We start from the raw sequence: 45598 nt of genomic DNA on the forward strand, positions 1-45598 counted from the left end.
TTTATTCCTTTCCGTGGCTGGCACGGCGCAGGGAACTGTCGGGGGCCGGGCGGGGTGGGTTTGCGGGACCGTTGGCGCCATGGATGGCGCCATCGAGCCCCCATGGACGGGTTTACGGCGTGTCCCGCGAATCCACCCCGACCGACCCAATCACATGAAGCGCATTTCGCGACCAAGCCACGAGGGGCTGCGCCGTTGGCTGGAAACCCCGATTCGTTAGCCGGAAGTTAAAGATCCGTAAGCATTCTGCTGCGATCCCGCCGTCATCTGCATGCAACCGATCGTCATTAGCCTTCGTGACGTTCCAGTCAGGTTCGACGCGGTAAGCTCTCCCTCGATGAGCTCGCAGCATCGCTCATCGAGTGCAGTACGCAGTAGCAATTTGGAGGAATACATCACATGGCAATCGTTCTTTATGTCGGTGGTAGCAAGGATGGCGAGAAGGGCGTGGTGCCCTACGGCTTCAGCAAATCCCGCGCCGACACCGCGCTGGGGCCGGAGTTCTACACGGAGCGGTTCATGGAACTGCAGGGTGTCGGCAAGGTCCGCCTGATGGCCCTGGAAGGCATGCGTGACGAGATCGTCATGCAGCGCGCCGCCCGCCACTACCGCTGACCTCCGCAACACGCGGCAGGGCGCGCCCACCATCGCGCGCCCGCGCCGGCATCCCAGCCCAGGGCCAGTCCGAGCCCTCTTCTTGCCAGGATGCCGGCGTCCAATCCGGCCCCGCCGCTGAACCTCGCCCCCTGTCAATGCCTTGTCCGGCTCCGTCGTGGGTTGCCAGAATGGGGTCTTCCCGTACCGCGGCACAGACCTGAAGCAATGCACGACGCCAAGAACGCACAGAGCGCGCTCGCCCAGCAGATCGCCCAGACCATCGCCGATGAGATCGGTGCCCAGTCCGCCCAGGTACGCGCCGCGGTCGGCCTGCTCGACGAGGGCGCCAGCGTTCCGTTCATCGCGCGCTACCGCAAGGAAGTGACCGGGGGCCTGGACGACACCCAGCTGCGCAACCTGGAAGTGCGCCTGACCTACCTGCGCGAGCTGGAGGACCGCCGCGCGGCAGTGCTGGCCAGCATCGGCGAGCAGGGCAAGCTCAGCGACGAACTGCGCAACGACATCCTCGCCGCCGACACCAAGAGCCGCCTGGAAGACCTGTACCTGCCGTACAAGCCCAAGCGCCGCACCCGCGCCCAGATCGCCCGCGAGGCCGGTCTGGAGCCGCTGGCCGATGGCCTGCTGGCTGACCCGACGCAGGACCCGCAGACGTTCGCGGCCACCTTCGTCGACACCGACAAGGGCGTGGCCGACACCAAGGCTGCGCTGGAAGGCGCGCGTGCGATCCTGATGGAGCGCTGGGGCGAAGACGCTGCGCTGGTCGGCGAACTGCGTACCTGGCTCGGCGAATCCGGCGTGATCCGTGCCCGCGTGGCCGAGGGCAAGGAAACCGAAGGTGCCAAGTACCGCGATTATTTTGAACACGCCGAGTCGCTGGCGAAGATTCCCTCGCACCGCTTGCTGGCGCTGTTCCGCGCGCGCCGCGAGGAGATCCTGTTCCTGGAGCTGGACCCGGGCAGTGATGCCGAGGCTGGCCACCAGTACGCCGAAGGGCGCGTGGCGCGCAAGGCCGGCATTGCCGACCAGGGCCGTGCCGCCGACCGCTGGCTGCTGGACGCCTGCCGCCTGACCTGGCGCGCCAAGCTGCATACCCATCTGCTGCTGGACCTGTTCAACCAGGCCCGCGAAAAGGCCGAGGCCGAAGCCATCGCGGTGTTCGGCGACAACCTGAAGGACCTGCTGCTGGCGGCACCGGCCGGCCCGAAGACCGTGCTCGGCCTGGACCCGGGCATCCGGACCGGCTGCAAGATTGCCGTGGTCGATGCCACCGGCAAGCTGGTCGCCACCGATACCATCTACCCACATGAGCCGCGCCGCCAGTGGGACCAGTCGCTGCAGACCATCAAGCAGCTGTGCGCCAAGCACAACGTGGAGCTGATCGCGATCGGCAACGGCACCGCCAGCCGCGAAACCGACAAGCTGGCCGGTGAAGCGATCAAGGCCGCTGGCAACCCGAAGCTGCAGAAGGTGGTGGTGAGCGAGGCCGGTGCCTCGGTGTACTCGGCCTCCGAGTTCGCGGCCAAGGAGTTTCCGGGCCTGGATGTGTCGCTGCGTGGCGCGGTATCGATCGCCCGCCGCCTGCAGGACCCGCTGGCCGAACTGGTCAAGATCGAACCCAAGGCGATCGGTGTCGGCCAGTACCAGCACGACGTGGATCAGTACCGTCTGGCCCGGGCGTTGGACGCGCGCGTGGAGGACTGCGTGAACGCGGTCGGCGTGTACGTGAACACCGCGTCTGCCGCGCTGCTGTCGCGGGTGTCCGGCCTGTCGGCCACGGTGGCCGAGAACATCGTGCGCCATCGTGACGACAACGGCCCGTTCAAGCGTCGCAAAGACCTGCTGAAGGTTGCGCGCCTGGGCGAGAAGACCTTCGAGCAGTGCGCCGGCTTCCTGCGCATCGCCGACGGTGATCAGCCGTTGGACGCCTCGGCGGTGCACCCGGAGGCCTATCCGGTGGTCGAGCGCATCGTTGCCAGCACCGCGCGCCCGATCAAGGCGCTGATCGGTGATGGCAGCTTCCTGCGTGGCCTGAAAGCAGAACAGTTCACCGACGACACCTTCGGCGTGCCGACCGTTCGCGACATCCTGAAGGAACTGGAAAAGCCGGGCCGCGATCCGCGTCCGGAGTTCAAGGCGGCGCGCTTCGCCGAGGGTGTCGAGGACATCAAGGACCTGCGCGAGGGCATGGTGCTGGAAGGCGTGGTGAGCAACGTGGCGGCCTTTGGTGCCTTCGTCGATATCGGCGTGCACCAGGACGGCCTGATCCACATTTCGGCGCTCTCCGATACGTTCGTGAAGGATCCGCGCGACGTGGTCAAGGCCGGCGATATCGTCAAGGTGAAGGTGCTGGAGGTGGACGTGGCGCGCAAGCGCATCGCCCTGACCCGGCGCTTGGACGACACCCCCGGGCAGGCCACCAGCCGCTCGGGCCAGCGCGATGAGCGCGGGCAGGGGCCGCGCCGCGACGCAGGCGGCCCGAACCGCGGGCCGAACCGGGGCCAGGGCAATGGTGGCCGTCCCGCCGTGTCCGCGCCCCCGGCCAACAATGCCCTGGCCGAGGCCTTCGCCCGCGCCAAGCGCAGTTGAGGACCGTGTCCCCCGTCACGCTTGATTCGTGGTGAGGGACTTGTCGGTTTTCCCCGTGATTGCGCACACTTGCGCTTGAGGGGAGGCGTTCGGCCACCCCGCTGTCGCTGGGGAGGGCCATGACGCCAGCAGGACCCGTTGTCTTCGTTGAGGGCTGCAGCGTTGTGCTGCGGCCACTGCCCGCCTGTGCGGGCCGCGGGGCGGGTTGATGGCGGGCCAGGGAAGCAACGGCAACGGGCTGCTCGAACGGCGCCTGCAGGAGCTGGCCGAGGAGCGCCGTCGCCTGGCGATGATCATCGACGGCACCGCAGCCGGCACCTGGGAATGGAACGTGCAGACCGGCGAAATGCGGGTCAATGCGCGCTGGGCGGAGATCGTCGGCTATCGCCTGGAAGAGCTGGAGCCGGTGTGCCAGAAGACGTTCCTGAAGCTGGTCCACCCCGACGACATCGTCCTGTCCGATGCGGCACTGGAGGACCATTTCGAAGGCCGCAGCGACAACTATGTCTGCCTGCTGCGCATGCGGCACAAGAATGGCCAGTGGATATGGATCCACGACCGTGGCCGCGTGTTCGAATGGGACGGGCAGGGACGACCGCTGTGGATGGCCGGTGCACACGCCGACGTGACCGAGCTGCAGCAGGCGCGACAGGATGCGGCCGAGAGCCGGCAGCGATTGCAGGCCGTGGTCGACGCATCCGACGAGGTGGCGGTGATCGCGACCGATACCGAAGGCACCATCACCTTGTTCAATACCGGCGCGGAACGCCTGCTGGGATACAGCGCCGAAGAAGTGGTCGGCCAGCGGCGACTGGGTGATTTCCACGATCCGGACGAGCTGGCGGCCTGGCTGCGTCCGCTGGCGGCTGCGGACGGAAGCCTGCCGGGCGCGTTTGAAGCACTCAGCGCTCGCGCCGATGAGCAGACCTATTCCCGGCAGTGGACACTGCGGCGCAAGGATGGCCAGCCACGCCAGGTGCGCCTGTCGATCAGCCGCATGGATGGTGCCGGCGGCGCGCGGATCGGTTATGTCGGCATGTCCATCGACATTACCGAGATCCTGCAGGCGCGTGCCGAAGCACGCCTGTCGGCAGAGAAATTCGCCGGTGCGTTCACGTCGGCGGCGCTGGGCATGGCGCTGGTGTCGCTGGAAGGGCGCTGGCTGGACGTCAATGACGCACTGTGCCGGATCCTGGGCTACCCCCGCGAAGAACTGCTGCAGGTTGATTTCCAGCGCTTGACCCACCCCGACGACCTGCAGACCGACCTGGCCCTGGTGCAGGACCTGCTGGCCGGGCGGCGCAGCCACTACCACCTGGAAAAACGTTATCTCGATCGCGACGGCAAGGTGATCTGGGCACGGCTGTCGGTGTCGCTGGTGCGCACCGAGCACGGCGAGCCGCTGCATTTCGTGTCGCAGATCCAGGACATCAGCGCCCAGCGCAGCAGCGAGCAGCGCCTGTTCGAGAGCGAGCAGCGCAGCCGTATCACGCTTGATGCGGTGGCCGACCTGGTGCTCAGTGTCAGCCTGGATGGTCGCATCGACTACGCCAATGCCGCCGCGGTGCGCACCCTGGCCGGTGATGGCGCGCTGTCGCTGGCCGGGCACAAGGTGCAGGATGTGCTGGCACTGACCACTGAGTATGCACCCGGTTCAGTGCTGGATGTCTCCGTGCTGCTGGACCCGGAAAGCAACGCAGTGGACCTGCACGCTGACCTGTTGCTGCGCCTGGGCACAGCCACGATTCCGGTTGACCTGACCCGTGCCTGGCTGCGTGATGATGAAGGTCATGTACGGGGCGCAGTGTGGGTGCTGCGCGACGACACCCAGCAGCGCGCGCGCCAGCGCGAGGCGCGCCATCTGGCCGAGATCGATCCGCTGACCGAGCTGAGCAACCGCCGCGGCTTCGAAGTGCATCTGCAGCAGGCGATCACCCGCGTCGAGCGTACCGGCCAGGCCGCCTCGTTGATGTACATCGACCTGGACCGCTTCAAGCCGGTCAACGATACCTGGGGCCATCTGGCCGGCGATGCCGTGCTGTGGGCGGTGGCCAGCGTGCTGCGCCACGGCGTGCGCGATTCGGACGTGGTGGCGCGGCTGGGCGGCGACGAATTCGCGGTGATCCTGTCCGGCTGCACACCGCGTCGTGCAGCGCGCATCGGCGGTGAACTGCTGCACACCCTGGCATCGCTGTCGATTCCGTGGGACCGGGATCGCCTGCATGTGGGCGCCAGCATCGGTATCGCGCCATTGGCGGGCGGGATGAGCGTGGACCAGGCTGTAGCGGCGGCTGATGCCCAGTGCTACCGGGCCAAGGCAATGGGTCGCAACAACGTACAGGTGCAGGGCGAGGCCAGTGAGCTGCCGAGCGACGACATCGACCCGATCGAGGGCTGATCTCAGCCTGTGAGAGGGCGTGCGCGAATACTCCGTGCACTTCCCCTCGTACAGGTGATCCCATGAATGTCTGCAACCCGGTGACGGTGCGTGCCTTCGCCCCGGCCCTGGTCGGTTGGTGCCTGGCCCTGGCCGCCTGCCTGCGTGCGGAACAGCTGCGCGGCGACCTGCACGCGCAGGCCCTGCTGCCGGTGCTGCAGGGCGGCGCGGTCGCCCTGCTGGTATTCACGCTGTCCTGCATCGGTGCCGCCTGCATCGTGCTCTGGCGGGCGGGCAGGAACGCGGTGGAGTGATGCGGTGGATGGTCACCGCATCCCCCATGTCATGTTGCGTCAGCGCAGAACTTCATCCGAACTGACCAGCTGCACGTCGTGCATCAGGTTGAGGTAAGCCTCGTAGTAGCCCTTGTGCGAGGCACCGACGATGGTCAGCATGCGGGTGCCTGGATGCTGGCCCAGTATGTCGCGCATGTTGGCGACCATGCGCAGGTTGCGGGTTTCCCAGTAGCCCACGTAGTTGCGGCCGAAGCCTTCCGGCGAGGGTTCGACGAGCGTCGCGCCGAAATCGCTGTTGAAGGCCGCCATCACGGCCTCGGGTGCGTTGTAGGCGCGATACATCGCGAGCAACCCATCCGCTTGGTCAAGATTGGCTTCGAGCCGTTCATCGGCCGCCCTGCGCGCTTTGACGAAGGAATTGTCCCAGGCACCGCGTATGGCGGCAGCGTAGGCCTTCTGCTGCGATTCCGGTGTTGGCGAATCCGCAGTGTGGTCGTCGACCGACCACAGGCGCTCCAGTCCCAGGCGTGCGGCAAGGACGCCGGCCACCAGGCCGGCCTCGTTGCGGCGGGTCATGCGCGTGTCGAGGAACCGCACCAGCTCCGGCGTCAGGCTGTCCGAAGCACGTCGCTCTTCCCTGGGCAGCCGCAGCCATTGGACGACTGCCGAGCTGCTTTCGCCCGCGGCCAGGAAGACTGCGGCCAATCGGCGTCGCTGGGCAGCGGTTGGCGCCTTCGGCCATTCCGCAAGCAGGCGTTCCATCTCCACGTTCGCGCTGGGCACGTCCAGGCCGGTGGCGGCCTGCGCCGGGGCCGGATCGACGCAGTAGTCCGCTACGCTCTCCGCGTATCGGGCTGGATTGCGGCGCATGAAGTCACACTGCAGGCCGGACAGGTTCTCCACTGCGATCGCGGTGGGCCGCCAGGCTTCCAGGCGCTGCAGCAGAGGTTCCAGCATCGCCGGCGTGAAGGTCTCCGGCAGGCTGGACAGGTGCGGGCTGCCCAGTACCAGTACTTCGTTCGGGCGTCCTGCGGGCGGTCCCTTCAGCTGGTCCGGGTGGAACGCCGGTCGATAGGCGGTGTCGTTGGCCAGCGCGCTGCTGCTGCACACGGCCAGGAAGAGAAGGCTGGCAAAGCGAGGGAACATGCGATCTCCATGTCGATAAGCGTCCTGCGGGACCTTCATGCTGGTCATTTTCTCCGGCTGGGGAATCCCGCATTGGTCATGTAAACCTTTCTGCCTTGAGCTGCATCCTTCTGCTGAGTGATGCTGTACTCAGCGCTCAGGCAATGCAGAACATGACATCCGACGACTGGACCATCGACAGTCCGCGGCTGCACCTCCGGCCATTCACGCCCGGTGACGCCGACGAGGCATTTGCGGGAATCACACCCGGGCTGACCCGCTACATGGCCTTCGAGCCGCCTCCGTCGGAGGAGGCATTTGCTGCGGTCTGGCAGACGTGGCTACCCACCATTGCCGACGGGTCCGACATCATGTTCGTGATCCGCAGGCGCGAGGATGATGTATTCCTTGGCCTGGCAGGCCTGCATCGAGCCGGGGAAGCAGAACCCGAGCTGGGCATCTGGATCGCAGAAGTGATGCATGGGCACGGCTATGGCCGCGAAGCAGTGGCGGCGGTGTGGTCGGCGGCCTCCGAGCGCCTGCGCTGTGCGGCGTTCCGCTACCCGGTGGCGGAACGGAACCGGTCCAGCCGTTCACTGGCTGAGTCCCTCGGCGGGCAGGCGGTGGCACGTGAGCAGGGCGTGAAGTACACGGCAGTCGTCTACCGCATTCCGGCTGCAATGCACGGAGTTGCGACGGACGTCGCGGAATCCCGCTAAAGCGGCCGACGGCATCGCCGATACTCCCTCTGGATCCCGCTCCAGTCACCCGCCGCAGGACCCCAGACTGCCCCCGATGGGCGGTCCACGCAGTGTGTTCCGCCGCTCCTAGATGCCGATCGCAGCCGCAGCAGACGTTCTTGGCAGTCGCTCGAGAGGTGCCGGTTGGCACCTGTAGTCCCTGGCAACTGATGTTGCCGCCGGGCGTCCCGCCCGTCGGGTCACAACCGCTTACCGGACACCGAGGATCAGACAATGCTCATTCCAGGCTTCACGGCGGGCGCGCAGGCGCCGGCCGAGCTGCATACCCGTTGGTCGCCGTGGCGTGCGCTGCTTGGCGCACTGGCGCCGCAGCAACGCACCCGCACAGAGAAGGCGGTGACCGACCGCACCGAGCTGGAAGCGCAGGTGGCCGCGCTGCATCGCGTGCAGGCCGTCATCGAGTTCGCGCTCGACGGCACCATCCTGCAGGCCAATGACAATTTCCTGCAGGCGATGGGCTACCGGCTGGAGGAGATCCAGGGCGGGCATCATTCCCTGTTCGTCGACCCCGAGCAGGCGCGCAGCGCTGAATACCGCGACTTCTGGGCGCGCTTGGGGCGCGGCGAATATGACGCCGGACAGTACCGCCGCTTCGGCAAGGGCCAGCGCGAGATCTGGATCCAGGCCTCGTACAACCCGGTGCTGGACCGCCAGGGGCGGCCGTACAAGGTGGTCAAGTTCGCGACCGACATCACCGCGCAGAAGCTGCAGGCGGCCGACTCGGCGGGGCAACTGGCCGCGATCGCCAAGTCGCAGGCGGTGATCGAGTTCAGCATGGATGGCCGCATCCTGTCGGCCAATGACAATTTCCTGGCCGCCACCGGCTACAGCCTGGACGAGGTGCGCGGGCAGCACCATTCGTTGTTTGTCGAGCCCGAGCATCGCAGCAGCGTCGAATATCGCCAGTTCTGGGAGAAACTGGGGCGTGGCGAGTATGACGCCGGGCAGTATCGGCGCCTGGGCAAGGGCGGGCGCGAGGTCTGGATCCAGGCATCCTACAACCCGATCCTGGACCTCAACGGCAAGCCGTTCAAGGTCGTCAAGTACGCCACCGACATCACCGCGCAGGTGCATGAGAACCAGGCCATGCAGCGCGCCGTGGCGCAGACCCGCGAGGTGGTGGCTGCCGCCAAGCAGGGCGACCTGACCCAGCGCGTGGCCACCGCCGACAAGAACGGGTCGATCGCCGAACTGTGCGAAGGCGTGAATTCGCTGGTCGAGGCGATGGCGGCCATCATCGGCCAGATCAAGTTCGCTGCGGACACCATCGCAGTCGGCGCGACTGAAATCGCACAGGGCAACAGCGACCTCTCGCAGCGCACCGAGCAGCAGGCGGCCTCGCTGGAGGAAACCGCCGTGTCGATGAAGGGACTGGCCGAGACCGTGCAGCGCACGGCCACCAACGCGCGCCAGGCCAGCCAGCTGGCCGGTGGAGCGGCCGACGTCGCCGCGCGAGGCGGCAATGTGGTGCATGAGGTGGTCGAGACGATGGCGGTGATCAATGCCTCGTCGCGGCGCATCGTCGACATCATCGGGGTGATCGACGGCATCGCCTTCCAGACCAACATTCTCGCGCTGAACGCAGCGGTGGAGGCTGCGCGTGCCGGTGAACATGGCCGTGGCTTCGCCGTGGTTGCAACCGAGATCCGCGAGCTGTCGCAGCGTTCGGCCAGCGCAGCCAAGGAGATCAAGCACCTGATCGATGAGTCGGTTGCCAATGTGGGCGCCGGCACGGCGCAGGTTGAGAGCGCGGGCCGCACCATGGATGAAATCGTGACCAACGTGCGCCGGGTCAGTGACCTGATGACCGAAATCAGCACTGCCTCGCAGCAGCAGAGCGACGACATCCAGCAGATGAATCATGCGGTCGACCTGATCGATCAGGGCACCCAGCAGAACGCGGCCCTGGTCGAGGAGGCGTCGGCGGCGGCGCGCAGCATGGAAGAACAGTCGGCGCAGCTGCTGCAGACCGTGGCCAGCTTCCGCGTGCAGGGCGGGGCCGGGCATCGGCATGGAGCGGCGGCGCTGCACGCGGTCTAGACGCGGCGCCCGGACCAGTCTTCCGTGGTGCCGGTGTCGCCGCGTACGCAGTTGCGGCCGGCATGCTTGGCGCGATACAGGGCCTGGTCGGCGCGTTCGACCAGGTCGCGCGGATCGCGGTCTTCGCCCGGTGCCTGCCAGGCCACGCCGATGCTGATGGTGACGGTGGCTTCAGGGGCGGGCAGGGCTGCGGCTTCGACCGAAGCGCGCAGCCGTTCGCCCAGGCCCAGGGCGTGGGCGGCATCGGGCGAGGGCAGGGCGGCGATGAACTCTTCGCCGCCATATCGGGCCAGCAGATCGTCACCCCGTTGCAGGCAGCCATCAAGAATGGCAGCCACCGACTGCAGGCGACGATCGCCTTCCGGGTGGCCGTAGGTGTCATTGAGCCGTTTGAAGTGGTCGATATCGATCATCAGTACCGCCAGCCCGAGTCCCTGGCGGTGCGCGCGGCCACGGGCACTGCCGAGTGATTCGTCGAAGCTGCGGCGGTTGCCCAGACCGGTCAACGGGTCACGCCGCGCCAGTGTTTCCAGCTCATCGCGCTGGCGCTGGATCTCCACCTGGCTCAGCACGCTGCGCAGGGCATAGCCGAGCATGGCACCAATGAAGCCCACCGTGGCCAGGGTGGGCTGCAGGCGCGCGAGCAGCAGCGCCACCATCATCAGCAGCAAGGGCAGCATCAACGGCACGCCGGCGTCGACGATGCGGCGCAGGCTGCGCGATACCTCCACCGCCGGATAGCGGCGCTTGCTGCCAGCCATGATGGCCAGCACCACGAACAGCCCGCTGATCAGCAGGTCCCCCCAGTTGCCGTCGGGCAGCTGCGGTTGATAGGTGTTGATGTAGAACGCCAGCAGGAAGTAGCCCAGCGCGTAGATCGCAAGTGTCCGGAAAAAATCGCGGCGGTCGGGATTGTCCTCGGCCAGGAAACGGATCAGCGCGAAGCAGAACACCAGGCTGTTCTGTACGCTGCTCATGGCGTTCAGGCACTGCGTCCACAATGCGGTGTTGAAGTGCGCCATCGCCCGCGTGTGCCCGTAGTACAACAGCCACAGCAACGCGATGATCAGCAGGTCCACCGCGCGGATGTAGCGGTTGCCGCCGCCCGGGCTGGCGGCCACGTAGGTCAGGGGAATCCGGTAGAACACGTACAGGATCAGCGAAGACACGGTCATCTGCGCAGGATCGAGGCTGGCCACATTGCGGTACAGCAGGGCCAGCAGGGCCAGCAAGAACAGGCCCACGGCAGCGCCCAGCGTCCGCCATTTGCAGGCTGCCTGGCGGCTGTCACGAGCGCGCCGCACGCAGGCCAGTGCAGCCAGCAGCGGGGCGGTGATCAGCATCAGGTAGGAGCCGACCGGGTCCTGCGGGCCGACAAAGGCAATGACGAGCGCGTGCGTGATCAGAAAAAACAGTGCCGCACGCAACGTCATGCATTCCCCCGCCCCCAGCTCCGGCTGGGATCACGATAGGCAGAAGCACGTGAGGCTTGCAAGAAAAGTGTGCGCTGCGTCTATTCCAAAGCTTGCCGGAAGTCGCAGTTGTGTTTCAGCGTGGTGACGCCGAGCCTTCGACGCGGGCGTACATCCAGGCGCCCACCAGCGCCCAGCGCGGGTGCGTTGCGGTGGGCAGGCGTCGCAGTGCCCTTTCGGAAACGTCGCCCCAGCTGGTGTGCCCGGTCACGCCCGGCAGCGAGAGATAACGGGACCAGGCGGCAGCGTCATCCGCGTGCAGTGGGCGCAGCCGTGCCGGCAGGATAGCGGGGAGCGTGGGCAGCGCGAGCGTTGGCATCGTCGCCAGTTTCGGCGCCCGGGCCCTGAACATGCAAAAGGCCAGGTCGGGGACCTGGCCTTTGATGCAGTGGTGCCGGTGAAAGGACTCGAACCTTCATGGGGTCACCCCCGGCTGATTTTGAGTCAGCTGCGTATACCATTCCGCCACACCGGCAGGCAGCGTGCGATTGTAAACGAGGTCGGCACGGCTTTCATAGTGGGGAGGCCGATCAGGGCGCGTCCTGTCGGCTTCGGCCCAGTGGTGGCTATACTGCGGCGGCTTGAATGCCTCCAGGAGTGGTAGCCGATGACAGTGTTGCAGGACCTGAGGGTGCTGGTGGTCGAGAACGACGAGATGAGTGCCGCACTGCTGCAGATGCAGCTGGTGCACGCCGGTGCGACGGTGGTGGGTCTGGCCGCGAGCGTCGCTGAGGCGCTGCGCCTGCTGGAGGCGTCGACCCCGGACGTTGCCCTGCTTGATTACCGCCTAGCCCGCAATGAGACCAGCGAGCCGGTGGCCGCGGCGCTGTCGGCGCGTGGCGTGCCGTTCGTGCTGGCCACCGGCATGCTGGCCGAGCAGCTGCCCGGGCCGATGCTGGCCGGCGTGCTGCTGGTCAAGCCGTATCTCTCGGCAGATCTGAGCCAGGCGCTGGTACGCGCAGTGGGCCGCGCCAGCGCCAGGGCCTGATTGGCGCATGCCGAAGCGGTGGGCGTATCCTGCCCGGGCCTGAATGCTCAGGCCTACAAGGAGAGTGGCATGAAGAAGTGGATCAAGCGCATGGTCGCTGCGGGTGTCCTTTCGATGGCGGTCTTCGGTGGTACGGCCTCTGCCGCGTGGTGCGGCCAGCCCTGTTTCCAGCTCTACAAGAGCTGTATCGCGCGGGGTGGTGAGGTCGAACAATGCCTGCAGGAACAGGCCTTCTGCGAAGAGGCGATGTGCGGCGGCAATCCCTGATCCATGAACCCCGCCCAGGCGGGGTTTTTCATCTGTGCGCGGTATTCAGCCCGCTTCTTCGTACACGTAGCGGATCTCTTCGCGGTCGTCGAGGATGCGGTACTGGCGCGCCAGATCATCCGGATCGGGATTGAGCCAGGCATCGAGGTGTTCCCTGCGGATGGGAACGACGCCGCGGTCGTGGCCCGCAGCGGCGACGTCGTGCGGAGGCGTGTCGGTGATGGTGGCAAATGACAGCAGGCGACCTTCCGGTCCTTCCCATTCCGCCCACAGGCAGGCCAGCAGCAGATCGCGCGGGGGATCAGGCCGGAACTCCAGCACCACGTCCTGCTCCTTCTCATCGGCACCCGGCGTAGGGCCGGCGGTGGCGTGACGCGGTACGTGCTCATAGAACGCCTGCACCACCACCACGCCGTGGCGCAGCCCGAACGCACCGCGCCAATAGCCTTCCAGGCTGTCGCGCCTCGCGTTGTAGGTGCCGGGATAGAGGATGTCGTTGCGCACCGGCTTGTCCGGCAGCCGGCACTGGTAGCGCATCGGCTTGATCACGCGTTTGCCGCCCTCGCTGACCATGACCGGTGCGTAGGTGCCAGGGAAAATGCGATTGTCGCGCGGCAGCAGCTGCACCCGGTGCAGGTCTTCCAGCCGAGCCTGCGCACGATCGATGCGGTTGCCGGCCACGCGCAGGTCGTTGCGTGCCTTCTGGGTGGGGCGGGTCGCCAGCGTGGCGTTGGCGATATCGCGTCGCTCGCGCTGGCGGGCCAGCTCCGCTTCCAGATCCTGGCGCTCCTGCGCATGCCATTGCTGGATTTTCGCGACGATGTCGCGGCCCTGCTCGGTGCGCGCACCGGCGAAGCCGTCATCCATGGCCTTGGGAGTTCTGGGGCGCTTCTTGCCGGGATCGTGCGCGTACAGCTCCGCGAATTCTTCCAGCGACAGGATGGCGCCGAACTCGCGCACCAGCTTGGCGTAGTCGGCGCGGATCAGGGCGGAATAGCACATGGGAACTCTGCAGGCGCGGGTCGCAGCAGTTGCGACATGGATGAGGCAGGATAGCCCGACCTACAGGGAGAAAGCGCATGAATGATTCCGTCGCCTGCCAGTTCCGCGACGCCGTGCCCACGGTCGAAGACTATTGCCAGCTGCGTGTGCTGGCGGGCCTCAGTGCCAAGAGCCAGGAGGCGGCGGCACGCGCGCTGCCCAATACCCTGTATGGCGTGTGCGCCTACCAGGGCAACGAGCTGGTGGCGATGGGGCGCATCGTCGGCGATGGGGGCTGCCACCTGCAGGTCTGCGATATCGCCGTATTGCCGCGCCTGCAGGGGCAGGGCCTGGGCAAGGAAGTGATGCGTCGCCTGGAGGGCTGGATGCAGGCAAACCTGCCGCCGTCGGCATACGTCAGCCTTCTGGCAGATGGTGAAGCGCACCGGCTGTACGCGCAGTTTGGTTTCGCACCTACCGCACCTGCATCGATCGGGATGTATCGCCGGTTCTGAGGTGTGTCCAGGCTGAGGCCATCCATGCTGGATCGGGCCTTTTCAGAAATCACAGGCAAAGAAAAACCCCGGCCGAAGCCGGGGTTTTAAAGAATTGGCGTCCCCACGGGGATTCGAACCCCGGTCGCCACCGTGAAAGGGTGATGTCCTAGGCCTCTAGACGATGGGGACGCACGAAAACTTCAAATTGTAGATCCTTCGACGGCCTAATGTCGAAGTGGTGGAGCCAAGCGGGATCGAACCGCTGACCTCCTGCATGCCATGCAGGCGCTCTCCCAGCTGAGCTATGGCCCCAATGAAACTCCGGATGATCTGCCGGGAGCAGAGTCCGTTTTGAAACTGGCGTCCCCACGGGGATTCGAACCCCGGTCGCCACCGTGAAAGGGTGATGTCCTAGGCCTCTAGACGATGGGGACGCACGAAAACTTCAAGTTGTAGAACCTTCGACGGCCTAATGTCGAAAGTGGTGGAGCCAAGCGGGATCGAACCGCTGACCTCCTGCATGCCATGCAGGCGCTCTCCCAGCTGAGCTATGGCCCCGTGTTACCGAGCCGCCTATCATACCTGCGTGTTCACGTTTGTGGAAGCTTTTTTTGAGCTTTTTTCGTTCCGGTTCAACCGCGGCCACGAGGGCAGGGGAACCGCAACGCCACTACCTGAATGCTGGTAGGCGGTGAACAAAAAAGACCCGGTTATCGGCCGGGTCCTCGTTGTTCGTGATGAGTGGCGTCCCCACGGGGATTCGAACCCCGGTCGCCACCGTGAAAGGGTGATGTCCTAGGCCTCTAGACGATGGGGACGCAATTCTCATCAATGTTCTTTAGCGACCTTTCGACGGCCTAATGCCGAAAGATTGGTGGAGCCAAGCGGGATCGAACCGCTGACCTCCTGCATGCCATGCAGGCGCTCTCCCAGCTGAGCTATGGCCCCACGTCGCTGAGGAGCGAAATAATAGCCTTGCCCCAGGGGGTTGGCAAGCATTTGTTGCACTTTTCTTCACGTGCGTTGCGAAGCCGATGTCAGTCGCCTTTCGCCTGTGCAACGTTGTCGGTCAGTGCCGCCAGGATCGGGCACTGGTCCAGCGTGCCGTGACCGGGGCAGGCGTCGACCAGCTGCGAAAGTGCGGTGTGCATGCGCTGCAGCTCGGCCATCCGTTGCGCGATGTCCTGCAGGCGGGCCTGCGCGGTGTCGCGCACGCTGCCCATGTCCTGCGAGTGCTGATCGCTCAGTACGAGCAGCTCGCCGATCTCTTCCAGGCTGAAGCCCAGCGCCTTGGCGCGGCGGATGAATCGCAGCCGGCGCAGATCCTGCTCGCCGAAGATGCGGTAGCCACCCGCCGAGCGGGCTGCGGTCGGCAGCAGCTGCTGTCGTTCGTAGTAGCGCACCGTATCGATCGGCACGCCCGCCTGGCGGGCCAGTTGTCCAATGTTCATGGCGGATTCCTGCGGATGCTGCCGGCCATTGTGAAGCCTGGAGTCTGGTCGAGAGTCAAGGCTTGGACCGGGTGCGCGCATTCAGCGCACTTTGCAACTTTCTTCATAGCCCCGCCGATGGGCCAGTTCCTACCCTTCGCCTGAACCGGCCGTTCGATGGCCTGCAACGAACCGAGGAGGTGGTCTGTGGAAGGATTCAGGAACGAAGGATTCGTCGAGATCGCGGTGGTTGAATACCCGGGAGGTGATCCGTCTGCCGCCTCCGTACTGGCCGAAATGGCGCACGTTGCCAATCGCCTTGCCCAGCAGCAGCGCCGGCCGTTCAAGCGGGTGCTGGTCACCCGCTGGATCGTGCCGGCCAGCCAGACTGGTGTGCACCGTATTGCGGGTGCGGAAATGCTCGATGCGGCCATCCCGGCTGTGATTGCGGTTCCCGGCCAGATCAGTGCCGGCGCGTGCCTGCGCGCGGATGAGGTCCTGCTGGACTGGCTGCGCGCGCACTATGACGGTGGCAGCCTGCTGGCCGCCGCCAGTGATGGCGTCAGCGTGCTGGCACGGGCCGGATTGCTGGCCGGGCGTACGGTCAGCGGCCCCGATCTCGGGCGCCATCCAGGCCTGCAGGCGCAGGCCGCGAGCTGGGTGCCGAGCGAGCGGGCGCTGGTGGATGACGGCGACCTGCTGACGGTCGGCGGGGGCCAGGCCTGGCGCTTCCTGGGCCTGCGGCTGTTGTACCGGCTGCATGGGCAGGGCGTGGCCAGTGCGGTGGCGCAGCAGCTGGGCATCACCGTGCCCGCCACGATCCAGCAGGATCTGGAACGCTTCAGCGCCAACTTCGCACATGGCGATCGTGATGTATTGAAGGCACAGCGCTGGTTGCACACCACGGCGGCACGCGGCGCCACCCTCGCCGCGATCTGCGAAGTCTCCGGATTGGAGCCGCGCACGCTGCAGCGGCGGTTCCTCAAGGCCACCGGCCTGCGGCCGATCGAGTACTGCCAACGGCTGCGCATCGCCAAGGCGCAGACCCTGTTGCAGCAGGGAGCGGGTATCGATGAGGTGGCCTGGGGCGTCGGCTACGCCGATCAGAGTGCGTTTCGCCGGTTGTTCCTGCGCATCGTTGGCATGACGCCGGCGAACTATCGGCGTCACGTCAGCAGCAAGCGCCGCGAGCGGCCCTTGATGCCGTCGGTGGCGGGCAGTCTGCGCGGGCTGCAATCGCCGTCGGTGATGCAACTGGGGCGCAGCGCGGCCTGATGCGGGCAGCATCGTCGGGCTTGCAACCGGAGTGCGACACTTCGACCATGCAGCCAGTGGACGATTGAACAGGTGGTCTGATGTCGAGCGTTGGGCCGGTGCCGATGCCGGTGGTATTGATTCTCGTGTGCGTACTGCTGGCGATGGCCGTGGCGCGTCTGTGGCCACGCAGGAAGGACGGCATGCCGCTGCCTTCCGCACCCAGCATGGTTCTGGACATGCTGCTGGTGGGCCTGCTGTGTGGTCGCATCAGCTTCGTGGCCTTGAACTTCGCGCTGTATCGCGAGGCGCCGTGGAGCATTCTGCAGATTGCCGATGGTGGCTACCACCTCGCGGTTGTCCTGGTTGCGGGATTGGCATGGGGACTGTGGCGGTTGCGCCCATGGCGGGCGTTGCGCGCCCCGGTGCTGGGCGCGGCGTTGGCAGGTGTGCTGCTCTGGGCGGGCGGCAGTCAGCTGTTGTCCGCCTGGCAGGAGCGGCGGATGCCCTTGCCGGTATTGCAGGTTGCTGATCTGCAAGGGGGCAGGGTGGACCTCCAGCAGTTTCGTGGCAAGCCACTGGTGCTGAACCTGTGGGCCAGCTGGTGTGGTCCCTGCAGGCGCGAGATGCCGGTCTTGGCAGCGGCACAGCAGGCACATGCGGACGTGCAGTTCGTGTTCCTCAACCAGGGTGAAACCCTTGAGGAGGTCCAGGGTTTCGTTGCGCGCGAACGGCTCCTGCTGGGCAACGTATTGCTGGACGATGACGCTGCGGCATCCACGGTGCTGGGTGTGCAGGCCTATCCCTCGACCCTGTTCTTCGACGCCGAAGGGCGCCTGCGTGAACTGCACCTCGGCGAACTGACGGCAGCGGGTCTTGAACACAAACTGCGCCGGCTGCGGTAGCCTGCGCGGGCATCTCACTACGGAGTTCCCATGTTGTCGACTTCCCTGCGCACCGCCCCGGCGGTGCTGTTGCTGCCGGTCCTGCTGGCATTGGCCGCCTGCAGCCAGGCACAGACGCCGCCGGGCAAGACCGCCGCGGCACCGGCAGCGAGCGCCACAGCCGCTGCCAACAAGGGCGATCGCCCTGCGGTGCTGAAGGGCATCGAGAAGCATGGGTTCGAGGTCGTCGCCGAATTCGATGCCCCCGGTGGCCTGCGAGGTTTCGCCGGCGTGGTCGGCGGCCAGCAGCCGGCAGCGGCCTATGTCACTGCTGATGGCAAGCATGTACTGGTCGGCAGCCTGTTCGATGCGGAGGGCAACGATGTAGCCGCTGAGGCCGTTGAGAAGCTGGTGGCCTCGCCGATGTCGGCCAAGATGTGGACCAAACTGGAATCCAGCGCCTGGGTACGTGACGGCAAGGCCGATGCGCCGCGCGTGGTCTATACCTTCAGCGATGCCAACTGCCCTTACTGCCACAAGTTCTGGGAAGCGGCACGGCCGTGGGTCGATGCGGGCAAGGTGCAGCTGCGTCACATCATGGTCGGCGTCATCCGCGAGGACAGCCCGGCCAAGGCGGCGGCCATCCTCGCAGCCCGTGACCCGAGTGCAGCGCTGCTGCAGAACGAGCACGATTTTGATCGCGGTGGCATCAAGGCGCTGCCGAACATCAGCCGCGAAATTGCTGGCAAGCTCGATGCCAATCAGGTACTGATGATCGAAATGGGCTTCCAGGGCACGCCGGGCATTCTGTTCCAGGACGCACAGGGCCAGGTACAGCGTCGTGCGGGCCTGCCGCAGGGTGCCGATCTGCAGACGGTGCTTGGCCCGCGCTGAGTGGCGCCAGCTTCATGAAACATTGCACAGGCCCGCATGGCAGCATGCGGGCCTGTTGCATTCTGTGGCCGGCCTTCCGGTTGCAGGCCCGCGCAACGTTGGTTCATCGTCACGTCTGAATCGTGACTGACATCAAGCATCGCGCCTTGATTCCAATCAAGGCCAAAAACGACAGGCGGATTAGCCTGTGACGCATGGAATACAGCGTCACTGCGCGACGGATGCCGCGCTCGCCACGCCCTGATCAGGGTCGGCCGGCACAGCCATTCACGACATTCTCACTCCTTGCTTGTTACCCAGACCGCTGCGGTCGCCACCTCTTTGGCAGCGCGGCCTTGATTGAGTCGACATCGGTGCGGGCAGGGCAGTGTCATCGTCCTGTTGCCTGCAGTGCGCAGGCTGGCCGCCGCCGTCGACGCAGTATCCGCATTTCCAGCAACTGCAACGTGGGGCCGGAGCCGCGCATGCGTGCGTTCGGCCTGCGAGATGAACATGGACGTCCAGGGAGGATGCAATGCGCGTGGCGGTACTGAGTCTGGCCTGCTTGACCGTATTGGCGATCACGCCGGCATATGCACAGGCTGATGACAAGGAGGACGCGCAGGCGCTGCGCCGTGAGATCGCGGCCATGCGTCAGGTACTGGAAGGCATGCAGCAGCGGCTGGATCGGCTTGAACAGCGTAATGGCGCGGTTGCGCCTGCCGTCGCGCAGATCCCTGCGCCTGCGACCGCACCTGCAGGCGCTACCCATCTGCTGCATCCCACCCAGGTGCCGGGCGTGGCACAACCGGTGCTGCCGCAGCGTGAATCGGTGGCCGATCCTTCCACCGCGGCATCGCGACCGGACAGTGCGGCCGGCCCAACCGACCCGGATCTGAAGGGGTTCTTCGCCATTCCCGGCACCGATACGGTGATCCGCATTGGCGGCTACGCCAAGCTCGATGCCATCGCCGATTCGCGCGCAGCCGGCGACGAAGATCAGTTCATTCCTTCGTCGATGCCAGTGGGCGGCCGTCATCGTGACGTGTCCAATTTCAACATCCATGCCAAGCAGACCCGCTTCAGTTTCGAGGCGCGGCGCCCGACCTCGCACGGGAACCTGCGCTTTTACCTGGAGAACGACTTCTTCGGCAGCAGTGATGGTTACGAATTCCGCCTGCGCCACGCCTATGGCCAGCTTGGCAATACCTACGCGGGCTACGGCTATTCCAGCTTCATGGATCCGGACAGCTTGCCTGACACGCTGGATTTCGCCGGTCCGGGTGGTGCGGGCTATCTGCTGGTGGCCGGCATCCACCACAGCTTTGCGATGGGCAAGGGCAACACCCTGACTGTTGCCGCCGAAGATCCGAAGACTGAACTTGCCGGTGCCAGCGATGAGCGCGCGGCGGTGAACCGGCTGCCGGATGTGACGGTGACGGCGCGCATGGAGCGCGACTGGGGCCACCTGCAACTGGGCGCGGTGGCACGCAGCCTGGCGTATGACGGTGACGATGAGCGTGACCGGCGCATGGCCGGTGGCCTGCAGCTGAGCGGATCGGCGTCGGTGGGCGAGCGCGACCTGCTGCTGTTCGGTGCCCTCGGTGGGCGCGGCCTGAGCCGTTACACCGCTGACCTGACCGGCTCCGGGCTGGACGCGGTGGTCGGTGCCGATGGCCGCCTTGATGCGCTGGACCTGCACGGTGGTTTCGTTGGCTACACCCATTACTGGTCCGAGCTGTGGCGTTCGAACCTGATCGTCGGCCAGCTGACCCTGGAGCGGAATGCTGCACTGGCGGCCGACGCATTCCGTCAGAGCCGCTACGGCGTGTTCAACCTGATCTGGAGCCCGGCACCGTCGTGGACGATGGGCATGGAGCTGCTGTACGGGCGCCTGGAACAGCAGGGCGGCGCGCGCGGCGACACGGTCCGGGTGCAGGGCAGCCTGCAATACAACTTCATCAAGTAAGCGCCAGCGGCGTTACGCCAGCGCAACCGTCCCCACGCCCGGCCGCACCGGGCTCATGCCAGTACAGGAGATTGTCATGGCAGAAGCAAAGAAAATCGGGGTGGTCGGAGCCACCTTCCTCGTCGCCGGCAACATGATGGGCTCCGGTGTGTTCCTGCTGCCCTCCAGCCTGGCCAAGATCGGTACCGCCTCGATCTGGGGCTGGCTGATCACCACCGCCGGTGCGCTGCTGCTGGCGTTCGTGTTCGCCAAGCTGGGCAAGCTGGCGCCCAAGGCGGGCGGTCCATACGCCTATGCGCGCGACTGGTTCGGGCCCTACATGGGCTTCCAGACCAACACCATCTACTGGTTCGCCAACTGGATCGGCAACGTCGCCATCCCGATTGCGGCGGTCGGCTACTTCAGCTACTTCTTCCCGATCCTGTCCGAGCCGCTGGTGCGCTGCATCGCGGTGCTGATCCTGGTGTGGGCGCTGAGCTTCGCCAATGTGATCGGCCCGGCCTTCGTCAGCCGCGTGCAGACGGTCACCACCAGCTTTGCGCTGGTCCCGATCCTGGGCATCGCCATCTTCGGCTGGTTCTTCTTCGATGCCGACATCTTCAAGGGCGCCTACAACGTGTCCGGTGAATCCAACTTCGGCGCGATCTCCAGCGCTGCGGCATTGACCCTGTGGGCCTTCATCGGCGTCGAATCCGCTTCGGTCACCGCCGGCGTGGTGGAAAACCCGGAGAAGAACGTGGCCCGTGCCACCCTGGCCGGTGTGTTCCTGGCTGCCATCGCCTACATCGCCAGTTCCTCGGTGATCATGGGCATGGTGCCCAACGGCGAACTGCAGACCTCCGATGCCCCGTTCGCGCTGGCTGCGGCCAAGGCCGTCGGTGGCTGGGGCGGTGCGCTGGTCAGCCTGTGCGCCTTCATCGGCGCGGCGGGTTCGCTGGGCGGCTGGATCCTGCTGACCGCACAGAGCGCCAAGGCGGCGTCCGACGACGGGCTGTTCCCGAGCATCTTCAGCAAGACCAACAAGGATGACGTGCCGGTCAAGGGCGTGCTGATCGTAGCGGTGCTGATGACCCTGGCGGTGCTGGTCACCTCCACCTCGGAAACCGCGTCGGCACAGTTCGACGTCATCACGTCGGCCGCCGTGGTACTGACCCTGCTGCCCTACATCTACTCGTGCGTGGCCTGCTACTTCGTGGTCGAGCGTTCGCACACCCTGGTCCATACCGGTGCGTTCTGGACCCTGACCAGCCTGACCGTTGTGTACTGCCTGTGGGCGATCTACGGCTCGTCGGGAACCATCGTGCAGTACGCCTTCCTGTTCGTGCTGTTCATCACCGTGTTCTATCCCTTCTTCAGCGAGGAGCGCCGCCAGCAGCGGCAGCGCGCCCGCGAGGCATCGGCCATCAGCGCCGGCGCCCAGCGTTCCTGAGTTCGACAAGGAGAATCAACGTGTACTTCAAGTCCCTGGACTATCCGGTCATTGTCATCGACAACGACTACGAGTCGCCGCGCATCGGCGGCATCCTGATCCGCGCCCTGGTGGAAGAACTGCGCAGCAACGACCAGCGCGTGTTGTGCGGCCTGAACCTGGATGATGCGCGCGCCGGTGCCCGCACCTACGTGGCGGCCTCGGCAGTGCTGATTTCGATCGATGGCAGCGAAGAGGTGGATGGCGAGTTCCAGCGCCTGACTGCCTTCCTGCGTGAGCAGAGTGCGCGCCGCGCCAACCTGCCGGTGTTCCTGTACGGCGAGCGCCGCACCATCGAGAAGGTGCCGAGCAAGCTGCTCAAGTACATCCACGGCTTCATCTTCCTGTTCGAAGACACCAAGAGCTTCATCTCGCGGCAGGTGATGCGCGCAGCCGAAGACTACATGAAGAACCTGCTGCCGCCGTTCTTCAAGGCGCTGATCCATCATGCGGCCGAGTCGAACTATTCCTGGCATACGCCGGGCCATGCCGGTGGCGTGGCGTTCACCAAGTCGCCGGTGGGGCGTGCATTCCACCAGTTCTACGGCGAGAACACCCTGCGCAGCGATCTGTCGATCTCGGTGCCGGAGCTGGGCTCGCTGCTCGACCATACCGGCCCGATCAAGGATGCCGAGGAAGAAGCGGCACGCAACTTCGGCGCCGACCATACCTTCTTCGTCACCAATGGCACCTCCACCGCCAACAAGATCGTCTGGCACGGCACGGTGGCGCGCGGTGACGTGGTGTTCGTCGATCGCAATTGCCACAAGTCGCTGCTGCACGCGCTGATCATGACCGGTGCAGTGCCGGTGTACTTCACCCCAAGCCGCAACGCGCACGGCATCATCGGCCCGATCAGCCTGGACCAGTTCACGCCGGAGTCGCTGCAGCAGCGCATTGCTGCCAACCCGCTGGCCAGCCAGGCCTACCAGGCCGGTTCCAAGCCACGCATCGCAGTGGTCACCAACTCGACCTATGACGGCCTGTGCTACAACGCCGAGAAGATCGCTGATGAGATCGGCAGCGCGGTCGATTTCCTGCACTTCGATGAGGCCTGGTACGCCTACGCCGCGTTCCATCCGTTCTACGAGAACCACTACGGCATGGCCAAAGGCAAGCCCCGTGAGCAGGATGCGATCATCTTCACCACGCATTCAACCCACAAGCTGCTGGCGGCGTTCTCGCAGGCCTCGATGATCCACGTGCGCAACTCGGCGCAACGCAACCTGGACGCCGAGCGCTTCAACGAGTCGTTCATGATGCACACCTCGACCAGCCCACACTACGGGGTGATCGCGGCCTGCGACGTGGCCTCGAAGATGATGGAAGGCGAGGCTGGCCGTTCGCTGGTGCAGGAGATGCACGACGAGGCGATCGCGTTCCGCCGCGCGATGCTGCACGTCCGTGACGATCTGGGCCGCGACGACTGGTGGTTCAGTGTGTGGCAGCCGACCCAGGTCGAGCGCAGCCTGGACAAGGGTGATACGCCGGCGCCGCTGGTGGCCAAACGCGAGGAGTGGTACCTGCAACCGGATGCCCATTGGCACGGCTTCGAGAACCTGGTCGATGACTACGTGCTGATCGACCCGATCAAGGTGACCCTGCTGACCCCGGGCCTGGCGATGGACGGCAGCATGGGCAAGCTGGGCATTCCGGCGGCGGTGCTCAGCAAGTTCCTGTGGGGTCGCGGCATTACCGTGGAGAAGACCAACCTGTACTCGGTGCTGTTCCTGTTCTCGATGGGCATCACCAAGGGCAAGTGGAGCACGCTGGTCACCGAGCTGATGGCATTCAAGGAACTGTATGACCGCAACGCGCCGCTGGGCCAGGCACTGCCGACGCTGGCGGCCGACTATCCCAATGCCTACGCCGGCTGGGGCCTGCGTGACCTGTGCGATGCACTGCATGCGTTCAACCAGGAATTTGCGGTGGCCAAGGTGATGCGCGAGATGTACGTGGATCTGCCGACCCCGGTGATGACCCCGGCCGATGCCTACAACCACCTGGTCAAGGGCGAGATCGAGCGGGTCGACATCGAGCAGCTCAGTGGCCGCGTCGCCGCGACCATGCTGGTGCCGTACCCGCCGGGCATTCCGACCATCATGCCGGGCGAGCGCTTTGGCGACAGTGACGAGCCGATCATCCAGTCGCTGCGCATCGCCCGCGAACAGAACGCTCGTTTCCCGGGCTTCGAGTCGGACGTGCACGGGCTGATCATCGAGCAGGAGGGTGATGCGGTTTCGTACAAGGTGGAGGTGCTGAAGGCCTGACCGGCAACGGTCGGCCGTTCGGCGGACGATGGATACCGCGCGCGAGCAACGCATCCTGAAGTTCTCCATCGGGGTCACCCTGGCGGTGAGCACGGTCGGCTTCGGCGGTGGCCTGCTGGTGGGATCGCAGGCCATCCTGTTCGATGGCGTGTACAGCCTGGTCGACGTCGCGCTGACCCTGGTGTCGTTGTCGGTGCTGCGGCTGGTGGCGCGGGAACAGAGCCCGCGCTTCCAGTACGGCTACTGGCACCTGGAGCCAATGGTCGAGGCACTCGGTGGGGTGATCCTGTCGCTGGCCTGCGTGTATGCGCTGGCCAACGCGGTGATTGGCTTGACCACGGGCGGGCATGAAGTGAAATTCGGGCCCGCGCTGTGGTGGGCGGCACTGCTGAGTGCCAGCAACCTGGCGATGGCGCTGTTTGTCGCCCAACGAGCGCGGCATCTGCGCTCGGCGCTGTTGTGGCTGGACGTGCGTGGCTGGCTGCTGGGTGGGTTGATGAGCCTGGCGGTGGTACTGGCCTTCGTACTGGCCCTGGCCCTGCAGGGGGGCGAATGGCACCACTGGGTGCCGTACCTGGATTCGATCGTGCTGGCGTTGATCAGCCTGGCGGTGCTGCCGGTGCCGGCGCGCAGCGCGTGGAAGGCCATGCGTGAAGTACTGCAGGTGGCGCCGGATGATCTGGACCGGCGCGTGCAGCAGGTGATGCAGGCATTCGTGGCCGAGCGCGGTTATGCCGGTTTTACCAGTCACGTGGCGAAGATGGGGCGGATGCGCTTCATCGAGATCCATGTGCTGGCCGACCCGGGTACGCCGCTGGGGTCGGTGGGCGAGGTTGATGCGATGCGCGATGAGATCGCGGTGCGGCTGGATGCGCGCGGCAGCACGTTCTGGCTGACCATCGATTTCACGGCAGACCCGGCGTGGACGTGAGCGGGGAACGGTAGAGCCGAGCCCATGCTCGGCTGCCATTCGCGCAGCGCAGCCGAGCACGGGCTCGGCTCTACACGTCGGCGATCGTTGCGCGTGGCAGACCGGTCTGTTGCACCGGATCCGTTTGACCTCAACCTGGGTTGAGGTCACAGACTGCCTGCAACCCCCACGAGGCGCGCGGCATGAACCTGCTGACCACACCGGACCTCAGCCATGGCCTGCTGGAGCTGTTCAATCCTCCCGGCCTCTACGACCCTTCCGCGAACGGCTACTCCCACGTGGCGGTGGTGCGCCTGCCGGCACGGGTGATCCATGTCGCCGGGCAGGGCGGTGAAGATGCCCAGGGCCGTCTCTCGCCCAGTTTCGAAGACCAGGTCGGGCAGGCGCTGGACAACCTGCAGACCGCGCTGCGCTCGGCGCAGGCAAGCCTGGCTGATGTGGCGCGGTTGCGCATCCTGGTGGTGGACCACGACGAAGACCGGCTGGGCATCATCGCCCATCAGGTGCGGCGGCGCTGGCCGAACCGCGCCGCGCCCACCTGCACGCTGATCCCGGTGCCGCGGCTGGCGCTGGACGGCATGCTGTTCGAGATCGAGGCGGAGGCTTATGCCGCCTAGCGCAGGTAGTACTCCACCGGCACCACCAGCTCCTGCGGTGCCTTCAGTTCATCGGGAATGGGCGGCAGCGGCTGCGCGCGACGGAAGGTCTGCAGCGCGGCGTCATCGAGCATCGGCTGGCCACTGGACTGCTCCAGCCGCAGCGCCAGCAGGCGACCTTCGCGGTCGATGCTGGCCCTGACCCACGCAGTGCCCTGCTGCCGGCGCGAGCGCGCGGCGGCAGGGTAGTAGCGGTAACGCTCCAGCCGCGCCATCAGGCGGGCTTCCCACTGGTCGCTGGCGGCGCCGGCCTGGAAGTCTGCCGGTGGCGCGTCTGGAGCGGGCGGCGCGGCCGTGATCGATGCCGGTGCGGGACTTGCATCGGTCGCGGCCGCAGGCGAGGCGACTGGCAGTGGCTGGCGGCCCGTCCCACCCGTTTCGCTGGCGGCCAGCTCTCCCTCGCGCGCCGCCGTAGGCTTGGGTGGCGGCGGCGACTTCGTGGGCTGCGAGGCGCGGGCCTGCTGCGCCTGGCTGGGGGTCTCGGCCTGGCGTTCCTCCACCGGTTGCGGCGGCGTGGCCGGTGCCAGCAGGCGCAGGCTGATGCGCACGTCCTGCTCCGGCGGCGGCGGCATCGGCGGCATCGCGACCCAGTGCACCAACAGCAGCAGTGGCAGCAGATGCAGGACGACGGTGATCGCGATCGCCTGCCAGTGTTGGCCACGCTCACTCATCGTCCAGCACCCACAGCAGATCGGCATCAGCTGCATCGACGGTTTCACCCGGTGAAGCCAATGCAATCACCAGCGCAGGCGTATCCGGTGACAGGTAGCCCGGTACCCCGGTACCGCGCAGTACATGCCAGCGACCTGCTACCAGCAGTGCTGGCACGGGCGCATCGAGCAGCACCCGCGCCATGCGCGTATCGCGGGCCTGTTGCACGGCCAGCATCCCTTCCAGCATCGGTGCCGCGTCTGCGTGCTGGGCCAGCACCACCGCCGACAGGCGCTGGCGGGCAGCGGCCACCGGGAATCGCACGCCCTCGGTCGAGGCCAGCAGCGCGTTGACCTCGGCACGCGACAGGTTGCCGCCGAACAACGGCGTGCCTGCATCGGCAGCCTCCCGTACCAGGCCGCCATACGCGGCCCACGGCCAGCGCGTATCCCAGTCCAGCAGTTCCCGCAGGCGTGCACCTTCGGCCTGGTTGCCCTTGGCCAGCCAGCGCTGCACGCGCTGCAGGCGTGGCTGGCGCTCGCTGGCGATCATTTCCAGCACCAGTGAACCTTGCGGGCGCTGCCGCTGCAGGGCCTGCAGCAGCCAGCGCTGGGCGGCGTGGTCTCCGGCGAGATCATGGCGTTCACCCAGCAACAGCCGCTGGGCGTCCGCCGCGCGTGTCACGAATGCGGCTTCGTCCAGGTGCTGGCCAGTGGCCAGGTCGATCACTGTGCCGGGCACCGGCTGCGCGCCAGCCACCGCGGCCAGCGCGAGCAGGCATACGGGCAGCCAGCGACGGCTAGAACGCCACATTGACGCCCATCGAGACGGTGCGGCCACGGCCGTTGCCGCGGTCCAGGATCGGGCTGAAGATGCTGTCGATCGAGGCATTGTTGTCATAGGCCTTGTTCTGCAGGTTTTCGATGTTCAGCCACAGCGTGGTGTTGGCCTGGGGCTTGAAGCTCGCGTAGAAGTCCAGCAGCACGCCAGTGCCGCCGGTCTTGCGGGTCTGGAAGAAGTCGTAACCTTCCTCGGTGGGCCCGGAGTACGCGGCGCGCAGGCCGGCCTGCACGCGCTGCTGCCACCAGCGGCCGCCTACGTCCAGGGTCCAATAGCGGTCCGGCAGGGCGGTGATGTCTTCCAGGTTGACGAACTCGATGGCCGGTGCGCTGGTGCGCGAGCGGGTCCAGCTGAGCGTGGCGTGGTAGTGCTCGCTGGCGTAATGCGCCTCCAGCTCGATGCCGCGCATGCGCACGACGCCGGGATGGTTCATCCAGCGGGTCGTGGCGGTGAAGTCGTCTGCATCCAGCACATCGGTCCAGGCATTGAGCTGCGGATCGCTGTCGATCGGCACCACCAGCGGTTCCACTTCCGGCGGATGCACGATCAGCAGGTACTGCGGCTTGATGTAGTCGCGGATGCGGTTGTCGAAGCGGGTGATGCGCAGCTGTGCCAGGTCACCGTCGACCAGCAGCGAGTCGGTGCTGAGGTTGGCGCCGAACTGCAGGTTGCGCGAGCGCTCGCGGCGCAGGAACGGATTGGCGCCGATGCCGTCGGCGACGCTGGCGTCCTCCAGCGGGATCTTCTCGAAGAACATCTCCTGCACGCGCGGCGGCCGTGATGTGCGCGAGACCTCGGCAAACAGCTGCAGCCAGTCAGTGGCCTGCAGTGAAACCGCCAGGCTCGGGCTGAGTGCGCGCTCGCTGCGCCGCACGTCGATGTCGCCGCCATCGATCTCCGCGCATTGGCCGGGTACATCCGAGCACACCGGGATGTGGCCACGGATGCCGAAGCGGTCCTGGCGCAGGCCGGCAGTCAGCGCGTAGATGTCGTACTGCAGTTCCAGCGTGCTGAACACGCTGTCCAGCTGGCTGCGACCCTGCGGGTTGGCACCGCGCAGGATGGGCGTATCGGCCACATAGATGTCCGACTGGTGCTTGATGCCGGTGTTCCAGCGCGCCTGCAGTGCGCCGATGTCGAAGCGACTGGTGTTGTCGAGGGTCCAGCTGCTCAGGCTGCTGTGGGTGCGGCGGCCGATGTAGCTTGAATCTTCCACCGGCGGATAGAACAGCCGGGTCTTGTTGCTCGCGAAGGTCGCGCGCAGGTCGATCCATGGCGAATAGGGCGTGTAGTGGTAGCTGGCGCGCTGGTTGCGCGCGGAAATCTGCCACGGGTAGTTGTGGTAGAAGTCGTTTTCGTAACGCATGTGGCTCAGGTCGAGCCGATGCTGGTCGCTGGGCTGCAGGCGTGCTTTCAGCAGCCAGCTGCTGGGCTGCTGGCTGCCGGGGTCGGCGTTGTTCTTCTGCCCACGCGCGGTCGCGTATTCGCTGCTGCGGCTGCTGCTGGCGGCGGCCAGCAGGCCGAACTGACGGTCGCCACCTTCTTCGCTGTGGCGCCATGCACCGGCGAAGGTGCGGCCGCTGCCATAGCCGTTGTTGCCATGGCGATAGCCGGCGCGCAGGCCCCAGTCACGGCCCTCACCCAGTAGATCGTCGATATCCAGGGTGCGGAAGTTGGCACTGCCGGCCAGCGTACCAGCGCCGTCACCGCCGGCGACCGCACCGCGCTGCACGTCCACACCGGCCAGCAGGAAAGGATCGACATAGGCGAACGGACCGCCCGAACCATGCCCGGCATTGTTGCGGAAGGTCTGGGTGACACCGTCGATCATGGTGTTGACCCGGCCGGCACCGGTCATGCCGCGGATGTTGACCTGCAGGCCCGGCTGGCTGCGCGAATGGAAGCTGTGGGTGCCGGGCATCGAGCGCAGCAGGCTGTTGCCTTCCTGGCGTTCGGCCATCGCCACGCGCTCGCTGCCGACCGAGGGCGCAAAGCCATCGCGGGTGGCCGGTACATACTGGCTGGCGCCGGCCCCCGGTGCCTGGCCGTGCGCGGTAGTGCCCTGCACCCGCAGCGGGCCGGTGCGACGGCTGCCATCGGCGCGTTCAGCCGGCGCCGGTTCCAGGGCGGCGCGGCGCGCATCGACGAAGCGCGGTCGCAGGCCGCTGCCTGCCAGCAGGCGCGACAGGGCCTGCGCATCGTCGAAGTCACCGCGCAGAGCAGGGGCCGAATGCCCGGCAGGCAGCGCCGCGCCGATCACCAGGTCGACACCGGTCAGCCGGCTGTAGGCGTCCAGCGCGGCCGCCAGCGGCTGGGCGGGCAGATCGTAGGTGCGTGTGGCGGTCTGTGCGTGGGCACTGCCGGGCAGCAGCGGAAGGGCGCTGGTGCAGGCCAGCGACAGGGTAAGGACAAGGGGGCGGGGGCACAGCATCGGGGGCTCCAGGGGCTGACGCAGAACGTCGTCATCCTGGGTAGACGCAGTCGCAGGCCGGATGTCAGGGTCCATCACGCTGCTCCCTGCGTGGCGGCAGCCACACCTGTATGCCCGCGCCGAGGCGCAGCACGCGCACCTGCAGTTGCGTGGCCAGCTGGTCGCGATTGCTGGCTGCACCGTCGGCACTGCCGAGCAGGGTGACCGGCTGCTGGCGCAGCTGCTCGCCGACGACCCACGTATGCCCGCCATGCCAGCGGTCCAGGCCCTGCGTGACGTCGGCCAGCGGGGCCGAGACCCAGTGCAGGCGCCGCTCGCGCCAGGCCAATGTTCCGGGGGCAGCCGTTGTTGCATGGGCTGTTGCCTGCCCATCGAAGCGCAGCTGCTCGCCGTCGTCGGCCAGCATGCTGACGTTGCCGCTGTCCACGCGCACGCGATGCTCGGTAACGGTGACCACACTGCTGTTGCCCTGCACGGCAAGATCGAATGCGGTCCCCAGTGCAGTGACGGTGCCCTGTGGGGTATGCACCTGGAATGGCCGGTCGGCATCGGCGGCGACCTGGAACCAGGCCTGGCCGCGCTGCAGCTGGAGCTGGCGGCGCTGCCCATCGATGCGCACCTTCACTTCGCTGCCAGGTGACAGCAGGACATGCGAACCATCCGGAAGAGTTTCCTCGCGGATCTCGCCAGCGGCCGTACGCAGTACCTGTGCCACGGGTGGCGAGGCATGGCGGCTGTAGAGACCCAGCGCGCACAGCAACAGAACCGCAATGCCGGCTTCGCGCAGGCGACGGCGTTGCCTGCGCTGCTGTTGCCGCTGCAGGCTGGGCGTCGCCGCACCGGCCTGCCACAACTCCTGCAGGTGCAGGTACTGCGCCGCATGGCGTGGATCGGCCCGGCACCATTGCTCGAACGCGTTCTCATCGCGGTCACCGTCGTGCGCATCCAGCCACCAGCGTGCAGCTTCGCGTGCAATGGTCTCCTGGCTCATGCGCCCGGCACCTGCTGCAATGCGACCAGGGCGCGCAGCAGATGGCCGTGCGCGGTCTGCCGGCTGATCCCCAGCTGGCGCCCGATCTCGGCCAGCGCCAACTGTTCCACACGGGCCAGCAGGAACACCTGGCGCGAGCGTGGCGGCAGCGCGGCGATGATCGCGTCGAGGTGGCGCAGTTGTTCGGCGTCGAGCAGTCGCTGCTCGGGCAGCGGCGCAGGATCGGCGATGGCATTCAACTGCGTGTCATCCAGCACCTCTTCGCGACGGCGCTGGCGTTGCCGGTAGTGATCGGCGATCAGGTTGTGGGCGACGCGGTACAGATAGGCGCGGCCATTGCTCAGCAGGCCACTGGTGGCGACTTTGACGACACGCAGCCAGGTTTCCTGGACGACGTCATCAGCGTCGCTGCGTTGCGGGAGTTTGCGGCGGACATGGGCGTGCAGCGGCCGGTAATGGGCTGCGCACAGCTGCGCGACATCCGTCGGTTCGACAGGCGTGGACACGGGGCGGGCGACAACTGGGAAAGGGAACAGCCCGCGGCGGCAAGGGCAGCGGCTGCACCTTACAGCAAAAGAGAATCATTTGCATCTATGGCATGAGGCGCAGTACGCATGGGCCACCGCAGCGTCAGCGCGGGCGGTAGTCGCAGTGGATCTGCAGGGCTTCGGTGGGGTTGCGATGCAGCTCGAAGCCGCAATGCTGCAGGCTGCGCTTCACCTGCGCGACCGCTTCGGCATGATGGGCGACGCGACGATCCTGCCAGCGCGGTGGGGTGAATACGCCCAGCGGCAGCAGTCGCAGCCGCTTGCCGTGCAGTACCAGTGAGACATCGATATGACGGCCATCGATGTCGTGGCCGTTGGCACCGAAGATGGCATCGATCTCATCGCGGCGCTGCGGATAGCAGGTGCGGAACACTGCAATGCCGAGCCGTCGCACCACGCGGCGGAAGCCACCGAGACGGCTGTGGCTGGGTTCGAAGCCACGAGTGAGCAGCAGGCGCAGCCCGGCAGGCAGCATTGCCTGCGCGTGGAGCAGGCGTTGCAGTACCTCTTCTTCCAGTTGGATGCGGGTGGAGGGCCAGCGCGGGGCGATGAGCAGTCCGTGGTGGTTGCCGCGTTGCAGGGTCAGCATCCGTGAAGCTTCGCACGCGGGCGAACAGCCAGGGTAGTGCCGGCGGCTGGCCGGCAAACCTGTTCTCCCGTCGGATGCCGACCAGCGGCCGGCACTACCATCGTCGGGTCAGATGTCGCGGTACTGGATCTGCGAAGCCAGTACGCGCAGGCCATCGGCATTGCTGGACAGGATGCGCTCTTCGCTGACCCCTTTCTGCCGTTTCAGCTGGAAGCCCTGATCGGCAGGCAGCTGTGCGGCGATGGCGTCCATGCGTTGCAGGGCATCGGGGCCGCTGCAGTCGAAGTGACCCCAGTGGGCGCCATCGCGGTGGATCTGCAATCGGTAGTTCATTGTGGTGTCTCCGGCAGGTCCTGCAGCCAATGGTCGAACATCGCGGTGGCGGCCGCAGCCAGTGGTGCGCCATAGCGACGCGCCTGCGCGCGAAGGTCGTTGGGATCGATGCCGGCCTGGGCCAGCTCCAGCGTGTGGCCGATCAGCCAACGCTCGAACTGGCGGGCGTCCAGTTCCGGATGGCATTGCAGGGCCAGTGCGTGGCTGCCGATGGCGAATGCCTGGTGACGGCAGGCCGGCGTGCTGGCCAGGCGGCGTGCACCGGCCGGAAGTTCGAACGCTTCACCATGCCAATGCAGTACCGGAATGCCCTGCAGGGACTGCAGCGGAGAACGCTGGCCTTCATCGGTCAGCAGCAGTGGCGCAAAGCCGATTTCCTTGCCACCACTGGGAGCGACACTGGCACCGAGTGCCCGCGCCATCAGCTGTGCACCCAGGCAGATGCCCAGGGTCGGCCGCTGCCGCTGCAGCCGGCGCTGCAGCAGGGCAATGCTGTCGTTGACGAAGGGATAGGTCCCTGTGTCATTGGCACTGATGGGACCGCCCAGCACGACCAGCAGATCGGCGGTTTCGGCGCCATCGAGCACATCGACACCGGCCTGCAGCACGTGCAGCTGCCAGCCCTGCGCCAGCAGCAACGGTTTCAGGGTGCCGAGGTCTTCAAAGGCAACGTGTTGCAGGACAACCGCGTGCTTCATGCCGGTGCTCCGCTGTTCGGCCAGTAGAAACTGTCCGGGGTGGCACGGGCACCGAAGATGGCCTGGCCGACGCGGACCACGGTGGCACCTTCCTCGATGGCCACTTCGAAATCACCGGACATGCCCATCGACAGCTGCGACAGGTCGAGGCCGGGCGGGGCGGTGCGTTGCAGCTGGTCGCGCAGTTCGCGCAGGCGCACGAAGCAGGCGCGCACGTGCTCGACATCGGGGGTGAAGATGGCCAGGGTCATCAGGCCGCGCACGTGCAGGCGATCGAAGGCCGGCAGCTGCTGCACGAAGGCCTCGACCGCGTCGGGTTCCAGGCCGTACTTGCTCGGTTCGGCCGAGGTGTTGACCTGCACGAACACATCCAGCGTGCGGTCTTCCAGTTGCAGGCGCTGCTGCAGGGCCTCGGCTACGCGCAGGCTGTCCAGCGCCTGGAACTCGCTGGCAAAGCGCGCCACGTAGCGCGCCTTGTTGGTCTGCAGATGGCCGATCACCGACCAGTGCACGCCCAGGTCGGCCATCGTTTCAGCCTTGCGTTGTGCCTCCTGCACCTTGTTCTCGCCCAGTTCGTGGCAGCCTGCGGCTACCGCCATGCGGATGCGGGCGTCATCGACGGTCTTGCTGACCGGTAGCAGACGCACGCTGGCCGGGTCCCGGCCGACACGGGCGCAGGCATCGGCGATGCGTTGGCGCACCGTGACCAGGTTGGCGGCGATCTGTTCAACGGACTGGGCGACGGGCCAGTCGGCAGCGGCAAGGGGCATGCGGGCACCTCCAATGCAGGGTGGCCAGGGTGGGATAAACTGGCACAGGACAAGAGATATTTTGGCATAGGACAAAATGAAAATCACCGGGCATAGCGCCGAGTCGATCTTCGACAGCATCCGCGACGGCATCGGCAAGGGTCGCCTTCCGGCCGGCAGCGTGTTGCCGCCGGTGCGTGAACTGGCCGAGCAGCTGGGAGTGAACCGCAACACCGTGGCTGCTGCCTACAAGCGCCTGGATGCGGCGGGCCTGGCCAGCACGGCGGGCCGCCGCGGCACGGTGGTGCGTGGCCTGCCGCCGCCGCTGGCGCGTGAAGGCAGTACGCCCGGGCTGGCCCTGCAGGACCTGGCCGGTGGCAACCCGGATCCACGCCTGCTGCCGAACCTGCGCCTGGCCCCGGCCGCACCACGGCTGTATGGCGTGGGCACGGTCGACCCGAGGTTGGAGGCGCTGGCACGCGCCTCGCTGGATGCGGACTGCCCGGAGGGCTATGCGCTGGAACTGACCCATGGCGCGGTCGATGGCATCGAACGCCTGCTGTCGGCGTGGCTGCTGCCGGGGGATCGCATCGCGGTGGAGGATCCGTGCTTCCTCGGCAGCCTCAACGTGCTCAACGCTGTGGGCCACGCGCCGTTGCCGGTGGCGGTGGACGCGCATGGCATGCAGGTCGATTCGCTGCGGCAGGCACTGGAGGCCGGTGCACGCGCGGTGTTGCTGACCCCGCGGGCACACAACCCGACCGGGGCCAGCCTGGATGCGAAGCGGGCGCGGGCGTTGCGGCAGTTGTTGGCGGCCTACCCGCAGGTGGCGGTGTTGATCGACGATCACTACGCGCTGCTCTCGCAGCAGGCCTATCACTCGGTGCTGCCGCTGGATGGCCGGCGCTGGGCGCTGCTGCGTTCGTTGTCCAAACCGCTCGGCCCGGACCTGCGGCTGGCCTGGCTGGCCTGCGATGAAGAGACCGCGATGCGGCTGCGGCTGCGATTGGCGTCCGGCACCGGCTGGGTCAGTCACCTGCTGCAGGATGCGGCGACCTCGGTGCTGTCGTCGGCAACGCAGCGGGCGAAGATCGCTTCGGCAGGTGAGCGTTACCAGCAGCGCCTGCGCTCGCTGCAGGAGTTGCTGCATGCGCGTGGCCTGCCGACACCGTTGCCGATGGAAGGATTGAACCTGTGGCTGCCGTTGCAGGCCGACAGCCATCCGCAGGTGCTGGCCCTGGCTTCGCGTGGATGGCATGTGCGCGCGGGCGAAGTGTTCTCGGTGGCAGCGCCGGGGCATGGCCTGCGCATCACCTGCGCTGCGCTGGGGGCAGCGCAGCTGCGGCAGCTGGCGGATGACCTGGCGGCGGTGTTCGCTCTGTAGCGTCGAGCCATGCTCGACGTTGCTTCGCCTTTGTAGAGCCGAGCCATGCTCGGCTGCTGTTGATAGAAGCAGTCGAGCATGGCTCGACGCTACACAAGCAGATCAGGGCGCGGCGTTGGCGCCGGGGCGCACGTAGTAGGACTGGCCGCTGTCATCGACGAACATCAGCTCCGGCTTGCCCTGCCAGGAGGTGAGCATGGCGCCGGTGTTGTTCTGGTGCTTGACCATCAGGCTGGCGCCGCGGTCCGGGTTGGCGACGACCTTGAATACTTCAGTGGTGCCGGTGGCATCGTCCAGGGTCAGCAGGGCTTCGCCGCCGCGGTCGCTGGTGCCGTAGCCGCCGCGTTCGGAACCATCGGGACCGAGCAGGATCATGCCTGACAGGGCGGTGGCACGCGGCCCCTGGGTGCGGCCCTGGCTGAGCGGATCGGGAACCGGTGCGCCGAGGATCACCCGCGGCTGGCCGCTTGCATCGTGGATGACCAGCCCGCGCGCCTCGATGATGCGCTGTGGTGATTGGCTGCGATGCAGGCTCCAGGCGGTCCACCCGGAAACCAGCAGGGCGAGGGTCGAGACCACCAGGGTGGTCAGCAGCAGCGCACGGGGCATCGGGTCGTCCTTCCTTGGATGTGCCGACGATAGCGGATGCGGACCGGCAATGGCCAGTTCGTTGTGTGACGTTGTGTATCGTCAGTGGAAATCGCGGCTGTGGCTGCGCAGTCCCTGCAGCAGTTCATCCAGGCAGTGCATGCGCTGCACGATGACGTGCTGCACGCCATCGACGCGTTCCAGGCGGCCATCGATCTGCATCAGCTGGGTATCGACCAGCACCCGGTGCTGGCGATCGGCCAGGTGTCGCCAGACCACGGCGTTGACCATGCCGGTCTCATCTTCGAGCGTGAGGAAGGTGACGCCGCTGGCGGTCTGCGGGCGCTGGCGCATGCGTACCAGGCCGGCGATGCGCACGCGACGGCCATGGCCATGCCCGGCCAGTTGTGCAGCGTCCAGACAGCCACGGCTGCGCAGCTGCGCGCGCAGGAACGAGATCGGGTGGCGGCCAAGTGTGGTGCCGGTGCTGCGATAATCGGCCTGCATGTCCTCCCAGGCGCTGGGCAGGGGCAACGGCACGCGGGCTTCGGCAGTGGCGCGGGCCTGGTCGAACAGTGGCAGCCGGTTTTCCACGCCGGAGATATCCCAGCGTGCACGATGGCGATGGCCACTGAGCCCACGCAGTGCACCGGCATCGGCCAGCAGGCCCTGCTGGCGGCGGTCCAGTGCGGTGCGCTGGCACAGGTCGCCCACATCGTCGAACGGGCGCTGCGCACGTTCGCGCATGATGGCCTGCACGACGGGTTCGTTGCAGCCATCGATCAGGCGCAGGCCGAGCCGGATCGCCGCCGGTCCCTTGCTGAAATCCAGCGTGCAGTCCCAGTCGCTGTGGCGCACGTCCACCGGCAGCACGCCGATGCCATGGCGGCGTGCATCCTGCAGCAGCTGGTCGGGGCTGTAGAACCCCAGCGGCTGGCTGTTGATCAGGCTGGCGGTGAACGCGGCGGGATGATGGCACTTCAGCCAGCAGCTGTTATAGGTCAGCAGGGCGAAGCTGGCAGCATGGCTTTCCGGGAAACCGTAATCACCGAAGCCCTTGATCTGCTCGAACAGGTGCTCGCCGTAGTCGCGGCTGAAGCCATTCTTCAACATGCCGGCCAGCAACTTCTCCCGATGCGGTTCCAGGCCGCCACGACGCTTCCATGCCGCCATCGAGCGGCGCAGGGCATCGGCTTGCCCAGGTGTGTAACCTGCTGCTTCCACTGCCAGCTGCATCACCTGTTCCTGGAACAATGGCACGCCCAGCGTACGCGCGAACACGCGTTCCAGCTGCGGTGGGTAGAGCGGATTGTCCGGATCGTTCAGTGCCTCCGGGCCTTGCTCGCGCAGGATCCTCCGCCGTTCCAGATAGGGGTGCACCATGTCACCCTGGATCGGGCCGGGGCGCACGATCGCCACTTCGATCACCAGATCGTAGAAGCAGCGCGGCTGCAGGCGTGGCAGCATCGCCATCTGCGCACGCGATTCGATCTGGAACACGCCGATGGTGTCGGCGGCGCAGATCATGTCGTAGGTCTTCGTATCCTTGGCAGGGATCGCATCCATGCGTCCACTGTGCAGGCCGTGCTGCTGCAGCATCGCCAGGCATTTACGGATGGCGGTGAGCATGCCCAGCGCCAGGCAGTCGACCTTCATCAGGCCGGTGGCATCCAGATCGTCCTTGTCCCACTGGACGACGGTGCGGTCGGCCATCGCCGCGTTTTCCACCGGTACCAGCGTCGACAGCGGGTGCTCTGAAATCACGAAGCCGCCCGGGTGCTGCGACAGGTGGCGCGGGAAATCGATCAGCTCGGTGGTCAGTGCCAGCAGCCGCCGCATCAGCGGTGTTTCCGGATCAAAGCCGCGCTCGCGCAGGGTCTCCGGCAGTGGTACGTGGCCGCCCCAGTGGTCCATCGCCGCGCCCAGTTCGTTGACCTGGTCCATCGGCAGGCCGAGTGCACGGGCCACGTCACGGATCGCGCTGCGGCCACGGTAACTGATTGCTACTGCGGTCAGTGCGGCGCGCTCGCGGCCATAGCGCTTGAACACGTACTGCAGCACTTCCTCGCGGCGCTCGTGCTCGAAGTCGATGTCGATATCCGGCGGCTCGTCGCGCTCGGCGGAAATGAAGCGCTCGAACAGCAGGTTGCTGCGCGCCGGGTCGATCTCGGTCACGCCCAGCACGAAGCACACCGCGGAGTTGGCCGCCGAGCCGCGGCCCTGGCAGAGGATGTCCTGGCTGCGCGCGAAGCGCACGATGTCCTGCACGGTGAGGAAGTAGGAGGCGTAGTTCTTCTGCTTGATCAACGCAAGTTCGTGTTCGATCTGCTCGCGCTGTGCCGGCTGGATGCCGTTCTTCCAGCGCCACGGGATGCCACGCTCGACCAGCACGCGCAGCCAGCTGTCCGGATCATGCCCTTCGGGCACCAGCTCACGCGGATAGGTGTACTGCAGCTGTTCCAGGGTGAAGTGGCAGCGCTCGGCGATGCGCAGGGTCTCGGCCAGCAGCTCAGGCGGGTACAGCTGGGCCAGCGCGGTGCGTGGGCGCAGGTGGCGCTCGCCATTGGGGAACAGGCGCCATCCAGCTTCGGCCACGCTGCAACGGTGGCGGATCGCGGTCAGCGTGTCCTGCAGGGCGCGGCGGCGGCGTACATGCATGTGCACATCACCACTGGCCACCAGCGGCAGGTAATGGCGTTCGCCGAAGGACTGCAGCTGCTGCAGGCGGCGTGCATCGTCGTGTTCGTGGTGCAGCTCCACCGCCAGCCACAGCCGATCATCGAAGCCGGCGCGCAGCAGTTCCAGGTCGGTGGCGGCCGGTTGCCGGTCCAGCCACAGGCACAGCAGGCCGACGGGCAGGCCGAGAAGGTCCTCGCGCAGGCAGCGGTACTCGCCCTTGGCGGCCCGCCGCCGGCAGGTGGTGATCAACTGGCAGAGCCCCGTATAGGCGGCCTGGTCGGTGCACAGCAGGGCCAGTTTCGGCCCATCCTCGACCTGGAATTCGGCGCCGACAATCAGCGCCACGCCATGCGTCTTCGCCGCCTGCCAAGCGCGTACGATGCCGGCCAGCGAGCATTCGTCGGTGATCGCCAACGCTCGATAGCCTTGGCCGGCGGCGCGCGCGAACAGTTCTTCGGCGATCGAGGCGCCACGCTGGAAACTGAAGGCCGACAGGCAGTGCAGTTCGGCGTAGCCGGGCAGTTCGCTGTGCATGGTGGCTCAGCCGAACCAGCCGTGCAGCATCCACGGCGCATGCGGGTCGTTGCGCTCACGAAAGGCCCAGCCGCGCTGGCCGTGAGCAGTTTCCACCACGTAATAGTCGCGCCGTGCATCGGCCTGATCCCACCAGCCCGATTCGATCCGCTCCGGCCCGGTGACGATGCGCAGCCGCGGATCACGCAGTGGTTGCGGCGTGTCCAGCAGCCAGCCGGGGCGCAGTGGCCAGTACGACGGAGGCTTGGCTGGCGGCTGGATGCCACTGGCGCGTTCGGGGCGATGGTCGGCCTGCACCGCCAGCGGCTGCACGGCGTCATCGCCCAGCCGCGCGCGCAGGCGCTCGCGCAGCTGGTTCCAGGGCATCGCCTGTGCCGGCCGGGTATCGAACAGGTCACGCGCGGCGGGCACGAACGGTGGCAGCTGCTCGGCCTGCAGGCGCAGTGCGCGGCTGCCGGCCGGCAGGGCAAACGCTTCCATGCGGTTGCGTGCGATCTCGAACAGCAGCGCGGGATCGCGCTCGGGCGCCAGCAGGCCGATGGTCAGCACGCTGGCCGGCAGCATGTCGTGCTCGAAATGCAGGTCGAAGCGCTGCACGCCGCCATCGCGCGAACACAGGAATGCGGCCAGGTCCAGCAGCAGGCGACGCAGCGGAAACAGCAGGGCCTGGCTGGATTCGATCTCGTATTCGAATTCGATGCGCGCATCGAAACGGTCCGGTGGCTGGTAGTAGCGCAGTGGCGCGGTGGGCAGCCCGCGCAGCGCATCCAGCTGCTGCAGCACGTCCGGTGCGAAGCGCCGGGCCAGGCTGTCGCGCGGCAGCTCGAGCACCGCACCCAGCGTGCGCAGGCCGGAACGGCCGAGTACGGTCACTGCTTCGCTGGGCAGGCCACAGCGCGGCAAGGGCAGCTGCGCCAGTGCCGCTGGCAGCTGCTGCGCATCGATGCCGAGGCCGTCGTGAACGTTGGCCAGCACGCGCGCGGCATGCGCGGTGGGCGCGGCCACCAGGCGATGGCGGAAACCAAGCTCATGCAGTTCGTTGCGCAGCCGCTGCTCGATCGTCAGCCAGTCGCCGAACAGGGCACGGCTGGCACCGATTTCCATGACCAGCGCGTGCGGAAAATCGAGGCTGACCTGCGAGCTGTAGGCATAGGCCCAGCTGGCCAGCAGCTGCCGGGTGTGCTGTTCGGCGCTGGGATCGTAATCGTGCAGATGCAGGTCCTGCACCAGTACCTGCGCAGCCGACAGCAGCATGCCCGGGCGCAGCCCCGCTGCGCGTGCCGACGGGCTGACCGCACGCAGTACGCGACGCTGTGCCGGCCCCTGCAGCAGCACCAGTGGCCGCTGCGGGTCGGGCTGCAGGCGCAGCACGCTGTCCAGCGCCAGCTGCGGCAACAACAGACAGGCCCAGTGCATGGCGCGGCCTCAGTGGGCGATGGCCAGCGGCAACGGCTGCGCCGGCGGCAGGCCGCCACGGCACTTCAGCACCCGCACCTGGCCGTGGTCGAGCTGCAGGCGCAGGCTGGCCGGGGAAGGATTGCGTGCTGCCTGCGCCTCGCGGAACACGAAGCTCAGGCACTGGCCGCTGTCGGCCGCCACCTGCAGGCGGCGCAGTGAGCGGTGATCGGGCTGGTGTGGCCAGCACAGCACTGCTGCACAGGCGGCCGAGCGCAGGCACTGCTCGGTGGCCCACAGCGCTTGTTTCGGCGCGGCGTGGATGATCTGCAGCTGGGTCAGATCCAGCCCGGCCGCTGCCCAGGCCGGAGCGTGCGGGCGATAGGGTGGGGCGACCAGCACGATCGGGCGGTCGCGCTGGCTCAGCTTCGCCAGCGCTGGCCAGACCAGAGCCAGTTCGCCGACGCCGGGCGCGGCCTGCAGTACCTCGCATAGCCCGCTGCTGGGCCAGCCGCCGCCGGGCAGGCGCGCATCCAGTGCCGGGTGACCGCTGGCCAGATGGTCGCTGGCCGGCCCCTGGCGGGCCGGGCCGCGCCACAGCTGGCGGCCGTCAAGCAGCCGGTCGAGGGCGACGACGGCACCCATCAGCGGGTCCTCCAGGGGAGGCGCCGGGCAGGCTGGAAGCGGCAGGAACGGGCGGAAACGGCGGGCATGACGCGAGTATCGACGGGCCGGTATCAGGGGCTGAGACCGGACATGCTACTCGCCTTGTGAGTAGAATTACTAATGAAATCGGAGGATCGGATTTCAGGTTGCTGAAGGGGTAGGGGTGCCGACCAAGGTCGGCCCCCCGGCATGGCCCGGCGCTACCCGGGTATGTCCCCGGTTACGGGCGGACCGGCAGCGCGACCGGGCGCAGCGGCGCGGCATCGCCACCGCGGATCTTCAGCGGGCCGCCGATGAAGGCGAACTCGTAGACCTTGTCGTGGGCCAGTTCGTCCAGCGCCACCAGCTCGATGATCGGCGCGCCCTGCTGGGCCAGCAGGTAGGTGTGCAGCGGCACGTAGTCGTCGGACACCTCCGAGGGGAAGGTCTCGAAGCTGAGGTTGTCGGCACCGACGATCATCGCGCCGCTGTCCTCGATCAGGAAGCGCGCCGCGTCCAGGCCCATGCCCGGCGGGTTGGCCATGTAGGCCTTGGGCTGTTCGAACAGGCGCATGCGGCCGGTGCGGATCAGCACCACGTCGCCCTGCTGCAGTTTCACCTTCTGGCGTGCCAGCGCATCCTTCAGGTCCTGGCGGGTGACGCGGTAGCTGTCCGGCAGCATGTCCACGCCCTTGGCGGTGGCCACGTCGATCAGCACGCCACGCGCGATCAACGGCGGGAACTTCTCGATGCCGGTGACATTCCAGCCACGGTCGCCGAGGTGTTTGTCGGCCTCGAAGCCATTCCAGATCTTTCCATGGATGCCGAAGTGGTTCAGCGCATCGATGTGGGTGCCGGTGTGGCTGTACATCGAGAACGCGGTGCCGGTGTAGCTACGGGTGAGGTTCATGGTTTCGCCCACGCCCATCGGATCATCCATCACCGTGCCGCGCGGGGTGTGGGTCATCCAGAACTGGTAGTGCGGGTCGCCGGCATCCTGCCAGCTGGGCATGCCGACGTAGTACTCGGTGGCCAGGTCATAGGCCTTGCCGCCGCTGACCCGCGACAGGATCGCCGCACGCGAGGCCTCGGTGATCAGGTTGAGGCGGCCGATCTCGTCCTTCGGCCCCCAGGGGCTGGTGCCGACCTGCTGGCCGGAGGGTACGCGTTCGTGCGCGGACACGGTGGTGGAAGCGGCGGTGCCGGCCAGCAGCAGGGCCAGCGCGGTGGCCAGGGTACGTGGGGTCATGGGGAATCTCCTTGCAGGGTGGGGGAGGGTGCGGCTCAGGCCGCGACCAGGTGCGCCAGGGCCTGGCGCAGGTGTGGCAGCGGCAGGGTCTGCAGGCGCAGGCCGTTGCCGCCGATCACGGTGGGTATGGAACGGATGCCGAGGGCAGCGGCTTCGGCGCGATCGACCTGCACGCGCTGGCGTACTGCGTCGCTGCGCATGTGGTCAGCGAAGGCGCCACGTGGATGGCCCAGCGCTTCGGCGATATCCAGCAGGACTTCGGCGTCGCCGATGTTGCGGTGCTGGTGCAGGTGCGCCCACTGCACGGCATCGAACATCGCGCCATGGGCGTCGTTGCCACCGAGCATGCCGGCAGCCTGGCAGGCCAGTGCGCCGAGCCAGCCGGACGGATACTCGAAGTCCTGCGCGCGCATGCCTTCGATATCGATGCGCGCGGTGTCTTCATGCGCGGCGCAGTCGGTCCAGTGGCGCAGGATGATCGCCTTGGCGCGCTCCATCGAGCCGAACACCTCGACCATCTGTGCGCGCGAGTCCTGCAGCACGAAGCTGCGGTGGCGCACCTGGATGGCGAGTTCGGCGGAGACCTGCTTCAGGCGCGGGGCCAGCACGAAGCACCAGCCGCAGACCACGTCGTGGAAGAAATCGACCACCGGCGCGGCGGTGGCGGGGGAAGGAACGGAAGACATCTGCCTGCCATCGGTGAGAGGGGAGGCGGCAGAGTAGGCAGCGCGGCGTGGCCGAAACAGCACGCCGCGGGCAGCTCAGTTTTCGCTGGCGGTTACGAATCCAGGCCAGCGCAGCCGGGCAGCTCGGCGTGCAGGAAATCGATGAAGGCGCGTACCTTGGGTTGCAGATGGCGCGACGTGGGGTAGACCGCATGCACGAAGCGCGGCGGATAGCGGTGGTCGGGCAGCACCTGCTGCAGTTCGCCCTGGGCCAGTGCCGGCGCGGCCAGGAACGAGGGCAGGGCACCGATGCCCATGCCGGCCACCAGCAGGTCGCGCAGCAGCAAGCTGTTGTTGACGGTGACGCGCGCGGGCAGGGTGATTGTCACCTGGCCATCGGGACCGAGCAGCGGCCAGCTGCCGGGGGAGTCGGACAGGCTGTAGGCCAGCACGCTGTGCGCCTGCAGATCGTCCACCGCCTGCGGTGCCGGATGCTGCCGCAGGTAGGACGGGGCCGCGCACAGCACCTGCTGCAGCGACGCCAGCCGGCGCGCCACCAGGCGTGAATCATCCAGTTCGGCACGCAGCCGCAGCGACACATCGAAACCCTCACCGACTGCATCGAGCAGGCGATCTTCCATCACCAGGTCCAGCGACAACTGTGGATGCTGCTGCAGGAAGCGCGGCAGCAGCGGCGACAGCGTGCTCAGTGCGAATGACTGCGGCGCGTTCACGCGCAGGCGCCCGGCCACCTCGCCGCGCTGTTCGGCGATGCCGCGTTCCAGCGCTTCCAGCTCGTCGAGCAGGCGGCAGCATTCGCGGTAATAGGCGTGGCCGGTTTCGGTCAGGCTCATGCGCCGCGTGGTCCGCTGCAGCAGCACCACGCCCAGGTGCGTTTCCAGCGTGCGCAACTGCTTGCTCAGGCCGGCCGGCGACATGCCCAGGTCTTCGGCGGCACGAGCGAGCCCGCCGCGTTCGACGATGCGGCGGAAGGCGCGCATCAGGTTGAAGGAGTCCATGCCGGTCCCGGGCGCGATGAGAGCGTCATTGTAGATCCACGCCATGCGTGGATGTGGGAAGCGTGGTGCCCGCAGGGTTGCGCCGTTTGTTCAAGCCAGCAACCCACACGCCACGCCAGCATGCAGGCCCCTCACTTCCCGGGTTGCCCATGAAGCACTGGATGCTCCGCCTGTATGCCCCGCTGTTCCTGCTTGGATTCGTCGCCACTGCCGTCGTCTGGGTCGGCCACTGCCATGGCGATCCGTTGTGGCTGCTGGCCCTGCTGGCGATCGCCATTGCGGTTTCGTTCGTCGCCGAGCGCGCCTGGCCGTATGACCCTGCGTTCAACCGCGACCACGGCGACCGTGTGCGTGACGCCCTGCACGCGCTGGTCAACGAAGGCCTGAACCTGTTGTCGATCGCGGCGGTGCCGCTGCTGGCGGCGATCATTCCGTGGCAGTTGTGGCCGCTGCAGTGGCCGTTCGCACTGCAGCTACTGGTGGCGATCATCGCTGCCGATCTCGGCATCACCCTGGTGCACTACGCCAGCCATCGCATCGGCTGGTTGTGGCGGCTGCATGCGGTGCACCACAGCGTCACCCGCATGTACGGCTTCAACGGGCTGATGAAACACCCACTGCACCAGGCCGCCGAAGCGGTGGGCGGCGTGCTGCCGCTGCTGGTGCTGGGCCTGCCGATGCCGGTAGCCGCGGTGCTGGCCTTCGCCATCGCCATCCAGCTGTTGCTGCAGCATTCCAACGTGGACATGCGCCCGGGTGTGCTGGGCCGGATCATGGCGTGGGCGCCGCTGCACCGCTTCCACCACATGCGTTACGGCACCGCCGGCGACGTCAACTTCGGCCTGTTCCTGACCGTCTGGGATCATCTGCTGGGGACCGCTTTCGATGCGCCGGGCTATCGGCTGCAGCATCGCGACCTTGGCATCGGCAGCCAACCGGACTATCCGCGCGATTATCCGGGACAGCTGCTGGCGCCGTTCCGCGAACTGCCGCATGGCGAGGTGCCGGAGCTGCCGGAAGGTCTGCGCAGGCGCGGATGATGGGCTGTGTCAGGCCGCGTGAAGCTGCAGGCCCTGCAGTTGCGCGGCACTGATGCCGAACATGCGGCGCAGGCTGCGCGACAGATGGGCCAGATCGGCGAATCCAGCGGCATGCGCACTGTCGGTCAGGCTGTGGCCGTGCAGATGATGCGTGAGTGCATTGCGCAGGCGTTGCCACAGTACCCAGCCGCGGAGTGTCACCGCCAGGTCGGACTGGAAACGCCGGTGCAGCTGGCTGGCCGACAGGTGCGCCGCCTCGGCGATATCGGCGGCCGGCACCGGGTCAGGCAGGTGCTGGGCGATACGGGCCAATGCCGCCTGCACGCGGCGGTCCAGCGGTTGTGGGCGGCTCAGCCGTGGCAGCCAGTCGCGTAGCTCCATGGTATTGCCCGGCAGTGCGTGCAGATGCTGCTGGATCTGCGTGGAATCGGCATGCGCGGGTTCGAGGAACACCGTGCAGCCCGCTTCCGGCGCCGACAGGATCGCATGCGTCTGGAAGGAGGGCAGCCACAGCCGTTGGCCCTGCTGCCGTACGCCATCGACTTCGACCTGCCAGGGCGTACCGTCGCTCAGCAGCAGTTGATGGGCGTAGTGCGCATGTACGCTGCTGTCACCGGCATGGCCCTGCAGCACCGCCACGTGAGCATCCAGCAGCAGCGTGCCATTCCAGGGCAGGGCGGGGGAGGACATGGAGGGATTGTAGATCCACGCCATGCGTGGATGAATCTCCATCGAAATCGATTAATTCGACGATTGATCGAAGAGCACCCACGCCTGGCGTGGATCTACTGCAGATTGCGGCGAATTGTCGAAGGCGGGGTGGGTCC

At 66.9% G+C, this 45598-nt stretch carries 41 protein-coding genes and 7 tRNA genes; 19 read left to right on the forward strand and 29 right to left on the reverse strand.

From position 1 onward, the window contains the following. Positions 1 to 399 precede the first annotated feature (399 nt). The 4 genes from ARC63_RS18900 to ARC63_RS18915 all read left to right on the forward strand — a co-directional run bounded on the left by ARC63_RS18900 (position 400) and on the right by ARC63_RS18915 (position 5895). A complete protein-coding gene (locus ARC63_RS18900; protein WP_005410085.1) occupies positions 400 to 615 on the forward strand; it encodes a hypothetical protein in 216 nt (71 codons plus the stop codon). 207 nt (positions 616 to 822) lie between these two features. Then, positions 823 to 3204, forward strand: a complete 2382-nt coding sequence (locus tag ARC63_RS18905; protein WP_057504125.1) for a Tex family protein — start codon at positions 823 to 825, stop codon at positions 3202 to 3204. Between the two features lie 208 nt (positions 3205 to 3412). Next, positions 3413 to 5602, forward strand: coding sequence for a PAS domain S-box protein (locus tag ARC63_RS18910; RefSeq protein WP_019336521.1), 2190 nt, complete (start codon positions 3413 to 3415; stop codon positions 5600 to 5602). A 62-nt stretch (positions 5603 to 5664) separates the two neighbouring features. Beyond that, positions 5665 to 5895, forward strand: coding sequence for a hypothetical protein (locus ARC63_RS18915; protein WP_010484939.1), 231 nt, complete (start codon positions 5665 to 5667; stop codon positions 5893 to 5895). A 39-nt stretch (positions 5896 to 5934) separates the two neighbouring features. On the opposite strand, the gene ARC63_RS18920 is transcribed toward ARC63_RS18915, so the two are convergent. Further along, complete coding sequence (locus ARC63_RS18920; protein ID WP_043403094.1) at positions 5935 to 7023, reverse strand: DUF5694 domain-containing protein; 1089 nt, start codon at positions 7021 to 7023, stop codon at positions 5935 to 5937. A 152-nt stretch (positions 7024 to 7175) separates the two neighbouring features. On the opposite strand from ARC63_RS18920, the gene ARC63_RS18925 reads away from it, so the two are divergent. Beyond that, positions 7176 to 7721: a GNAT family N-acetyltransferase gene (locus ARC63_RS18925; protein ID WP_057504139.1), complete on the forward strand. Its 546-nt coding sequence runs from the start codon at positions 7176 to 7178 to the stop codon at positions 7719 to 7721. A 255-nt stretch (positions 7722 to 7976) separates the two neighbouring features. Further along, entirely contained in the window at positions 7977 to 9803 is a 1827-nt protein-coding gene (locus ARC63_RS18930; protein WP_057504126.1) for a methyl-accepting chemotaxis protein, read from the forward strand. On the opposite strand, the gene ARC63_RS18935 is transcribed toward ARC63_RS18930, so the two are convergent. From ARC63_RS18935 to ARC63_RS18940, 3 genes are all read right to left on the reverse strand, one after another. Then, a complete protein-coding gene (locus tag ARC63_RS18935; protein ID WP_057504127.1) occupies positions 9800 to 11236 on the reverse strand; it encodes a GGDEF domain-containing protein in 1437 nt (478 codons plus the stop codon). The two genes, ARC63_RS18930 and ARC63_RS18935, sit on opposite strands and share 4 nt — an antisense overlap. Positions 11237 to 11351: 115 nt before the next feature. Then, positions 11352 to 11594: a GNAT family N-acetyltransferase gene (locus ARC63_RS23750; protein ID WP_228354613.1), complete on the reverse strand. Its 243-nt coding sequence runs from the start codon at positions 11592 to 11594 to the stop codon at positions 11352 to 11354. 70 nt (positions 11595 to 11664) lie between these two features. Further along, a tRNA-Leu gene (locus ARC63_RS18940) sits at positions 11665 to 11750 on the reverse strand. 132 nt (positions 11751 to 11882) lie between these two features. Between ARC63_RS18940 and ARC63_RS18945 the strand changes: the two genes are divergently transcribed. Next, entirely contained in the window at positions 11883 to 12263 is a 381-nt protein-coding gene (locus ARC63_RS18945; RefSeq protein WP_019336514.1) for a response regulator, read from the forward strand. Positions 12264 to 12332: 69 nt separating this feature from the next. Beyond that, positions 12333 to 12530, forward strand: a complete 198-nt coding sequence (locus ARC63_RS18950) for a hypothetical protein (RefSeq protein ID WP_010484956.1) — start codon at positions 12333 to 12335, stop codon at positions 12528 to 12530. 45 nt (positions 12531 to 12575) lie between these two features. Here ARC63_RS18950 and ARC63_RS18955 read toward each other — a convergent pair whose 3' ends face one another. Further along, positions 12576 to 13532, reverse strand: a complete 957-nt coding sequence (locus ARC63_RS18955) for an SOS response-associated peptidase family protein (protein WP_057504128.1) — start codon at positions 13530 to 13532, stop codon at positions 12576 to 12578. 77 nt (positions 13533 to 13609) lie between these two features. Here ARC63_RS18955 and ARC63_RS18960 point away from each other — a divergent pair, with 77 nt between their 5' ends. Beyond that, positions 13610 to 14026 carry a GNAT family N-acetyltransferase gene (locus ARC63_RS18960; protein ID WP_010484960.1) on the forward strand — a complete coding sequence of 139 codons (417 nt, stop codon included), beginning with the start codon at positions 13610 to 13612 and terminating at the stop codon, positions 14024 to 14026. A gap of 95 nt (positions 14027 to 14121) precedes the next feature. Here ARC63_RS18960 and ARC63_RS18965 read toward each other — a convergent pair. The 7 genes from ARC63_RS18965 to ARC63_RS18995 all read right to left on the reverse strand — a co-directional run bounded on the left by ARC63_RS18965 (position 14122) and on the right by ARC63_RS18995 (position 15459). Continuing rightward, positions 14122 to 14197, reverse strand: a tRNA-Glu gene (locus ARC63_RS18965). A 47-nt stretch (positions 14198 to 14244) separates the two neighbouring features. Next, positions 14245 to 14320 (reverse strand) — tRNA-Ala (locus tag ARC63_RS18970). Between the two features lie 46 nt (positions 14321 to 14366). After that, positions 14367 to 14442, reverse strand: a tRNA-Glu gene (locus ARC63_RS18975). A 48-nt stretch (positions 14443 to 14490) separates the two neighbouring features. Further along, a tRNA-Ala gene (locus ARC63_RS18980) sits at positions 14491 to 14566 on the reverse strand. 184 nt (positions 14567 to 14750) lie between these two features. Then, positions 14751 to 14826: transfer RNA gene (locus ARC63_RS18985), tRNA-Glu, on the reverse strand. A gap of 54 nt (positions 14827 to 14880) precedes the next feature. After that, positions 14881 to 14956: transfer RNA gene (locus ARC63_RS18990), tRNA-Ala, on the reverse strand. 89 nt (positions 14957 to 15045) lie between these two features. Further along, positions 15046 to 15459 carry a heavy metal-responsive transcriptional regulator gene (locus ARC63_RS18995; RefSeq protein WP_010484978.1) on the reverse strand — a complete coding sequence of 138 codons (414 nt, stop codon included), beginning with the start codon at positions 15457 to 15459 and terminating at the stop codon, positions 15046 to 15048. A gap of 186 nt (positions 15460 to 15645) precedes the next feature. Between ARC63_RS18995 and ARC63_RS19000 the strand changes: the two genes are divergently transcribed. The 8 genes from ARC63_RS19000 to ARC63_RS19035 all read left to right on the forward strand — a co-directional run bounded on the left by ARC63_RS19000 (position 15646) and on the right by ARC63_RS19035 (position 25704). Beyond that, the gene (locus ARC63_RS19000) at positions 15646 to 16713 is read left to right on the forward strand and encodes a GlxA family transcriptional regulator (protein WP_019336511.1); all 1068 of its coding nucleotides are present in this window, start codon (positions 15646 to 15648) and stop codon (positions 16711 to 16713) included. A gap of 80 nt (positions 16714 to 16793) precedes the next feature. Further along, on the forward strand, positions 16794 to 17597 hold the full coding sequence (locus ARC63_RS19005; protein WP_010484981.1) for a TlpA disulfide reductase family protein: 804 nt from the start codon (positions 16794 to 16796) through the stop codon (positions 17595 to 17597). A gap of 30 nt (positions 17598 to 17627) precedes the next feature. Further along, entirely contained in the window at positions 17628 to 18470 is an 843-nt protein-coding gene (dsbG, locus tag ARC63_RS19010; RefSeq protein WP_010484982.1) for a thiol:disulfide interchange protein DsbG, read from the forward strand. 514 nt (positions 18471 to 18984) lie between these two features. Then, on the forward strand, positions 18985 to 20418 hold the full coding sequence (locus tag ARC63_RS19015; protein ID WP_049454651.1) for a DcaP family trimeric outer membrane transporter: 1434 nt from the start codon (positions 18985 to 18987) through the stop codon (positions 20416 to 20418). Positions 20419 to 20494: 76 nt separating this feature from the next. After that, complete coding sequence (gene adiC / locus ARC63_RS19020) at positions 20495 to 21847, forward strand: arginine/agmatine antiporter (RefSeq protein ID WP_005410068.1); 1353 nt, start codon at positions 20495 to 20497, stop codon at positions 21845 to 21847. Positions 21848 to 21867: 20 nt separating this feature from the next. Next, the gene (locus tag ARC63_RS19025; protein WP_057504129.1) at positions 21868 to 24156 is read left to right on the forward strand and encodes an Orn/Lys/Arg family decarboxylase; all 2289 of its coding nucleotides are present in this window, start codon (positions 21868 to 21870) and stop codon (positions 24154 to 24156) included. A gap of 28 nt (positions 24157 to 24184) precedes the next feature. Beyond that, positions 24185 to 25087 (forward strand): cation diffusion facilitator family transporter, encoded by a 903-nt coding sequence (locus ARC63_RS19030; protein ID WP_010484991.1) that lies wholly within the window; start codon positions 24185 to 24187, stop codon positions 25085 to 25087. Between the two features lie 182 nt (positions 25088 to 25269). Then, complete coding sequence (locus ARC63_RS19035; RefSeq protein WP_010484993.1) at positions 25270 to 25704, forward strand: RidA family protein; 435 nt, start codon at positions 25270 to 25272, stop codon at positions 25702 to 25704. Here ARC63_RS19035 and ARC63_RS19040 read toward each other — a convergent pair. From ARC63_RS19040 to ARC63_RS19080, 9 genes are all read right to left on the reverse strand, one after another. Next, the gene (locus ARC63_RS19040; RefSeq protein WP_057504130.1) at positions 25701 to 26414 is read right to left on the reverse strand and encodes an energy transducer TonB family protein; all 714 of its coding nucleotides are present in this window, start codon (positions 26412 to 26414) and stop codon (positions 25701 to 25703) included. The genes ARC63_RS19035 and ARC63_RS19040 overlap by 4 nt on opposite strands. Then, entirely contained in the window at positions 26407 to 27207 is an 801-nt protein-coding gene (locus ARC63_RS19045) for a ChaN family lipoprotein (protein WP_057504131.1), read from the reverse strand. The genes ARC63_RS19040 and ARC63_RS19045 overlap by 8 nt, the downstream gene beginning before the upstream one ends. Further along, the gene (locus tag ARC63_RS19050; RefSeq protein WP_057504132.1) at positions 27194 to 29665 is read right to left on the reverse strand and encodes a TonB-dependent receptor; all 2472 of its coding nucleotides are present in this window, start codon (positions 29663 to 29665) and stop codon (positions 27194 to 27196) included. The genes ARC63_RS19045 and ARC63_RS19050 overlap by 14 nt, the downstream gene beginning before the upstream one ends. Before the next feature lie 64 nt (positions 29666 to 29729). After that, entirely contained in the window at positions 29730 to 30656 is a 927-nt protein-coding gene (locus ARC63_RS19055; protein ID WP_010485002.1) for a FecR family protein, read from the reverse strand. Next, on the reverse strand, positions 30653 to 31162 hold the full coding sequence (locus ARC63_RS19060) for an RNA polymerase sigma factor (protein WP_043402056.1): 510 nt from the start codon (positions 31160 to 31162) through the stop codon (positions 30653 to 30655). Before ARC63_RS19060 ends, ARC63_RS19055 begins: the two co-directional genes overlap by 4 nt. Positions 31163 to 31286: 124 nt before the next feature. Then, positions 31287 to 31793 carry a hypothetical protein gene (locus ARC63_RS19065; RefSeq protein ID WP_057504133.1) on the reverse strand — a complete coding sequence of 169 codons (507 nt, stop codon included), beginning with the start codon at positions 31791 to 31793 and terminating at the stop codon, positions 31287 to 31289. 108 nt (positions 31794 to 31901) lie between these two features. Next, a complete protein-coding gene (locus ARC63_RS19070) occupies positions 31902 to 32126 on the reverse strand; it encodes a hypothetical protein (RefSeq protein ID WP_010485009.1) in 225 nt (74 codons plus the stop codon). Continuing rightward, positions 32123 to 32824 (reverse strand): glutamine amidotransferase, encoded by a 702-nt coding sequence (locus ARC63_RS19075; RefSeq protein ID WP_019660234.1) that lies wholly within the window; start codon positions 32822 to 32824, stop codon positions 32123 to 32125. Before ARC63_RS19075 ends, ARC63_RS19070 begins: the two co-directional genes overlap by 4 nt. Beyond that, complete coding sequence (locus tag ARC63_RS19080; protein WP_057504134.1) at positions 32821 to 33594, reverse strand: YggS family pyridoxal phosphate-dependent enzyme; 774 nt, start codon at positions 33592 to 33594, stop codon at positions 32821 to 32823. Before ARC63_RS19080 ends, ARC63_RS19075 begins: the two co-directional genes overlap by 4 nt. Positions 33595 to 33670: 76 nt before the next feature. Between ARC63_RS19080 and ptsJ the strand changes: the two genes are divergently transcribed. Further along, complete coding sequence (ptsJ, locus tag ARC63_RS19085; RefSeq protein ID WP_010485015.1) at positions 33671 to 34957, forward strand: MocR-like B6 salvage transcription factor PtsJ; 1287 nt, start codon at positions 33671 to 33673, stop codon at positions 34955 to 34957. A gap of 102 nt (positions 34958 to 35059) precedes the next feature. Here the strand turns inward: ptsJ and ARC63_RS19090 are convergent, their stop codons facing one another. From ARC63_RS19090 to ARC63_RS19120, 7 genes are all read right to left on the reverse strand, one after another. Next, complete coding sequence (locus tag ARC63_RS19090) at positions 35060 to 35566, reverse strand: hypothetical protein (RefSeq protein WP_010485017.1); 507 nt, start codon at positions 35564 to 35566, stop codon at positions 35060 to 35062. 81 nt (positions 35567 to 35647) lie between these two features. Continuing rightward, complete coding sequence (locus tag ARC63_RS19095; protein ID WP_057504135.1) at positions 35648 to 38758, reverse strand: error-prone DNA polymerase; 3111 nt, start codon at positions 38756 to 38758, stop codon at positions 35648 to 35650. A 6-nt stretch (positions 38759 to 38764) separates the two neighbouring features. Beyond that, positions 38765 to 40174, reverse strand: coding sequence for a Y-family DNA polymerase (locus tag ARC63_RS19100; protein ID WP_049454635.1), 1410 nt, complete (start codon positions 40172 to 40174; stop codon positions 38765 to 38767). Between the two features lie 9 nt (positions 40175 to 40183). After that, positions 40184 to 40798: a translesion DNA synthesis-associated protein ImuA gene (gene imuA / locus ARC63_RS19105; RefSeq protein WP_057504136.1), complete on the reverse strand. Its 615-nt coding sequence runs from the start codon at positions 40796 to 40798 to the stop codon at positions 40184 to 40186. Between the two features lie 241 nt (positions 40799 to 41039). Continuing rightward, positions 41040 to 42047, reverse strand: a complete 1008-nt coding sequence (locus ARC63_RS19110) for a cyclase family protein (RefSeq protein ID WP_057504137.1) — start codon at positions 42045 to 42047, stop codon at positions 41040 to 41042. 35 nt (positions 42048 to 42082) lie between these two features. Beyond that, entirely contained in the window at positions 42083 to 42733 is a 651-nt protein-coding gene (locus ARC63_RS19115; protein ID WP_053443222.1) for a DsbA family oxidoreductase, read from the reverse strand. A 92-nt stretch (positions 42734 to 42825) separates the two neighbouring features. Continuing rightward, positions 42826 to 43776, reverse strand: a complete 951-nt coding sequence (locus tag ARC63_RS19120; RefSeq protein WP_010485030.1) for a LysR family transcriptional regulator — start codon at positions 43774 to 43776, stop codon at positions 42826 to 42828. 116 nt (positions 43777 to 43892) lie between these two features. On the opposite strand from ARC63_RS19120, the gene ARC63_RS19125 reads away from it, so the two are divergent. Continuing rightward, entirely contained in the window at positions 43893 to 44771 is an 879-nt protein-coding gene (locus tag ARC63_RS19125; protein WP_228354611.1) for a sterol desaturase family protein, read from the forward strand. Positions 44772 to 44780: 9 nt separating this feature from the next. Here the strand turns inward: ARC63_RS19125 and ARC63_RS19130 are convergent, their stop codons facing one another. Next, positions 44781 to 45485 (reverse strand): helix-turn-helix domain-containing protein, encoded by a 705-nt coding sequence (locus ARC63_RS19130; RefSeq protein ID WP_010485034.1) that lies wholly within the window; start codon positions 45483 to 45485, stop codon positions 44781 to 44783. Positions 45486 to 45598 lie beyond the last annotated feature (113 nt).

This window comes from Stenotrophomonas geniculata ATCC 19374 = JCM 13324 (genome assembly GCF_001431625.1).
GTDB lineage: Bacteria > Pseudomonadota > Gammaproteobacteria > Xanthomonadales > Xanthomonadaceae > Stenotrophomonas > Stenotrophomonas geniculata.

What these genes read in the sequence shown, in the direction of transcription:
- ARC63_RS18900 (WP_005410085.1), top strand. Translation starts at nt 400, where the DNA reads ATGGCAATCGTTCTTTATGTCGGTGGTAGCAAGGATGGCGAGAAGGGC.
- ARC63_RS18905 (WP_057504125.1), top strand. Translation starts at nt 823, where the DNA reads ATGCACGACGCCAAGAACGCACAGAGCGCGCTCGCCCAGCAGATCGCC.
- ARC63_RS18910 (WP_019336521.1), top strand. Translation starts at nt 3,413, where the DNA reads ATGGCGGGCCAGGGAAGCAACGGCAACGGGCTGCTCGAACGGCGCCTG.
- ARC63_RS18915 (WP_010484939.1), top strand. Translation starts at nt 5,665, where the DNA reads ATGAATGTCTGCAACCCGGTGACGGTGCGTGCCTTCGCCCCGGCCCTG.
- ARC63_RS18920 (WP_043403094.1), bottom strand. Translation starts at nt 7,023, where the DNA reads ATGTTCCCTCGCTTTGCCAGCCTTCTCTTCCTGGCCGTGTGCAGCAGC.
- ARC63_RS18925 (WP_057504139.1), top strand. Translation starts at nt 7,176, where the DNA reads ATGACATCCGACGACTGGACCATCGACAGTCCGCGGCTGCACCTCCGG.
- ARC63_RS18930 (WP_057504126.1), top strand. Translation starts at nt 7,977, where the DNA reads ATGCTCATTCCAGGCTTCACGGCGGGCGCGCAGGCGCCGGCCGAGCTG.
- ARC63_RS18935 (WP_057504127.1), bottom strand. Translation starts at nt 11,236, where the DNA reads ATGACGTTGCGTGCGGCACTGTTTTTTCTGATCACGCACGCGCTCGTC.
- ARC63_RS23750 (WP_228354613.1), bottom strand. Translation starts at nt 11,594, where the DNA reads ATGCCAACGCTCGCGCTGCCCACGCTCCCCGCTATCCTGCCGGCACGG.
- ARC63_RS18945 (WP_019336514.1), top strand. Translation starts at nt 11,883, where the DNA reads ATGACAGTGTTGCAGGACCTGAGGGTGCTGGTGGTCGAGAACGACGAG.
- ARC63_RS18950 (WP_010484956.1), top strand. Translation starts at nt 12,333, where the DNA reads ATGAAGAAGTGGATCAAGCGCATGGTCGCTGCGGGTGTCCTTTCGATG.
- ARC63_RS18955 (WP_057504128.1), bottom strand. Translation starts at nt 13,532, where the DNA reads ATGTGCTATTCCGCCCTGATCCGCGCCGACTACGCCAAGCTGGTGCGC.
- ARC63_RS18960 (WP_010484960.1), top strand. Translation starts at nt 13,610, where the DNA reads ATGAATGATTCCGTCGCCTGCCAGTTCCGCGACGCCGTGCCCACGGTC.
- ARC63_RS18995 (WP_010484978.1), bottom strand. Translation starts at nt 15,459, where the DNA reads ATGAACATTGGACAACTGGCCCGCCAGGCGGGCGTGCCGATCGATACG.
- ARC63_RS19005 (WP_010484981.1), top strand. Translation starts at nt 16,794, where the DNA reads ATGTCGAGCGTTGGGCCGGTGCCGATGCCGGTGGTATTGATTCTCGTG.
- dsbG (WP_010484982.1), top strand. Translation starts at nt 17,628, where the DNA reads ATGTTGTCGACTTCCCTGCGCACCGCCCCGGCGGTGCTGTTGCTGCCG.
- ARC63_RS19015 (WP_049454651.1), top strand. Translation starts at nt 18,985, where the DNA reads ATGCGCGTGGCGGTACTGAGTCTGGCCTGCTTGACCGTATTGGCGATC.
- adiC (WP_005410068.1), top strand. Translation starts at nt 20,495, where the DNA reads ATGGCAGAAGCAAAGAAAATCGGGGTGGTCGGAGCCACCTTCCTCGTC.
- ARC63_RS19030 (WP_010484991.1), top strand. Translation starts at nt 24,185, where the DNA reads ATGGATACCGCGCGCGAGCAACGCATCCTGAAGTTCTCCATCGGGGTC.
- ARC63_RS19035 (WP_010484993.1), top strand. Translation starts at nt 25,270, where the DNA reads ATGAACCTGCTGACCACACCGGACCTCAGCCATGGCCTGCTGGAGCTG.
- ARC63_RS19040 (WP_057504130.1), bottom strand. Translation starts at nt 26,414, where the DNA reads ATGAGTGAGCGTGGCCAACACTGGCAGGCGATCGCGATCACCGTCGTC.
- ARC63_RS19045 (WP_057504131.1), bottom strand. Translation starts at nt 27,207, where the DNA reads ATGTGGCGTTCTAGCCGTCGCTGGCTGCCCGTATGCCTGCTCGCGCTG.
- ARC63_RS19050 (WP_057504132.1), bottom strand. Translation starts at nt 29,665, where the DNA reads ATGCTGTGCCCCCGCCCCCTTGTCCTTACCCTGTCGCTGGCCTGCACC.
- ARC63_RS19055 (WP_010485002.1), bottom strand. Translation starts at nt 30,656, where the DNA reads ATGAGCCAGGAGACCATTGCACGCGAAGCTGCACGCTGGTGGCTGGAT.
- ARC63_RS19065 (WP_057504133.1), bottom strand. Translation starts at nt 31,793, where the DNA reads ATGCTGACCCTGCAACGCGGCAACCACCACGGACTGCTCATCGCCCCG.
- ARC63_RS19070 (WP_010485009.1), bottom strand. Translation starts at nt 32,126, where the DNA reads ATGAACTACCGATTGCAGATCCACCGCGATGGCGCCCACTGGGGTCAC.
- ARC63_RS19075 (WP_019660234.1), bottom strand. Translation starts at nt 32,824, where the DNA reads ATGAAGCACGCGGTTGTCCTGCAACACGTTGCCTTTGAAGACCTCGGC.
- ARC63_RS19080 (WP_057504134.1), bottom strand. Translation starts at nt 33,594, where the DNA reads ATGCCCCTTGCCGCTGCCGACTGGCCCGTCGCCCAGTCCGTTGAACAG.
- ptsJ (WP_010485015.1), top strand. Translation starts at nt 33,671, where the DNA reads ATGAAAATCACCGGGCATAGCGCCGAGTCGATCTTCGACAGCATCCGC.
- ARC63_RS19090 (WP_010485017.1), bottom strand. Translation starts at nt 35,566, where the DNA reads ATGCCCCGTGCGCTGCTGCTGACCACCCTGGTGGTCTCGACCCTCGCC.
- ARC63_RS19095 (WP_057504135.1), bottom strand. Translation starts at nt 38,758, where the DNA reads ATGCACAGCGAACTGCCCGGCTACGCCGAACTGCACTGCCTGTCGGCC.
- ARC63_RS19100 (WP_049454635.1), bottom strand. Translation starts at nt 40,174, where the DNA reads ATGCACTGGGCCTGTCTGTTGTTGCCGCAGCTGGCGCTGGACAGCGTG.
- imuA (WP_057504136.1), bottom strand. Translation starts at nt 40,798, where the DNA reads ATGGGTGCCGTCGTCGCCCTCGACCGGCTGCTTGACGGCCGCCAGCTG.
- ARC63_RS19110 (WP_057504137.1), bottom strand. Translation starts at nt 42,047, where the DNA reads ATGACCCCACGTACCCTGGCCACCGCGCTGGCCCTGCTGCTGGCCGGC.
- ARC63_RS19115 (WP_053443222.1), bottom strand. Translation starts at nt 42,733, where the DNA reads ATGTCTTCCGTTCCTTCCCCCGCCACCGCCGCGCCGGTGGTCGATTTC.
- ARC63_RS19120 (WP_010485030.1), bottom strand. Translation starts at nt 43,776, where the DNA reads ATGGCGTGGATCTACAATGACGCTCTCATCGCGCCCGGGACCGGCATG.
- ARC63_RS19125 (WP_228354611.1), top strand. Translation starts at nt 43,893, where the DNA reads ATGCTCCGCCTGTATGCCCCGCTGTTCCTGCTTGGATTCGTCGCCACT.
- ARC63_RS19130 (WP_010485034.1), bottom strand. Translation starts at nt 45,485, where the DNA reads ATGGCGTGGATCTACAATCCCTCCATGTCCTCCCCCGCCCTGCCCTGG.